This window comes from Croceicoccus sp., assembly GCF_983967925.1.
On record NZ_CFETID010000002.1, the window covers coordinates 173015 to 230685 of the forward strand.

Annotated in this window: 49 protein-coding genes (2 of these 49 running past the window's edge); 14 read left to right on the plus strand and 35 right to left on the minus strand. The window is 64.9% G+C overall.

What is annotated here, in order from left to right; translation table 11 throughout:
• The 3 genes from AC4FIJ_RS02045 to AC4FIJ_RS02055 all read left to right on the plus strand — a co-directional run.
• Positions 1-106 carry the end of a ParB/RepB/Spo0J family partition protein gene (locus AC4FIJ_RS02045; protein WP_490335069.1) on the plus strand. 995 nt of this gene lie to the left of the window's left edge, so the window shows 106 of its 1101 coding nt (coding positions 996-1101); its start codon lies off the left edge, out of view; it ends in the stop codon at positions 104-106.
• Positions 107-230: 124 nt separating this feature from the next.
• The gene (locus tag AC4FIJ_RS02050) at positions 231-1478 is read left to right on the plus strand and encodes a replication initiator protein A (RefSeq protein WP_490335070.1); all 1248 of its coding nucleotides are present in this window, start codon (positions 231-233) and stop codon (positions 1476-1478) included.
• 598 nt (positions 1479-2076) lie between these two features.
• On the plus strand, positions 2077-2688 hold the full coding sequence (locus tag AC4FIJ_RS02055; protein ID WP_490335071.1) for an isochorismatase family protein: 612 nt from the start codon (positions 2077-2079) through the stop codon (positions 2686-2688).
• Positions 2689-3109: 421 nt separating this feature from the next.
• Here AC4FIJ_RS02055 and AC4FIJ_RS02060 read toward each other — a convergent pair whose 3' ends face one another.
• The 8 genes from AC4FIJ_RS02060 to AC4FIJ_RS02095 are packed head-to-tail and all read right to left on the minus strand — an operon-like array spanning position 3110 to position 9101.
• On the minus strand, positions 3110-3349 hold the full coding sequence (locus AC4FIJ_RS02060) for a lipoyl domain-containing protein (RefSeq protein WP_490335072.1): 240 nt from the start codon (positions 3347-3349) through the stop codon (positions 3110-3112).
• 12 nt (positions 3350-3361) lie between these two features.
• Positions 3362-4354: an alpha-ketoacid dehydrogenase subunit beta gene (locus AC4FIJ_RS02065; protein WP_490335073.1), complete on the minus strand. Its 993-nt coding sequence runs from the start codon at positions 4352-4354 to the stop codon at positions 3362-3364.
• Between the two features lie 30 nt (positions 4355-4384).
• Positions 4385-5383, minus strand: coding sequence for a thiamine pyrophosphate-dependent dehydrogenase E1 component subunit alpha (locus AC4FIJ_RS02070; RefSeq protein ID WP_490335074.1), 999 nt, complete (start codon positions 5381-5383; stop codon positions 4385-4387).
• An 18-nt stretch (positions 5384-5401) separates the two neighbouring features.
• Positions 5402-6697: a M24 family metallopeptidase gene (locus AC4FIJ_RS02075; RefSeq protein ID WP_490335075.1), complete on the minus strand. Its 1296-nt coding sequence runs from the start codon at positions 6695-6697 to the stop codon at positions 5402-5404.
• A complete protein-coding gene (locus AC4FIJ_RS02080; protein ID WP_490335076.1) occupies positions 6694-7191 on the minus strand; it encodes a cupin domain-containing protein in 498 nt (165 codons plus the stop codon). The genes AC4FIJ_RS02075 and AC4FIJ_RS02080 overlap by 4 nt, the downstream gene beginning before the upstream one ends.
• 46 nt (positions 7192-7237) lie before the next feature.
• Positions 7238-8008 carry an SDR family NAD(P)-dependent oxidoreductase gene (locus AC4FIJ_RS02085; protein ID WP_490335077.1) on the minus strand — a complete coding sequence of 257 codons (771 nt, stop codon included), beginning with the start codon at positions 8006-8008 and terminating at the stop codon, positions 7238-7240.
• Entirely contained in the window at positions 8005-8787 is a 783-nt protein-coding gene (locus AC4FIJ_RS02090) for an SDR family NAD(P)-dependent oxidoreductase (RefSeq protein ID WP_490335078.1), read from the minus strand. The genes AC4FIJ_RS02085 and AC4FIJ_RS02090 overlap by 4 nt, the downstream gene beginning before the upstream one ends.
• Positions 8784-9101: a putative quinol monooxygenase gene (locus AC4FIJ_RS02095; protein WP_490335079.1), complete on the minus strand. Its 318-nt coding sequence runs from the start codon at positions 9099-9101 to the stop codon at positions 8784-8786. Before AC4FIJ_RS02095 ends, AC4FIJ_RS02090 begins: the two co-directional genes overlap by 4 nt.
• A gap of 29 nt (positions 9102-9130) precedes the next feature.
• Here AC4FIJ_RS02095 and AC4FIJ_RS02100 point away from each other — a divergent pair, with 29 nt between their 5' ends.
• Positions 9131-10660 (plus strand): putative 2OG-Fe(II) oxygenase, encoded by a 1530-nt coding sequence (locus tag AC4FIJ_RS02100; protein ID WP_490335080.1) that lies wholly within the window; start codon positions 9131-9133, stop codon positions 10658-10660.
• A 48-nt stretch (positions 10661-10708) separates the two neighbouring features.
• Here the strand turns inward: AC4FIJ_RS02100 and AC4FIJ_RS02105 are convergent, their stop codons facing one another.
• Positions 10709-13093, minus strand: coding sequence for a TonB-dependent receptor (locus tag AC4FIJ_RS02105; protein ID WP_490335081.1), 2385 nt, complete (start codon positions 13091-13093; stop codon positions 10709-10711).
• A gap of 183 nt (positions 13094-13276) precedes the next feature.
• Here AC4FIJ_RS02105 and AC4FIJ_RS02110 point away from each other — a divergent pair, with 183 nt between their 5' ends.
• Positions 13277-14080 carry a TetR/AcrR family transcriptional regulator gene (locus AC4FIJ_RS02110; RefSeq protein WP_446155729.1) on the plus strand — a complete coding sequence of 268 codons (804 nt, stop codon included), beginning with the start codon at positions 13277-13279 and terminating at the stop codon, positions 14078-14080.
• 2 nt (positions 14081-14082) lie between these two features.
• Here the strand turns inward: AC4FIJ_RS02110 and AC4FIJ_RS02115 are convergent, their stop codons facing one another.
• The 13 genes from AC4FIJ_RS02115 to AC4FIJ_RS02175 all read right to left on the minus strand — a co-directional run bounded on the left by AC4FIJ_RS02115 (position 14083) and on the right by AC4FIJ_RS02175 (position 31190).
• Complete coding sequence (locus AC4FIJ_RS02115) at positions 14083-16518, minus strand: membrane-bound PQQ-dependent dehydrogenase, glucose/quinate/shikimate family (protein ID WP_490335082.1); 2436 nt, start codon at positions 16516-16518, stop codon at positions 14083-14085.
• 141 nt (positions 16519-16659) lie between these two features.
• Positions 16660-17331: a hypothetical protein gene (locus AC4FIJ_RS02120; protein WP_490335083.1), complete on the minus strand. Its 672-nt coding sequence runs from the start codon at positions 17329-17331 to the stop codon at positions 16660-16662.
• A 67-nt stretch (positions 17332-17398) separates the two neighbouring features.
• On the minus strand, positions 17399-18397 hold the full coding sequence (locus AC4FIJ_RS02125; protein ID WP_490335084.1) for a sterol desaturase family protein: 999 nt from the start codon (positions 18395-18397) through the stop codon (positions 17399-17401).
• A gap of 200 nt (positions 18398-18597) precedes the next feature.
• Positions 18598-19518, minus strand: coding sequence for a response regulator (locus AC4FIJ_RS02130; RefSeq protein WP_490335085.1), 921 nt, complete (start codon positions 19516-19518; stop codon positions 18598-18600).
• A complete protein-coding gene (locus AC4FIJ_RS02135; protein WP_490335086.1) occupies positions 19508-21037 on the minus strand; it encodes an ATP-binding response regulator in 1530 nt (509 codons plus the stop codon). Before AC4FIJ_RS02135 ends, AC4FIJ_RS02130 begins: the two co-directional genes overlap by 11 nt.
• Before the next feature lie 50 nt (positions 21038-21087).
• Positions 21088-22854, minus strand: coding sequence for an allophanate hydrolase (gene atzF, locus AC4FIJ_RS02140; protein WP_490335087.1), 1767 nt, complete (start codon positions 22852-22854; stop codon positions 21088-21090).
• Complete coding sequence (uca, locus tag AC4FIJ_RS02145) at positions 22851-26438, minus strand: urea carboxylase (RefSeq protein WP_490335088.1); 3588 nt, start codon at positions 26436-26438, stop codon at positions 22851-22853. Before uca ends, atzF begins: the two co-directional genes overlap by 4 nt.
• A complete protein-coding gene (locus AC4FIJ_RS02150; protein ID WP_490335089.1) occupies positions 26435-27070 on the minus strand; it encodes an urea amidolyase associated protein UAAP2 in 636 nt (211 codons plus the stop codon). The genes uca and AC4FIJ_RS02150 overlap by 4 nt, the downstream gene beginning before the upstream one ends.
• A 14-nt stretch (positions 27071-27084) precedes the next feature.
• Positions 27085-27909, minus strand: coding sequence for an urea amidolyase associated protein UAAP1 (locus AC4FIJ_RS02155; RefSeq protein WP_490335090.1), 825 nt, complete (start codon positions 27907-27909; stop codon positions 27085-27087).
• Positions 27906-28412: a CopG family ribbon-helix-helix protein gene (locus AC4FIJ_RS02160; RefSeq protein ID WP_490335091.1), complete on the minus strand. Its 507-nt coding sequence runs from the start codon at positions 28410-28412 to the stop codon at positions 27906-27908. Before AC4FIJ_RS02160 ends, AC4FIJ_RS02155 begins: the two co-directional genes overlap by 4 nt.
• A gap of 12 nt (positions 28413-28424) precedes the next feature.
• Positions 28425-29225: an ABC transporter ATP-binding protein gene (locus tag AC4FIJ_RS02165; protein ID WP_490335092.1), complete on the minus strand. Its 801-nt coding sequence runs from the start codon at positions 29223-29225 to the stop codon at positions 28425-28427.
• Positions 29222-30037, minus strand: a complete 816-nt coding sequence (locus AC4FIJ_RS02170) for an ABC transporter permease (protein ID WP_490335093.1) — start codon at positions 30035-30037, stop codon at positions 29222-29224. Before AC4FIJ_RS02170 ends, AC4FIJ_RS02165 begins: the two co-directional genes overlap by 4 nt.
• A gap of 67 nt (positions 30038-30104) precedes the next feature.
• Positions 30105-31190, minus strand: coding sequence for a putative urea ABC transporter substrate-binding protein (locus AC4FIJ_RS02175; RefSeq protein WP_490335094.1), 1086 nt, complete (start codon positions 31188-31190; stop codon positions 30105-30107).
• Between the two features lie 210 nt (positions 31191-31400).
• On the opposite strand from AC4FIJ_RS02175, the gene AC4FIJ_RS02180 reads away from it, so the two are divergent.
• The 5 genes from AC4FIJ_RS02180 (at position 31401) to AC4FIJ_RS02200 (ending at position 38510) form a co-directional block, all read left to right on the plus strand.
• Complete coding sequence (locus AC4FIJ_RS02180) at positions 31401-32489, plus strand: MBL fold metallo-hydrolase (RefSeq protein WP_490335095.1); 1089 nt, start codon at positions 31401-31403, stop codon at positions 32487-32489.
• A 16-nt stretch (positions 32490-32505) separates the two neighbouring features.
• Positions 32506-33507, plus strand: coding sequence for an MBL fold metallo-hydrolase (locus AC4FIJ_RS02185; RefSeq protein WP_490335096.1), 1002 nt, complete (start codon positions 32506-32508; stop codon positions 33505-33507).
• Between the two features lie 30 nt (positions 33508-33537).
• Complete coding sequence (locus AC4FIJ_RS02190) at positions 33538-34470, plus strand: Vgb family protein (RefSeq protein WP_490335097.1); 933 nt, start codon at positions 33538-33540, stop codon at positions 34468-34470.
• Positions 34471-34853: 383 nt separating this feature from the next.
• A complete protein-coding gene (locus tag AC4FIJ_RS02195; protein ID WP_446154793.1) occupies positions 34854-35849 on the plus strand; it encodes a sterol desaturase family protein in 996 nt (331 codons plus the stop codon).
• A 192-nt stretch (positions 35850-36041) separates the two neighbouring features.
• Positions 36042-38510 (plus strand): TonB-dependent receptor, encoded by a 2469-nt coding sequence (locus AC4FIJ_RS02200; protein ID WP_490335098.1) that lies wholly within the window; start codon positions 36042-36044, stop codon positions 38508-38510.
• Positions 38511-38564: 54 nt separating this feature from the next.
• Here the strand turns inward: AC4FIJ_RS02200 and AC4FIJ_RS02205 are convergent, their stop codons facing one another.
• The 8 genes from AC4FIJ_RS02205 to AC4FIJ_RS02240 all read right to left on the minus strand — a co-directional run bounded on the left by AC4FIJ_RS02205 (position 38565) and on the right by AC4FIJ_RS02240 (position 46269).
• Positions 38565-40127 carry a tetratricopeptide repeat-containing sulfotransferase family protein gene (locus AC4FIJ_RS02205; RefSeq protein ID WP_490335141.1) on the minus strand — a complete coding sequence of 521 codons (1563 nt, stop codon included), beginning with the start codon at positions 40125-40127 and terminating at the stop codon, positions 38565-38567.
• Positions 40128-40330: 203 nt separating this feature from the next.
• Positions 40331-40654: a UrcA family protein gene (locus AC4FIJ_RS02210; protein WP_446154796.1), complete on the minus strand. Its 324-nt coding sequence runs from the start codon at positions 40652-40654 to the stop codon at positions 40331-40333.
• 185 nt (positions 40655-40839) lie between these two features.
• Entirely contained in the window at positions 40840-41256 is a 417-nt protein-coding gene (locus AC4FIJ_RS02215; RefSeq protein WP_446154797.1) for a hypothetical protein, read from the minus strand.
• Between the two features lie 88 nt (positions 41257-41344).
• Complete coding sequence (locus AC4FIJ_RS02220) at positions 41345-42037, minus strand: DUF2490 domain-containing protein (RefSeq protein WP_490335099.1); 693 nt, start codon at positions 42035-42037, stop codon at positions 41345-41347.
• A gap of 87 nt (positions 42038-42124) precedes the next feature.
• Positions 42125-42898, minus strand: coding sequence for a sulfite exporter TauE/SafE family protein (locus AC4FIJ_RS02225; protein ID WP_490335100.1), 774 nt, complete (start codon positions 42896-42898; stop codon positions 42125-42127).
• A gap of 26 nt (positions 42899-42924) precedes the next feature.
• Complete coding sequence (locus AC4FIJ_RS02230; protein WP_490335101.1) at positions 42925-45402, minus strand: TonB-dependent receptor; 2478 nt, start codon at positions 45400-45402, stop codon at positions 42925-42927.
• A gap of 93 nt (positions 45403-45495) precedes the next feature.
• A complete protein-coding gene (locus AC4FIJ_RS02235) occupies positions 45496-45684 on the minus strand; it encodes a YezD family protein (protein ID WP_490335102.1) in 189 nt (62 codons plus the stop codon).
• Positions 45685-45810: 126 nt separating this feature from the next.
• Positions 45811-46269: an RrF2 family transcriptional regulator gene (locus tag AC4FIJ_RS02240; protein ID WP_490335103.1), complete on the minus strand. Its 459-nt coding sequence runs from the start codon at positions 46267-46269 to the stop codon at positions 45811-45813.
• A gap of 453 nt (positions 46270-46722) precedes the next feature.
• Between AC4FIJ_RS02240 and AC4FIJ_RS02245 the strand changes: the two genes are divergently transcribed.
• The 4 genes from AC4FIJ_RS02245 (at position 46723) to AC4FIJ_RS02260 (ending at position 53187) form a co-directional block, all read left to right on the plus strand.
• On the plus strand, positions 46723-49548 hold the full coding sequence (locus AC4FIJ_RS02245; protein ID WP_490335104.1) for a TonB-dependent receptor plug domain-containing protein: 2826 nt from the start codon (positions 46723-46725) through the stop codon (positions 49546-49548).
• Positions 49549-49618: 70 nt separating this feature from the next.
• Positions 49619-51070: a putative basic amino acid antiporter YfcC gene (yfcC, locus tag AC4FIJ_RS02250; protein WP_490335105.1), complete on the plus strand. Its 1452-nt coding sequence runs from the start codon at positions 49619-49621 to the stop codon at positions 51068-51070.
• Complete coding sequence (locus AC4FIJ_RS02255; protein ID WP_490335106.1) at positions 51070-52296, plus strand: cyanophycinase; 1227 nt, start codon at positions 51070-51072, stop codon at positions 52294-52296. The genes yfcC and AC4FIJ_RS02255 overlap by 1 nt, the downstream gene beginning before the upstream one ends.
• Positions 52297-53187: an isoaspartyl peptidase/L-asparaginase family protein gene (locus AC4FIJ_RS02260; RefSeq protein ID WP_490335107.1), complete on the plus strand. Its 891-nt coding sequence runs from the start codon at positions 52297-52299 to the stop codon at positions 53185-53187. It abuts the gene before it with no gap.
• 3 nt (positions 53188-53190) lie between these two features.
• Here the strand turns inward: AC4FIJ_RS02260 and AC4FIJ_RS02265 are convergent, their stop codons facing one another.
• From AC4FIJ_RS02265 to nirB, 5 genes are all read right to left on the minus strand, one after another.
• Complete coding sequence (locus AC4FIJ_RS02265) at positions 53191-54393, minus strand: glycosyl transferase (RefSeq protein ID WP_490335108.1); 1203 nt, start codon at positions 54391-54393, stop codon at positions 53191-53193.
• A gap of 126 nt (positions 54394-54519) precedes the next feature.
• The gene (gene cobA / locus AC4FIJ_RS02270; RefSeq protein WP_490335109.1) at positions 54520-55362 is read right to left on the minus strand and encodes a uroporphyrinogen-III C-methyltransferase; all 843 of its coding nucleotides are present in this window, start codon (positions 55360-55362) and stop codon (positions 54520-54522) included.
• 62 nt (positions 55363-55424) lie between these two features.
• Positions 55425-56282: a formate/nitrite transporter family protein gene (locus tag AC4FIJ_RS02275; RefSeq protein ID WP_490335110.1), complete on the minus strand. Its 858-nt coding sequence runs from the start codon at positions 56280-56282 to the stop codon at positions 55425-55427.
• A gap of 30 nt (positions 56283-56312) precedes the next feature.
• Positions 56313-56666 (minus strand): nitrite reductase small subunit NirD, encoded by a 354-nt coding sequence (nirD, locus tag AC4FIJ_RS02280; protein ID WP_490335111.1) that lies wholly within the window; start codon positions 56664-56666, stop codon positions 56313-56315.
• A protein-coding gene (gene nirB / locus AC4FIJ_RS02285; RefSeq protein ID WP_490335112.1) for a nitrite reductase large subunit NirB crosses the window boundary here: on the minus strand, positions 56663-57671 show its final stretch. 1457 nt of this gene lie beyond the right edge of the window; the window shows 1009 of its 2466 coding nt (coding positions 1458-2466); its start codon lies off the right edge, out of view; the stop codon is at positions 56663-56665. The genes nirD and nirB overlap by 4 nt, the downstream gene beginning before the upstream one ends.

Genomic DNA, 57671 nt, shown 5'->3' on the forward strand with positions numbered 1-57671 from the left:
GATCCAGTTGCATTCGGGCACCGGCGCCAGCGACGAAGACATCATGGATGCCGTGCGCAGCGCGCTGGACAGGCTTGAGGACGAAGGTCGGGGGCTGCAGCCGTGATCGCACCGGCCAGCAAGGCCTCCCCTGCCCTAACCCGAATGCGCAGCGTGATTTCCGGATGTTTCCCTAGGGAAACATCAGACCCTGCCCGACGCGTTTCCTCGGGGAAACGAAAGGCAGCGGGATGACCCGGGCCAAGCGCAAGACCGCACCCGATCAATTCGATCTCTTCCTGCCCTACCTCAGCGACCTGCCGCTGCGCGATCAGCGCGAGATGATGGAGCGCCCCTTCTTCTCGCTGTCGAAGACCAAGCGCATCAAGCCGATCGATTATACCAGCCCCGACGGCAAGCTGTGGGTCAATGTCAGCCCCAATGCCAAATACGGCATGGCGACGATCTGGGATGCGGACATACTGATCTATTGCGCCAGCCAGATGGCCGACATGAAGCGCCGGGGCGTCAACGACATACCGCGGACTTTGCATGTCATGCCCTATGACATCCTGCGCTCGATCGGCCGGCCCACCACCGGGCGCGCCTATGAATTGCTCGCGCAGGCGCTGGACCGGCTCGTCGCCACGACGATCAAAACGAATATCCGTGCCGAAAGCAGGCGCGAGGCGACGTTCACATGGCTCGACGGCTGGACCCAGATCGTCGACGAAAAGACTGAACGCTCCATGGGCATGACACTGGAACTGTCGAACTGGTTCTACGAAGGCGTTATGATGGAAGGCGGCGTGCTGTCCATCGATCCGGCCTATTTCGACATCACCGGCGGGCGAGAGCGGTGGCTTTACCGCGTAGCGCGCAAGCACGCCGGCGGGGCAGGGGAGGGGGGTTTCGCCATCGCCATGCCCACGCTGTTCGAGAAATCCGGCGCCGAGGGGCAGTATCGGCGTTTCAAGTTCGAAATGCTCAAGCTGGTGGAGAAGAACGCCCTGCCCGGGTACGGCTTGTCTCTGGAGCAGGGCAGGGGAGGGGACCCCCTTGTCCGCATGCGCAGGATCGACGGGAAGGATGGCGCCAAGACATCACGCCTCCCCGACGCCCCAGAAGGCGTTTCCCCGGGGAAACAATCGCCTGCGGCAGAAAAGCCCGTGTCACAGCCAGCCGATCCGCGTGAGCCAACCGCTACCTCGATTGTACCCAAAAAAGATTCCGCCACCGACGACACCGTCGATGTCGCCTCGCTCGTCCGCTCGACGCTGGCAGGCATGACCGATGCCGCCACACGGGGCTTCATGACCTCGGAGACAATTGAGCATTTGCGTGAGACCTGCCCGGGGTGGGACCTCTATGCGCTTCATGCCGAATTCGAAAATTGGGTCGGCAGCAAGCCGGAACGCCTGCCTGCCAATTGGCAGAAGGCCTTTATCGGCTGGGTAAAGCGGCACCACGCAAAGAACCGTCACCAGCTTCGCGCCTGAACGGTCTGGACCCGGCCTCGTGCCCTCCAGCGCGCCACTTCCACCCCGTTGCGATGAAATGCCCAGCCTCATCCGCGCCAGCCTCGCCTGTTCCCGAAGTGTCGTGTCTCTCCGTATCGCCCCCGCGATTGCGTAGTGGCTACGAAATAATTGAACGACTTCAGCCGCTGCTCCCCATAGTTTGATTCAAACGATCGACCCAAAATGTTCGAATGGCCAGATCTTCGACACATTGGGAACACACCTCGACCTTTCGGGAACACTTAACCGACCTTTCAGGAACAGCGCGTCGACCTATCAGGAACGCATCAACGAACTTATGGGAACGCGCGCCCGCAGCGACTCGCGTAGAATCCACGAGTCGCAGCGAGAGGGGACCCACTTAACCTTTCAAACTAGACCTAAACCCATCTAACAAAGTGAATTTACAAATATCTTTTGGAATTAGGAAACTAGCCGTAGGCCCCAGAATTCCAAATAGGCGAGAGTTGATACAATCGCTCGAACCCGCTTCAAGACGCTCACTTGTCATGAGCACCCTAGCCAGTATCGAGGGGTGCTGATGCATGTGTGACGACACCCCCACCGGGAGCTAATGATGGATCTGGAACGCAAGCCGATGAATATGGGGCAAACTCCCGCCTTACTGATTGTTGATATGATCAACGCCTTCACGGATCCAGCGTGCCCGCTCGGCACAGACGCCGCTAGCGTCGTCGAGGCCAACCGGATGTTGCTGACAGCTTTCAGGGCCCGCTCGCTGCCCATAGTATATACAACCGTGATCTTCCGCTGCGAAAGTGAGGGCAGGGCGTTTCGCAACAGAGTTCCTGCGCTTGAGGTTTTGCAGCCAGACAGCGAATGGGTGAAAGTCGATCGCGCACTCGAACCTTTGGCCGGCGAGTACATAACTGAGAAAAAAGGTGCATCGGCGTTTTTCGGGACCGACTTGGCGACATGGCTAGATCGACGCGGCGCCGATTCCGTGGTCGTGACGGGGTTGACGACCTCAGGCTGCGTCAGGGCTAGCGTCGTCGATGGATTGCAGCACGATTATCCCGTCTTCGTACCTCGGCAGGCAGTGGGCGATCGCAATCCTAATGCACATGAAGCCAATCTGTTCGATATGCATGCCAAATACGCTGACGTTTTGGATCTCGCCGAGCTGCTAGCGATGTTACCGGGAAATGATACGCAAAGCAGGGCTTAGAGGCCAGGTGAGGCCTCAAAAGCGCCACAGATGGCAAGAGAGTAGGGATCTCACGCTTTTGGCCCGTGCAAGCGTCTAGGGAAGCTTAGGACGCACGACAGCTAAGCCCAAGGTAACAGGCCTAAAGTCAAATGATAGCTGATCAAACCCGACGTTGCCGAGGCCACGATGGCTTTATAGTTCCGACCCGTAACACCACGCAGAATATTCTTACCAATAAAGGCAAGATTAATCCTACAATATCAATAGGTTGCCGAATATAAAGGCTTTAGACAAATTCCGTTGCTGCCATCCCCGAACGCCCACTTGATGAACAGGCGACAGAGAAAACGTCTTGGGTAGCTGCAAGCCGATCGGACACAGGGTGACGGTGGCTCTCTACACCCGCCAACCCGCCTCCGATCTGACCTTGCTATACGCCTTAAGCGCTGATGACCGCGATCTTCGCGCGCACTTCAACCGTGTCCTCCGGCTGAGCCAGGATCTCCTTTAGCGTGCCGCTTGCGGGGGAGGGGACCTCGACCGTCGTCTTTGCCGCCTCGATCTCCACGAGCGGTTCGCCCTCGGTGACGGTATCGCCGGGCTGCTTCAGCCAGCGCACGATCTCGGCGTCCTGCATGCCCATGCCGAACTGTGGCAGGATGACATCGATATCTGCCATGACATGTCTCCCTCAGGCCTCGACCGGCTGTTGCGCATTCATCAGACGGCGTGCAGCCCCGACGACGCGCTCCACGCTGGGATAGAGCGGCTTTTCGATCGGCGGGCTGAACGGCAGATGCGTATCTGGCGTGGTGACACGCAGCACGGGGCCTTTCAGCGCGTCGAACGCATTCTCGGCGATATGGGCGGAAATCTCGCTCGCCGCGCTGCACGTCATGTGTGCGGGATCGACGCAGATCGCTCGGCCCGTCTTGCGCACCGATTGCAGGATCAGCTCGCGGTCCAGCGGCACCAGCGTGCGCGGATCGACCACTTCCAGCGAAATGCCTTCCTTCTCCAGCTGAGCCGCCGCCTTCAGCGCGATCGGCACCGCGCCTGCAACCGCCACGACGGTTATGTCGCTGCCTTCGCGCTTGATGTCGCCCTTGCCCAGCGGGATGATGAAGTCCGGATCGTCGGGCAGTTCGGATTTCGACATCCAGCAGGTGCTGTCTTCGAAACACAGCACCGGATCGTCGCTGCGGATCGCGGCTTTCAGCAGACCTTTCATGTCATAGGCGGTGGCCGGCGCGATAATCTTGAGCCCCGGCATGTTCATGAACATTGCATAGGGCCGATCCGAATGCTGCGCAGCATTCGAGTTGCCGTAGAACATGCACGACCGGATCACGAGCGGCAGCCGGGCCTGACCGCCATAGATGTAACGCGACTTGGCGATGATCGAGCAGATCTGGTCCATCGCGGGATAGAGGAAGGACGAGATCGTCGCGTCGATGATCGGCCGCATGCCGACCATTGCCGCGCCCGCGCCCGCGCCGATAAAGCCGTTTTCGGATATCGGCGTGTCGAGAATGCGCTCCTTGCCGAATTGCTCGACGAAATCGGTGGTGGTGCCAAAGACATTGCAGCGAATGTCCTCGCCCATCATGAACACGCTTTCGTCGCGTTCCAGTTCTTCATGCTGCGCCTGTCTGATGGCTTCCAGGAATGTGGCTTTTGCCATGGGTTTTCGCTCCACTGATTAGGGGCCGCGTCAGGCGGTCAGATGGTCGGGGACGGGCAGGCGGTCGGTGAACACGTCATCGAACGCTTCCTCCGCCTGGGGATAGTCGGCATCGCGCGCATATTTGATCGCGTCGGCGACCTCGTCGGCGGTCTCGCTCTCGATTGTGTCTAGGACGGCGGGATCGACGCCTTCTTCCTCAAGCCTCTGGCGATAGATCACCAGCGGGTCGCGGGCCTTCCATTGTTCCTCCTCACCCTGCCGGGGCGTGAGGTTGCGGCCCATGTTCACCGCGTGATCGCCATAGCGATAGGTCTTGGTCTCGACGAACACCGGGCCCTTGCCCGATCGCGCATGGTCGACCGCCTCGGTCACGGCTTTCTCGACCGCGTCCACGTCCTGTCCGTCCACGATGATCGACTTCATCGCATACGCCTTGGCGCGGTCGGCCAGATCCTTGACCGGCACCGCGTCCGCGACCGGCGTGGACATGCCATAGAGGTTGTTTTCGCACACGAAGACGGCGGGAAGGCACCATGCGGCGGCCAGATTCATCCCTTCATGCGCGGCGCCCTCGCTGGTCGCGCCGTCGCCAAAGAAACACAGCGCCACCTGCCCGGTCTTCTTCAGCTTCGCGCCCAGCGCCGCGCCTGCCGCGACCGGCACGCCCGATCCGACGATGCTCGTCTCGCCCAGACTGCCGATGGAGAAATCGGACAGGTGCATCGATCCGCCCTTGCCCTTGCAGACGCCCGATGCCTTGCCCAGCAGTTCGGCCATGAGCGGACGCAAGCTTGCGCCCTTGGCGATGGGATGGCCGTGGCTGCGATGGTTGCCGACCATATAGTCGTCATCGCGCAGCGCCATGCAGGAACCCACGCCCGAGGCCTCCATCCCCGCATAGGTGTGGAGCGCACCGGGAATCTCGCCCTGCGCATGAATTGACTCCGCCAGATCCTCGAATTGCCGGATGCGTTGCATGCGCCGGTATTTTTCAAGCTTACGGCTGTTCGATTGCGTCTCGTCCATGAATAATCCTCTCGTGGGTCAGCCGAGTGCCGCTTCGGGCTCTCTTGCAGTCTCGATCAATTGCAGGGGGGTGGCGTACATCGGCTCGGGCGCGCCGGCGGTGACCGCATAGACATTCTCCATGTGGCAGGGCCCCAGCTTCGCGCCGAAGAACAGGCTGTCTAGGCTGACCAGCATGTCCTCCTCCATCACGAAGCCCTGCTTGACGCCCGACAGGCCCGCGGCAGGGAAGGGGAGGGGGATCTCCAGCGGCATCAACCCGATGCCATGCGCCACCACCAGCAGCTTTTCAGGCGCGGCGACGCCCTTGGACTTCAGATGTTCATAGCCGATCATCGACAGCGTGCTGGTCGATACGCCGGGGCGCAGCCGGTCGACCATCATCAGGAAGGCATCGCGCAATATGTCGTGCAGGCGGCGGTAATCCTCGCTCGCGCGGCCGACGACGGCGGTGCGGTTGATGTCGATCCAGAACCCGTCGAGCACGCCCTGCGTCTCGAGGATCACGATATCGCCATCGCGCAGCGCGCGATTGCCGGTGGTGCGAAACAGGTCGGGGATGAACTCGTCATCCTCGTAACTGCCGCCGAACAGCATCGCGCCTTCGTCCACCGGCACCACGCCACCCCGAACCATGAAGTCGCAGATGCCTGCCTGCACGTCGTTCCAGTCGACACCGGGGCCCAGCAGCGACCCGGCATGGGCGATCACCCGGTCGGCCATCACACCCACCTTGCGATAGGTTTCCAGCTCCTGCGCGGTCTTCACCACGCGCACCCGCATCATCAGGTCGAGGCAATCGGCGAATTCATGCGGCAGTTTCCCCGCGATCCCGGCCGAAATGCGGTGGCTGTCGAAACCGATGTGCGTGCCCGCCATGCCGTGATCGGCCAGCGCCGCGCCGATGGCGGCGACGATGTCGCTCTGGCACTCGCCGCGGATCGCGCCTGCCAGCGCCATCGCGTCCTCGGCCAGTTGCCCGCCCTTGCGGTCGGGATCGACATAGCGGCTGACCTCGCAGAAGTTCAGCATGTCGAAGGTGCGGATCTCGTCAAAGGTGCAGGCGGGAGTATCGCGGTTCAGCACCGCGACGATGCCCAGATTGGCCTCCGGAATCACCAATATCGCGGGCTTCGCCTCGTCGGCGAAGACGATTGCCCCCGCAAACGGCTCCTGCTGGGTCCAGCGTTCGAGGATCGAGTGATAGCCCGTGGCATAGCGGACATCGTGCGGATGGGTCAGGACGACCGCGTCAAAGCCCTCCTCGGCCATCTTGGCGCGCAGTCGCGCCACGCGGGGGTTGGCATCGGTCATGCGGGCGCCCTTTCGCGGCCTGCTTCCCCTTGGGCCGCCTTCTCCTTGGCCGCCCCTTCGTTCGAAATGTCGTTGGTCATCTTTCCTTCGGACAGGTCGCGCAGGAATTCATGGTTGAAGACGAAGCGGATCTCGCCCTCCTCGCCGGTGAAGGCGACTGCGCCGTGCCCCATGAAGAGATATTCGGTGCGTTCCTTGCAATGCGCCTCGCTGTGACGCGAACCGATGGGTTCGTAGCCGTATGTGCCCTGCGGCGCGGAGCCGACGTCATAGATCAGCTCGCCCTTGGTGACGAAATATTCGCCCGGACCAAGGTGCCAGTGCGGGGCGAATGTCGCGCCCGGCTCCATTTCGACGAACAGCACCCAGTCGCCCGTTTCCGCGCTGTATCGCAGCAGGCGGATGCTGGTCCCGGTGCCCAGCATCAGCGGTTCGGTATCGTTGATATTGACGATCAGGTCGCCGGGCTTACCGGCATCGTGCTTCTGGCTCATGGTCTTCGCTCCTGTTTCGAAAATGGCGGTCACATGGTGGCGGGCATCACATTGTGGCGGTCAGGCCCTCATCGGCGGCGATCACCGCGCCGTGCAGCGCGCTGGAATGTGGGCCGAGGAGGAAGAGGATCAGGTCGGCGATCTGTTCGGGTTCCATGAAGAACTGGCGGCGCGGACTGGGGTGGCCGTCCATCAGCGCGGCGATCGCACTTTCGCCCTCGGGCGTGCGCAGGCCCGCCGTCAGCGGCGTGGCGACCGCACCCGGGCACACGCAATTGATGCGGATGCCCTTGGCGCCCAGTTCCGCGGCCAAAGTGCGCGCCAGCATGGCGACGCCCGCTTTCGACGCGCTATAGGCGCTGTCGCCCGCGCGCCCCGCGGTGCCGCTGACCGATCCGACGAAGACGATGGCACCTTCGCCCGCCTCAATCATCGCGGGCAGCACCGCATTGGCGACATAGAAATTGCCTTTGAGGTTCACGTCGACATGCCGGTCGAACAGCGACACCGGGCTTTCGGGCACCGGATTGGGCTGCCACACCGCCGCATTGTTGACGAGCAGCGTGGCTGGGCCGAGTTCGCCCGCCAGCCTTTCCACCGCGCGTTCGACCGCCGCATTGTCCGCGATGTCGAGACAGGCGAAACCGTCGATCTCGCCTGCCTCCTGCGCGCTTCGCAGGCTGTCCTCGCTCTCGTTGGACAGAACCGCCACCTTGGCGCCGCCTTCGCGCAGCATGCGTGTGACGGCGCCGCCGATACCCGATGTGCCCCCGGTGACGATGGCGGTCCGGCCTGCAAAGGGCGCATCGCCGCTCATTGCGCGGTGAACCCGCCGTCGACCACCATCGCCGACCCGTGCATGTATCCCGCATCGTCGCTGGCGAGGAAACGCACCGCCTTGGCAATATCCTCCGGCTCGGCCAGGCGGCCGATGGGGTGGGCAGGTGCCAGCCCCTCGCGCGCGGCCTCGACGCTTTCGGCAAAGCCCTCGTCGACGAAGCGCTGCATGATGTGGTCGACCATGCCGGTGTTGACCCCGCTGGGATGCACCGAATTGACGCGGATCTTGTAGCCGAGCGCCGAAAACTCCAGCGCCGCCGCCTTGGTCAGCATGGTCACCGCCGCCTTGGACGCGCAATAGCCGGTGTGCAGCGGCGACCCGATCAGCCCCGCGACCGAGGCGATGTTCACGATGGCAGCGCCGTGCGGCAGCTTCTCGCCGCTGCGCTTCATCAGCTGCGCGGCGATCTTGGTGCCAAGGAACGGCCCCTCGACATTGACCGCCATCTGCTTCTTCCAGTCGGCGAGCGAGGTATTCTCCAGCTTTTCGACCACCACGATGCCCGCGACGTGGACAAGGATGTCCAGCTGGCCGTGCTCCGCCTCGATCGCGCCGATCACGCGCGACCATGCGGCCTCGTCGGTAACGTCGAGCTGGTGGTATTCGGCAACGCCGGTGCCGTCGCTGGTGCTTTCCGGAATATCCGCGCCGATCACATGCGCGCCCGCGCCTGCCAGCGTGCGGGCGATTTCCGATCCGATCCCGCCGGTCGATCCGGTGACAAGGGCGATCCGCCCGTCGAGCGCGCCGGTCATTGCATCTCTCCCATCCGGGCGAAGCTGCCGAGCGGTTCGCATTCGCGGATCACCGGCTCACCGTCGAGGCAGGCCCAGCCTTCCTCCGACATGGCGAGGTGGTAGGGCATGTTGGCATGCCGTTCCTTCGCGGCTTCGTCGGCGAAGACTTCCACGAAGTGAAAGCGGTTCGCATCGTCGCGGTCGCGCAGCACCTGGAACACCAGCGTATCGGGTTCGCCGGCGTGCACATCCTTGCGCAGCTGCGTTATCAGCTCGGCAAAGCGTTCGGCCTTGTCGGGCTTGACGCGGACGGTCATGAGTATGGCAATCATGAAAAGCAGATCCCTTCGATGGTGAAAACATGCCGGTGAGAGGCGAAATACTGGCCGATGCCGTGGCGGCGCTGCGCGGCGGCGATACCGCAAGGGCGCTGGCGCTGGCCGACGGCCTGCTGGCGAGAGATGGCAGCGATCCCGACGCGCTGACGGTGCGCGGCATGGCGCTGCAGGCCCGAGGCGCGGTGCAGGACGCGATCGCCGCGATGCGCGCCGCCCATGCCGCCGATCCGGCCAATCCGGCGCGCGCGGTCAATCTGGGGCTGGCCTTGAAGGCGGGCGGTCTGCACGACGAAGCCGTTGTCATGCTGCAGCAGGCGGTCGCAGCACGGCCGCAGCATGCGCCCGGCCTTGCCAATCTCGGCTCCTGCCTGATTGCGGCGGATCAGGCCGAGGAAGCGGTGGGCGTTCTCGAACGCGCGGTGGCGCTGTCCGGGCAGGACGCCGGCGCACAAAACAATCTCGGCGTCGCGCTGGCGCGCTGCGGCCGCGATGGGGAAGCGCTGGGGCGCTATGATGCGGCGCTCGCTTTGAAGCCCGCTTTCCACGAGGCGCGGCTCAATCGCGCCGATGCGCTGCACCGGCTGGGAAGGGCGGGGGAGGCGCTGCGCGAGGCGCAGGCGGTGCTGGATGCCGTTCCCGGCCATCCGCGCGCCGCCAATGTCGCGGGCATGGCCTGCGAGGCCTTGGGAGAGCACGAGGGGGCCATCGCGATCTGGCGCGATGCGCTGGACCGGCAGCCCAGCCATCCGGTTGGCGTCAATCTGATGCGCCTGCTGCTGAAACTGGGGCGCGAGGACGAGGTGCCGCCCATCGCGGACCGCTTGCTCGCCGCCGCGCCGGGCAGCACCACGCCGCTCGCCTATCTCGCCGCCGCGCTCGACCGCGCGGGGGAGGGGGCTGCGCTGGACGCATTGTGCGAAATCGAGCGTTTCGTGCGCATCATCGACATCACGCCGCCTGCCGGTTTCGCGACGGTGGACGCGTTCGGCGCCGCGCTCGAGGGTGAGTTGCGAGCGCATCCCTCGCTGACCTTCGAACCCGAAGGCCTCGTCACGCGCAAGGGGCGGCAGAGCGGCGAACTGGCCGATGCGGACACCCCGGCCATTGCGGCTCTGGCTGACATCGCCCGCACCGCGCTGGCGGAACACGCAGAGGCGATCGGAGAGGGTCCGGCGCATCCCTTTGCCGATGCACGGCCCGAAGGCTGGAGCCTGACCCTGTGGGGCACGCTGCTGACCCCCGGCGGCGCGGTGGAGCCGCATATCCACGCCCCCAACTGGCTGTCGGGCGTCTATTACCCCGCCGCCATCACGGCGGACGACAGCGACGAAGGCGCCTTCGCCATCGGTCCGCTGCCCGAAGAGCTGGGCGGTGGCGGCACCGCGCGCGTGATCCGGCCAAGGGCCGGGCGCATGATCCTGTTTCCCTCGTTCCTGTGGCACGGCACGCTGCCATTCAGCGGGGGGGGCGAACGCATCAGCCTTGCGTTCGACATGGTGCCCGATGGGGTGGGCCGCCCGCACCGCCTGCCGCCCAGGGCGACAAGGCCCTGAACGAGCAGGAAGAGCGGACAGCCCGGGGGAGAGACGCAAGGCCATCGGTCAGTAGTTGATCCAAAGCTCCACGCCGTAAGAGCGGGGCGGGGCGTAATTGGTGAAGTTGAACAGGCCCGCGACCGAATTGGCGGAGACGCGATAGGTCTCGTCCAGCAGGTTGCGGCCATAGAGCGACACGCGCAGTCCGGACGGATCGGTCCAGTTGATTGACGCCCCGACCAGCGTGCGGGCCTGGCCCTGCGTGAAGGGGGCGTTCAGCGTGACCGATTCAAATTCCGACTGGTAGTTGATGTCGGCGCCGATATCGATCTCGCCGAAATCGAACGGCGGGAACTGATATCTCGCGGTGCCGCCCACGGTCCATTCGGGCACATTGCGCAGGCCAAGCCCCGATGCATCGTCATTGGTCCCGTCGCCGTCGATATCGGTCAGGAATTCGAGATATTTGGCCTTTTGCCAGCCCAGCGAGGCACCGAGCGTCAGCCCCTCGACCGGCACGGCGCTGCCTTCGACCTCAAGGCCGTAAACCTCGGCCTTGCCCGCGTTGGTGGTGCGGGTTTCCTGCCCCGGCAGGCCGGTGATCGGATCGGTGAAGGGCACCACCGCGTCGCGCTGAAGGTCGTTGTACTTCACATAGAAGCCCGCGACGTTCAGCCGCGCGCGCCGGTCTGCCGTCTCGGTCTTGAAGCCCAGTTCGAAGCTGTCGGCGGTCTCTTCCTCGAACGGCAGGGCGGAGGTCGCCGACATCGCCTGTTCGTTGTATCCGCCCGACTTGTAGCCCTGGCTATAGGTGAAGTAGTTGTTGATATTGGGCGATATTTCCCAGCGATAGCCGGCGCGGATGGTCGGCTTTTCAAACTTGTCCGAATCCGAATATTCGGGCCAGAACCCCGTCTCGATGATCGAACGGCGCACCTGCGGGCGGACGGAAAAGCTCTTTTCCTCGACCGTGTAGCGTGCCCCGAAGAACACGGCGAAGGGATCGCTGATGTTGTATTCCGCTTCGCCGAACGCGGCATAGCTGTCGACCTTGTAGTCGGCGGTGGACTGGTTGGGATCGCTCAGCGCGGTCGGATCGCCCAGGAAACGCAGGAAGCCGAGGAAGCTGGTCGCCCGCGCATCGAGCGTCTGGCCCCAGTACATGCCGCCGACGGTGAACTTGAACCGGTCCGAGAAGTCCGAGCTGAAGCGCGTTTCAAAGCTGTATTGCTCGCGCACGTCGTTGCGGGTGGACACGAACAGATAGGCGTTTTCGCCCGTGTAGTCCGACGGCAGGATCGACTTCACCCGGCGGTAACCGCCCACCGCGGTGATCGAACCCAGCCCCGGCATGTTATGCTCGCCGCGCAGATAGGCGCCGTCGACGTCGATGCGGTGGCCCAGCAGCGTGCCGGGGCAGGTCGCGGCGTCGATGTCGCCTTCGCACAGCGTGGTGCCGGTGTCGAACGGGTCGGTCCCGTCGGTCTGGATCCCTTCGAAGCCCACGACGTCGAACAGGAAACCCGGCGGCGTTTCATTGACCGACGGCGGCGAATCCCCGCGGTCGCGCAGAAATTCATAGGTCAGCATGAATTCGGTATCGGGCGTCGCTTCCCAGAGCAGCTTTGCCCGCGCGTTGAAATAGCGGGTGCCGCCGAAATTTTCGCCCGTCGCACGCCGGCCCTGCGGCTCGTCGACATCGTTGTTCTTGGTGAGCTTGTAATAGCCGTCGCTTTCCTGGAACGAACCGGCGAAGCGGAAATACAGCCCGTCGGTGATCGGCAGGTTGAGCGAGGCCTTCACGTCCTTGGTGTCGAAGCTGGAATAGCCCAGCCGGATCTGCCCGCCGAGCGTGGTCTCAGGCCGCTTGGTGATGACATTGACCACGCCGCCCACGGTGTTCTTGCCGAACAATGTGCCTTGCGGTCCGCGCAGCACCTCGATCCGTTCGACGTCGAACAGGTCAAACAGCTGGGTCTGGACGTGGGCCAGCACGAAATCGTCGACCACCACGCCCACGGCGGGTTCGAAGGTCAGGATGATGTCGCCAGTCGACTGGCCTCGAATGCCGATGGAGGCCGCGTTGAAGCCGGGCACATTGGTGATGACCACGTTGGGCACATCGCCCGCCAGTGCGCGGATGTCGGCGGCGAACTTGTTGTCGATCGCCTGCGAGGTGAAAGCTGTGACCGCGACGGGCGTTTCCTGCAGCGATTCCGACACGCGCCTTGCGGTGACGACGATTTCCTCCAGCCCCGTGGCCTGTCCCTGTTGTGCGGTCGGGGAAGGGGTGGGGGCAGCGGGGTCGAGCGCGCCGGGATCCGCAGGCATGTCCTGCGATGGCGGGGGCGCATCGTCCGTCTGGGCCAGCGCGGTCGTGCTGGCTGAACAAAACAGGCCTGCAATGGCCAAGCGCAAGGCGCAACTCGTCTGTTGGCGGAATCCACCCATCGGCTTTCCCTCTCCATGTTTCCGTTCGCTGTTTTGACTGCGAATCGGTTTCGTGATCGCCATCGTTGGGCGATGAGGACAAAAGAACATGGATAATCATTTTTACCAAGCGAAAAACAAACATTTATGTTTTTTTCTTGGGCGGCTTCCTTCGAAAACCGCAGAACGCTAAGGTTTTCGCTTATGGCCAAAATCACGCCTGAACCGGTCGAGACTGCCGAGACACAGCTTCACGTGACGCGAAGCGGTGCATCGCGCCGCGTGCCGCGCCGCTACACCAGCCCCGCGATGGCCGAACGGCGGCAACGCATCATCGATTGCGCGCACCGCCTGCTGGGCGAGGCGGGGGCCGAGGGCATGACCATCGCCCGCCTGTGCCGCGAGGCGGAGGTGGCGCCGCGCACGATCTATCGCCTGTTCACCGACAAGGACGGGGTGATCTTCGCCACCGTCGCCGACCGCATGCGCGAGGTGCGTAGCGTGATCGCGCGCAAGAACCGCACCTATACGCTGGACGTGGTGTTCGACGAGCTGGACTGGATGGTCAGCGAGATGGAGCGCGACACCGAATATGCGCGGGTCGCGATCGGCTTCAACTTCGCGCTGAACCCCCGGACGGCCGAGGTTCGCGAATTGCGTTCGGTCGCCTATAACCGGTTCCGCAACTGGCTGGATCTGCAGATAGAGGCTGGGCATACGCGCGCCGATCTCGACCTGGAAAGGCTGGCGCAGCGGCACGTGGTCAGCGAGTTCCTCGTCTATCGCCGCTGGGCGATCGAGATCACCGACAGCGCCGCCTGCCGCATCGAATTGCGCTGCGCCTTCCTGCAAAGCGCCGCCGTGGTGCTGACGGGCGAGGCGCAGGAGATGGCGCTGCGCCAGCTGGCCGAATATCACGCCAAGCTGGGCATGTCCGAGATCGGCGCCGCCGCCTCCACCAACCGCGCCGAGCGCGACGCGGGCGAGGACTTCGTCGGCCGCGCCTGATCCTATCGCGAGGTTGGCGCGTCCTGCGCTGCTCCATCGGGCAGGGCAAAGGCCATCAGGTAATCTCCCGGCGTCGAGCCGAGGAATCCGTGCCCTCCCGCCGCGATCACGACGAATTGCCGCCCGCTGCGCGGTGACACGAAGGTCATCGGCGTCGCCTGTCCCCCTGCGGGCAGGCGTCCGCGCCACAGCTCTTGCCCCGTTCTGGTGTCGAACGCGCGCAGATAATCGTCCAGCGTCGCCGCGATCAGCGTGACGCCGCCGCCGGTCGTGACCGGCCCACCCAGGTTGAAGATACCGGGCACCGCGATGCCCATGGGCGCGATATCCTCCGATGTGCCAAGCGGCCTCTGCCACGCGACCGTGCGGTCGGCCAGGTCGATGGCCGTCAGCTGTCCCCATGGCGGCGTAGTGCAGGGGATGCCCAGCGGCGAAACCATCGGCTCCATCGTCAGCGCATAGGGCGTACCCTCCTGCGGCAGCATGCCGGCGGTATGGGCATTACCCGCCTCTTGCCCCGCCATCGCGGCGCGGTCATGCAGCGTCACGACCTGCGGAATGGCCGATGAGTTCACCACCATCAGCCCGCGCGCCGCATCCACGCTGACGCTGCCCCAGTTCAGCATGCCGAAGATGCCCGGATATTGCAGCGCCCCGCGCGTCGAGGGCGGCGTGAAATCGCCCCGATAATCCAGCGAGCGATAACGGATCCGGCACCACAGCTGGTCGATCGGCGTCGCGCCCCACATGTCGGCCTCGCGCAGGGCGGCGGGGATCAGCGAGGGAAAGCCGGTCTGATAGGGCTGCGTCGCCGCATATCGTTCGCCCGGAACATTGCCTTGCGGCGCGGGCCGTTCCTCGATCCCCGTCAGCGGGGTGCCGTCGCGCCGGTCGAGGATGAAGATCTCGCCCCGCTTCGTCGGCACGGCGACCGCGGGCACCATGCCCGAGGCGGTGGGCATGTCGAACAGCACTGGCTGCGCGGGCACGTCATAATCCCACAGATCGTGCCGTGTGGTCTGGAAATGCCAGCGCACCCGCCCGGTCGCCGCATCCAGCGCCACGACCGAACTGGCATAGCGTTCCAACTCCGCGCTGCGATGCATGCCGACATGATCGGGTGTCGCATTGCCGGTGGGCACATAGACAAGGCCCAGTTCGGGATCCGCGCTCAGCACGCTCCACGCATTGGGCGAGGCGGGGGTATAGGTTTCGCCCTCCGCCAGCGGGGGCGCATCGTCGGGGCGGCCAGAATCCCACGCCCACAGCATCCGCCCCGTGGTGACATCGAACGCGCGGACCACGCCCGAGGGATCGTTCGTCTTGAAATTGTCGCGGACATAGCCGCCGAGCACTGCGGTATCGCCGATGATGACCGGCGGCGAGGTGGTATAGGTCGCCCCCTCGTCGAATTCGCCCAGCCCATCGAGCAGCGAAACGGTGCCATTGTCGCCGAAACCCGGGCAGGGGCGTCCGGTCCGAAGGTCGAGCGCCAGCAGCCGCCCGTCGACCGCCGTGCTGAGCACCCGGCTCGCGCAAAGCCCGCCCGTTTCGCGCGCGCCAGTGCCATCGACGCTGGCGCGGTGCACCGAAACGCCGCGGCAGTTCAGCATCTGCGCCGCGCCGAATTCGGACTTCGGATCGTGCCGCCAGACCTGCCGCCCGCTATCGGGATTGAGCGCCACCACTGCTCCGATGGGCGTGCAGAACACCAGCAGATCGTCCACCATCAGCGGCGTGACCATGAAGGACATCGGCTGCGCGATATCGGGCCGCGCGGCATTGCTGTCGCCGGTGCGGTAACGCCACGCCTCGGTCATGGAGGCGACATTCGCGGGGGTGATCAGCGCGGCGGGAGAATGGCGCGTTCCGGCAGCGTCGCGGCCATAGGCGGTCCATTCCGTGTCGCTGTCCGTCGCCGCCATCAATCGCGGCGTGTCGCTGTACGCAGGATCGCCCAATGCCGGACCCGACGCCAGATAGCTGCCGCCAAGAGCCAGCAGCGCGGCAAGCCCGGCCCCGAACACGGCCCAGCTGCCAAGGCGGGCGCGCGGACCGCCGATCGCGCGTCCCACGAAGGGCAGCGCAAGCAGCAGCGCCAGCACGGCAGGACCCGCCAGTCGCGGCAGCAGGGCCCAGAATTGAAAACCCACCTCGACCAGCGCCCAGACCAGCGTAGCGATCAGGAAAATGGCATATAGCAGCCGCGCATATCCGCTGCGCCGTAGCGCAAGCAGACCCGCAGCAAACAGGACGACGCCCGCGATCAGGTAATAGGGCGATCCGTCCAGCGTGACGAGCCGCGCCCCGCCAGCGCCCAGCAATAATCCCAGCAGGATGAACAGACCCGCGACGGCGTAACGCAAGACCGCGCTGAACATAGGCATCTCCCCCTCGTCCGCCGATGTTCCGGCGTGACGGCAGAGAAAATGGATCATGCATTATCGTTTTTGCAAGCGAAATCTTCGCGCGAGGACCGGCGCAAACGAAGACGGCCGGGCGATCAGGTCCGCCGCGGCCGCTCGTTCAAATGCGAATTGTGAAGCAGGCGCCCGGCAAGGGCGCGATGGCGGGTCAGGTCAGAAGGACAACATGCGCGAGCCGGTCTCGCCCTCGGCATCCTTTTTGTTCTGTCCCTTGTCGTCGCCGATCCCGTGCAGCCGCTTGCGGAACAGCGACTTGATCAGCCGGTCCTCAAGGATGCGGCCACCAAGATAGAGCGCGACGAACAGTCCCGCGAAGACATAGGCCGGCGTGGGGGAGGGGCCTTCTTCCTCGTCCTCTGCGCCAGGGCCGTCGATCTCGGGGGCCGGTGCGCCAAGCGCCTTGTCGATCACATTCTGCGGCAGTTCGATCGTTTCCTTCTCGTCCTCTTCCTCGGCACCGGCTTCCGCGGCGGCGGATGCCTTTTCCCATTCGCCGATCTGTATGTTCAGCTGGGCGAACGCCAGGAACAGCAGCGGGGCAAGGAAGCAATAGAGCAGTGCGCGACTGGCCATGCGATAGCGCAGGAAGGAGCCGCCCGGTGCGTCCACGATCTGCAACACGCCGCGGTCGAAGATCGACATCTTGTCCTGCGCTTCCTGATCCTTCTTTTCGAAGGTCAGCGTGTCGCCCGATCTCTCGTGCGTCGTGCCGCTCTTCAGGAACAGCGGCATCAGCCTGTCATAGGCCTCGTCATGCGTCTGGTTCGGCGCAAGCGGGACGCTGCCCCGGATGTGCCAGATGTGATCGAAGAACGGAAATTTCACGTGTTATCCTGACCCAAGAGGAAACCGGTGGGGTGCCCGCAGGAGAGGGCCTGCGGGCACCGGACCGTCATTCGGCGGGCACTGCGGCCGGTTCGGGCGGCGGTTCACCCCGGCCAAGGCGCGCCTTTATCGACTTCCATCCCTCGGTGAAGGGGAAGGTCATCGTCTCGCGGATCGACATGGGACGGCCGCCCTCCATGCCAAGCAGTTCCGCTTCGCCATCGATGCAGGTTCCGAACATGCGGTCGATGATGATCCAGGTTCCGGAATAATTGCTGCGGCTCGCCTCATAGTCTTGCGAATGGTGGACGCTGTGGTGCTCGGTCGTGTTGAAGGTGAACCTCCACCAGCGCGGCGTGTTGAACCGCACGTTGATGTGCTGATAGATCGACACGGTCAGCCCCAGCGTGCCCGCCAGCAGGAAGGCGCGCGGCATGAAGTCGAAGAACCCGCCGATGCCGAGACCGATCAGGAACAGCTCGATCGGGTTGCCGACGGCGCCCTTGTTGATGTTGAGCTGCGTGATGTAGTGGTGAGGCGCATGGGTCAGCCACAGCGGGTACCAGTTGTGCATCCCGCGATGCATCCAGTACTGGCCGAAATCGAAGATGAAGGAGATCAGCACCGCCTGCAGCAGCAGCGGCATCGCCATGAACCAGGCGAACTTCTCCCAAGCGAAGGAATCCTGCACCCAGCCGATGATCGCGCCCGCGCCGATATAGCTTTCGATCATGTTGACCAGCGTATAGCCGATGCCGACATAGAACAGGTCGGTCGCCAGTTCCTTCCACGTCAGCCGCCAGCTGTCGTGGCGCGGGTTCACCCATTCCAGGCCCAGCAGCAGGACCTTGAACGCGATGCCAAGGGCGATCGCGGTCGATGCGGTCGCGATGGAATTGGGCGCATAATACCAGAACAGCACCAGCGCCACCAACATGGTGGGCTGAAACCAGGTGAAGACGAAACGCTTCACCGGTCCGCCCTCGACCTTGGGAATGTTTTCCCAGCCGACGGTGACCGGCGCATCGGCACCGATAATCCTGTTTCCTACGCGCGTTCCGTTCATGTCGCCCTTTCGTGTCCTACTGGCTCATCGATTGAATGCGGCCGGTCGTGCGGACTTCGTTCCATTCACGTCCGACCAGTGCGGCATTGCTTCGTAATACGGGGTTGGACCCGTGCGCAGTAAGTGTCCAAATGACGTAGGTTTAAGGGCTTGTATCACCCGATTGCGGCCATTCTCGGGCTGGTTTGCGCGGGCCCCAATCATCCCGAAATGATCCTGACGGCGGTGGCGGTGGCGGCCGCCCGCGTTTCGACCCCCAGCTTGATGAATATCTGCTGCAGATGCTTGTTCACCGTGCGCGGGCTGATGCCCAGAATTTCGCTGATCGACCGGTTCGATTTGCCATAGCTGACCCACAGCAGCACTTCGGCCTCGCGCTGGGTCAGGCCGCCGTGTTTCTGCAGGCTGGCAATCTCGGCCCCTTCGCGGATCTCGGTCATGCGGATCAGCGTCTCGCCGTTCCGATCGGTTTCGACTGCGGCGATCTCGATGTCGAAATCGTCGAACTTGGCGCGGATCGACTGGGCGGGATTAAGCGGTTCGTGCAGCAGGCGCTGAACCGGCACGGCGATGGCAGAGGGGAGGCGGGGCGCGTCCTCGTTCCATTGCGGATCGACGCGCGACAGCAGCTTGCCCGCCTGCGGCGTGCACCACAGCACCTTGCCGTCCGCGTCCAGCCCGACGAGGTGCCGGCCCGCCCCGTCCAGCGCAAGGCGCGAGCGATGCGCGATGCGCGCATTGTTCAGATGCACGCGGATCCGGGCCAGCAGCTCCTCGATCACGATGGGCTTGCGAATGTAATCGACGCCGCCGGTTTCCAGCGCGGTTATCGCATGTTCGGATTCGGTCAGCCCGGTCATGAAGATCACGGGCACGAAGGCCATAGCGGGGTCGCGCTTGATCCGGCGCGTGGTCTCGAACCCGCTGAGGCCGGGCATCACCGCGTCCATCAGGATCAGGTCGGGCGTGACCTCTGCCAGAAGTTCGATGGCCGCCTCGCCGCTGGTGGCGACCAGCGCGGTCATGCCTTCGTGTTCCAGCGTGTCGACCAGCAGGCTCAGCGAATCCGGCGTGTCGTCGACGACGAGGATGCGGTCCTTGCGGTCTTCTTCAGGCGGCATCGTTCTGCGCCGATTGTGCCAGGGCCCTCAGGCCCTTGAGGTCGAAAGAATCGAGACACGCCCGCATCTCGTCGATCACCGGCAGGCCATCCGGATGCAGCGCCGCGATGGAATCGATGCACCCTTCGACGCCGCGCACATTGCCCGTGCGCAGCAGCCGGTCGATTTCTGCCAGATGGGGCCGCGCCCCCGGCACCAGCATCCGGCGCGCGGCGGCAGGCGCTTCGTCGCCGCCAGCCTTCGAACCCGTCCATTCGATCCACAATTGCGCGGATACGACATCAAGCAAGGCGCTGAATTCGAAGGGTTTCAGCAGGAACATGTCATTCGCCATGCTGCCGTCGCCGCCCTGATGCTGTTCATGCGCATTGGCCGACAGCATCACGATCCGCATCACCGTACCATGCGCCGCGCGCAGCGCCTCGGCCACGTCCCAGCCCGATTGTCCCGGCATCTCGATGTCCAGCAGGACGAGGTCGGGCAGGTTTTCAGCGGCGATTTCCAGCGCCTCGTCGCCATTGGCGGCGGTCAGCATGGTAAAGCCTAGCGGCTCCAGCAGGCCGACCAGCAGATCGCGCTGCGTCTCGTCATCGTCGGCGACGAGGATCGTGCGGCGGCGGCCCGAATAGCCGGTGATGACCCGCGCGGGCGTGGTGTCCGCCGGATGCGACTGCGGCTGCGACAGCATCAGCCGCACGGTAAAGCAACTGCCCTTGCCGGGCTCGCTCTCCACCCGGATTTCGCCGCCCATCACATGCACCAGCGCCTGCGTGATCGACAGGCCCAGCCCGACTCCGCTGCGGTCCAGCCCGGCCTGATGGCTGCGGCTGTGGAACGGGTCGTAGATGTGGTCGATATCCTCCGAAGCGATGCCGATGCCGGTATCGGCGACTTCGAAAGTGGCCAGATCGTTGCGATAGCGCACCGTCATCATGACCTCGCCCGCATCGGTGAACTTGATCGCGTTCGACAGCAGGTTGATCAGCACCTGCCGCAAACGCTTCTGGTCGCCGCGCACGAATTCGGGCAGCGCGCCGGGCCGTTCGACGCGAAACGCGACCCCCTTCGCCTGCGCCTGCGGAGCGAACATGTCCTCAAGCTGTTCGACCAGCGCCGGAAAGCGGATCGTCTCGCGCTGCAGCCGGAACGCGCCGCTTTCGACATGCGACAGGTCGAGCAGACCTTCGACGAGGCTGGCGAGATGTTCGGAACTGCGGCGAATGATCCGCGCGGCATGCAGCGCGCCCTGCCCCTCGTTCCGCTCCAGCAATTGCGCATAGCCGTAGATCGAATTGAGCGGCGAGCGGATTTCATGGCTGGCGCTGGCAAGGAAGCGGCTCTTCGCCTCGTTCGCGGCGGTGGCGGCGCCCAGCGCGCGTTCCATGGTGGCGCGCTCGGCCTCGATCCGCTCGATATCCTCGATCAGCGCGCGATATTCCTCGCTTGCGCCCGCGTCCGGCCCGGCAGCGTCAAGCCGCCGCGCCGCCCATGCCCGCAACCGGCCAAGCGCGTCCGCCATCACGAATGTCCGCCCGTGCGGCGAAGGTCATGAAGGCGGCGCGCCATCGTTCAGCTGCCCGCGATGAAGGCGCGCCATCCGCCCAGATGGGTGATGTCCTCGGCCCCCTCGGTCGCGCGCGGTTCGGACACGAAGCCCTTGACGCTGGACCCGTCGGACAGGGTCACCGTCCCGATGGCGAGCGGCGCGGGCACCTCGGCGGTGAAGCTGCCAAAGGATTCCATGTCGAGTTCATAGACCTCCACCTTGATCGCCGCGCCGTCCGCGGTGTGTACCAGCGCGGGCTTGGGCGGCGTGCTGTTGGCGATGGCGTAGAGGCGATAGTTCGGCGCCGTCTCGAACGCGCCGACGAATGTCGCATCGCGCGAGGTAAGCTGCCAGTGCAGCGGCATGTCCTTCAGATGCGCGCCCACGACGGCCAGTTTCACGCGTTCCATATTATCCTCCATATCGAGCGGGGGAAGCGCGGGCAGATCGGCCGCGTCCAGATAGGTTTCGGCCGCGTCCATCAGCGCGCGGTCGGTGTCGGCAGGGCCGATCAGCGTGATGCCAAAGCCCGTGCCATTGCCGCGCTGACCGGCAGGCACCGCGATCGCCGCCATGTCGAGCAGGTTCACGAAATTGGTATAGCGGCCCAGATTGCTGTTGAGGGCAACCGGAGAAGCCTGCAGTTCGCGCACGCGATAGGTCGTGCCCGTCGTCGGAAAGGCCAGCATGTCGATGCCGTCCCATAACCCGTCGGCTTGACGCTTCAGTTCGGCCAGGCGGTAGATGCCGTTCCACAGATCGACCGCCTTCATGTCCAGCCCCGCCTCGACGATGCCGCGGACCGTGGGGTCGATCGCATCGGGATCGCTCTTCAGCAGCGCCTCGACCGCGGCGGTGCGTTCGGCGACCCAAGGCCCGCCGTACAGCAATTGCGCGGCTTCGAGCAGCGGGTGGATGTCGATCTCGACGATCTCGGCATTCTGCGACAGGGCGGCGAGGGCGCGGTCGTAGAAATATTCCGCCTGCGTATCGCCAAAGAACACGCGCTGGTCGGGGCGCGGCACACCGATGCCCCTGGGAGTCAGCGCGGCATCGGCCAGCGGCTTCGACCACGGATCACCGGCATCGAAGGCGGCGATGCTCTCGTCCACGCGCCGCGCGTCGGCGATGCTGTCGGTAAACACGGTGATGCAATCGATGCTGCGGCAGGCGGGGACCAGACCGCGCGTGCTCCAGCGGCCTTTCGTCGGCTTGAAGCCGATCAGGTGCTGGAACGCCGCCGGCACCCGGCCCGATCCCGCCGTATCGGTGCCCAGCGCGAACGGGACAAGGCCCGCTGCGACGGCGACCGACGATCCCGAACTGGATCCCCCGCTGACGTAATCGCGGTTATAGACATTGCGCGGAATGCCATAAGGGCTGCGCACGCCGACAAGGCCGGTGGCAAACTGGTCGAGATTGGTCTTGCCGACGCAGATCGCGCCTGCGGCCTCCAGCCGTTCGATCACGCCTGCCGACTGGTCGGGGGAATAGGCAAAGGCAGGGCAGGCGGCTGTCGTCTCCAGCCCAGCAACGTCGATATTGTCCTTCACCGCATATGCCACGCCCGCCAGCGGCAGGGTTTCGCCAGCGGCAATGCGTGCATCGACCTTGCGCGCGGCCTCCAGCACGCCGTCGCGCGGCGCTCGGCTGATCCAGATCTGCGGCTGGATCGCATCATAGGCCTCGATCCGCGCCAGCGTATCCTCGGCGACGGCAAGCGCGCTGGTCCGGCCCGACGAAACCGCGTCGGCGATGGCGGTGACGCTCTGGCGATTGAGGTCGGTCATGCGCTGCGCCTCAGGGCCAGCATGGGCGTTCCGGGTTGCAGCGACTGCCGTTCCTGCATGTAGAGCGCCGACACCGTGCCGCTGGCGGGGCTTTCGAACGGGCATTCCATCTTCATGGACTCGATCACCGCAATGATGTCGCCTTCCTCTACCGCATCGCCCGGCTCGACCATCAGCTTCCACACGCTACCGCCGAAGGGTGCTTCGATCAGCTCGCTGCCTTCGGGCACTTCGACCGCCGCGACTTCCGCCGCGCCCGCGTCGGCATCGGCCAGATCGCCGATCCGGTCGAACTCGCCCGAGCGTTCCCATTCGGCGCGCTCTTCATCGAAAGCAGCCTGTCTTGTGGCTTCGAACGCGGCGATGCTTTCGGCGTTTTCCTTCAGGAAGGCGCGATAATCGGCGAGGCGGAATTCCGAATGCTCGACCTCGATCGAGCGGCGTCCATTCGGGAAATCGCGCCGCCAGTCGGCCAGCTCATCCGCGTCGACCTTGAAGAAGCGGATCTGGTCGAAGAAACGCAGCAGCCATGGCTTGCCGTCGACAAAGGCGTCGGTCTGGCGGTGCGTGTTCCACACCTGGATGGTGCGTCCGAACAGCTGGTAGCCGCCGGGACCTTCCATGCCATAGATGCACATATAGGCCCCGCCGATGCCGACCACGTTTGGCGGCGTCCACGTGCGGGCGGGGTTGTACTTTGTGGTGACCAGCCGGTGCCGCGGATCGACCGGGGTCGCCACCGGCGCGCCCAGATAGACGTCGCCCAGCCCCAGCACGAGATAGCTGGCATCGAAGATCAGGCTTTCGACTGCGTCGGCATCGCGCATGCCGTTGATGCGGCGGATGAATTCGATATTGTCGGGGCACCACGGCGCATCGTCGCGCACCGCGCCCATGTATTTCTCGATCGTCTCGATGGTCGCCGGATCGCGCCAACTGAGCGGCAGGTGCACGATGCGCGAGGGGATGCGGAAATCCTCGAGGTCGCCGAGCTTTTCCTCCGCCTCGATCAGCGCGGCCAATGCAGCCTTCTGGTCCAGCGCCTTGCCGTCGAAATGCAATTGCAGCGAGCGGATGCCCGGCACGATGTCGATCACGCCTGGCAGCTTCAGCCGCTCAAGCTCGGTCATCAAGGCGTGGACGCGAATGCGCAATTCGATGTCGAGGACGATCTCGCCATATTCGACGAGGATGTTGCGGTCGCCCTGCTGGCGATAGACCGCGCGCGGGCGGATGCCCTGCTGCGGGATCTCGGCCAGGATCGGCGACAGATCGGCGATATCGCGTGTGGCGTGATCACTGCCGAAACGGTCCAGCGGCGCCGCTGCCGCCTCCGCAGCATCCTCGGCGCTGACGGGCACAAAGCGCAGCCGGTCGTCGGGGGCCAATTGTCCGATCTTCCACCGATCCGCCGCGATCACCGTGAACGGGCAAACGAACCCGCCCAGCGAAGGGCCGTCGGGGCCGAGGATGATCGGCATGTCGCCGGTAAAGTCCACCGCGCCGATGGCATAGGGATTGTCGTGGATGTTCGACGGATGCAGCCCTGCTTCGCCGCCGTCCTTGCGCGCCCATTGCGGCTTTGGCCCGACAAGTCGCACGCCGGTGCGGTTGCTGTTGTAATGGACCTGCCATTCGGCTGCGACGAATTCGGCGATGTCGTCCGGCGTAAAGAAATCGGGCGCGCCGTGGGGGCCGTAGAGCACCCGCAGTTCCCAGCTTCGCCCGATCTCGGGGAGGGCCAGCGCCGCCGGTTCGGTCGCCGGTTCCTCCGCGCCAAGATGCAGCGTGTCGCCCGCCAGCAGCCGCCGCGCGGCATGGCCGCCGAACTGGCCCAGCGCAAAGGTGCTGCGGCTGTCCAGATAGGCCGCGATGTCCAGCCCGCCCGCGAACAAAATATAGCCGCGAACGCCGCCGCCTGCCGTCCGGCCCATCGCCAGCGTCTGCCCGGCCTCGACCGACAGCACCGTGCCGCGTTCCACCGGCTCGCCGTCCAGCTTCGCGCCGAAATCCGCGCCCGTCAGGCAGATGCGGGCCGGCGCGCTGAATTGCAGGGTCGGTCCGCTGACGGTGACCTCCAGCCCGGCCATGCCTTCCGGATTGCCCAGCATCAGATTGCCCAGACGGAACGAACGGTCGTCCATCGGCCCCGATGGCGGCACGCCCACGTCCCACAGGCCAAGCCGTCCCGGCCAGTCCTGCACCGTGGTCGCGGTGCCGCCGCTGGTCACGCGAATGCAGTTCGGCTGATAGTTCACGCTCTCCAGCAGCCGGGTCGATACCTCGCCGCTGCCGAATTTCTCATTGCGGACCACGTCGCGCAGCCAGCGCAGATTCGTCTCGATCCCGTCGATGCGGCTGACGTCCAGCGCGTCCTGCATCGCCGCGATCGCCTCGTCGCGCGTCGGGCGGTGGACGATCAGCTTGGCGATCATCGGATCGTACCAGCTGGTCACCTCATTACCCGCCATGCACCATGTCTCGACGCGGATGTCGGACGGGAAGTCGACCGCGGTCAGCGCGCCGACCGTGGGGCGATAGTCCAGCGCCGGATCCTCGGCATAGAGCCGCACCTGGATCGCATGGCCCTGCGCCGCCGGAGGCTCGCGGTCGAGGAAGGTGAAATCGCCCGCCGCGCCGCGGATCATCCATTGGACGAGGTCGACGCCCATGACTTCCTCGGTCACGCCGTGTTCGACCTGAAGGCGGGTGTTCATCTCGAGGAAGAAGAATTCCTCGCGCTCGGCATCGAACAGGAATTCGACCGTGCCCGCGGACAGGTAACGCGCCGCTTCGCCCAGACGCACAGCCGCGGCGATCAGCTCGGCGCGCTTGGCATCGGACAGGCGAGGGGCGGGGGCTTCCTCGACAACTTTCTGGTTGCGGCGCTGCAAGGAACAATCGCGTTCGCCCAGCGGCATGATGCGGCCTTGGCCGTCGCCGAAGATCTGCACCTCGATATGGCGCGCGCGGCCGATATAGCGTTCGAGGAAGACCCCCGCATCGCCGAAATTGCCCGCGCCAAGCCGCGCGACGACCGCGAAACCGTCGCGCACGGCGGCCTCGTCCTCGCAGATGCGCATGCCGATGCCGCCGCCGCCGGCCGTGGCCTTGAGCATGACCGGAAAGCCGATCTTGCGCGCCGCCTCGACCGCTTCCGCCTCGTCCGTCAGCAGGCCGGTGCCGGGGGCGAGGGGGACGCCGTGTTCCTCCGCCAGAGCGCGGGCGCTGTGCTTCAGGCCGAAGATGTTGATGTTTTCGGGCGTGGGGCCGACGAACACGATGCCGGCGGCCGCGCAGGCCTCGGCAAACTCGGTATTCTCGGCCAGAAAGCCGTAACCGGGATGGATCGCGCCCGCGCCGCTTTCCTTCGCGGCTGCAAGGATCGCGGGAATGTTGAGATAGCTTTCCGCCGCCGGGGCGGGGCCGATGCAGATCGCGCTGTCGGCCTCGGACACATGCAGCGATCCCGCATCCGCCTCGGAATAGACCGCGACCGAGCGAAGCCCCATGCGGCGCAGCGTGCGGATGATCCGGGTGGCGATGGCCCCCCGGTTCGCCACGAGAACGGTGTCAAAGCTCATGCGGTCACGATCATCCGGACAGGAGTGGGGTTGAAGGCGTTGCAGGGATTGTTGATCTGCGGGCAGTTGGACACCACCACGATCACGTCCATCTCGGCGCGCAGGTCGACGGTCAGGCCGGGGGCGGAAATGCCGTCGACGATGCCCAGCGACCCGTCTTCCTCGACCGGGACGTTCATGAAGAAATTGATGTTGGGCACCATGTCGCGCTTGCCCCGGCCTTCGGTGAGGTTAGCCTCCAGGAAATTCTCGACACAGGCGTGCTGCGCCTTGGTGTGGTGGCCGTAACGCAGCGTGTTGGATTCGCACGAACACGCGCCGCCGATGGTGTCGTGATATTCGACCGAGGTGTCGGTGATGGTCATCATCGGCCGCCCCTCGTTCGAGAGCAGCACCGATCCGGTCTTGAGGAACAGGTTCCCCTGCGCCGCGACCGTGTCCTGCGCACTGTAACGCTCGACATCGTCGGCGGCTGAATAGATCAGGAAATCGACGGCCTGATTGCCCTCCACATCCACGACGCGCAGGGTCTGGCCCTTGGCGACATGGTGCAGCCATGGTGCGCGGGCGGGCACGATCTCGTCATGCACGATGCTGCCGGAAAGGCCGGTAGTGGCCGGATCTGTGGTCATGTGTCGGCCCTTTCTCAGCGGCGGTAGTAGTCTTCGACATTCTCGAACGCGCGCAGCCCCTCGGGCGAGGCGTTGCGCGCGGCGTCGTCCTCCGGCGTGACCGGCCCGCGCCATGCGGTGGCGCGCAGGCGGGTGACGCTATAGTCATCGCGCGGATCCATCACGTGCGGGCAATTGGCGATCACGACGATCACGTCCATCTCGGCGCGCAGGATCACGCTGCGGCCAGAATCGAACGGGCCGACCTGCGGAATGATGGTGCCGTCCTTCTCGATCCGCGTGCCCTTGAACAGGTTGACGCAGGGGTGGACGTCGCGGCGCCGCAGCCCGTGCTTGGCCGAACCCAACAGCAAACGGTCGCGCCCGTTGGGAAAGGCCCCGCTGTTGCGGCCCTCGCCATATTTGGCGGTGTTGGTGGCCGCGTTGGAGGTGCCGCAGAACGTGTCATGCGTGCCCGCGTCGTCGTGCACGATGCTCATCAGCACGCGGCCCATGTCGGACAGCAGCAGCTTGTTTTCGCCCAGATAGGCGTTCCACTGGACCTTCACCGTGTCGGCGACGTTCAGCCGCTCGGTCGGCATGTCGGCGTTATAGATCAGCAGCGAGGCGCAGGCATCGCCCTCCAGATCGATCAGCCGCAGCCGCGATCCGCGCGACAGGCGCCGCGTGGCATAGCCGCCCGCCGCGATGGTCTCTTCCCACACCAGATCGTCCGCCGACACGCCCTTGGGCAGATCGTCCGCCACGGGGGGAAGCACCGGCATGGCCTCGGCCTTGGTGCCGGCCATGGCGCGGGCATGGTCGCGCGCCGCCATCGGATCGGCCAGATTGGTCGTCATGCGGTTTCCCTCTTCTTCGCAGCGCCCTTGGCCGCACCCTTGGCGGGCGGCTCTTCGCCTTCCAGCTCGTGCAGAGGCGGCAGCAGGGCGGTGGTGGTGACAAGTTGCAGCTGGTTCACGCCGCGAATGCCGCGCAGCGCGTCGCACAGTTCCTCGAGCCTGTTGGCAGGGCCCTGCACCAGCAGAACTTCCATCGACTGGTCGTCCTCAAGGAAGACATGCTGCGAGGAGATGACTTCCTTCAGGTAATCGGCCTGCGTCTCGGACAATTGCTGCCGCGCCTTGCCGCGATTGCCGCGATAGACCAGCGTCACCGTGCCCGCGAGCATGTCGTCGGGGCGCACGCGCGCCTCATGCTCGGCCAGCGCGTGGCGGATCAGTTCGGCGATCAATTGCGAGCGCGAAGGCAGGCCGCGTTCCTCGACCATCATGTCCAGCTGGCGGAACAGTTCGGCCGGCAGGCTCATGCTCAGGCGGGCAAGATTGGTGGGCTCTGAACTCATGCGAACGGTCTCTCAATTATTATGATTATTGTCAATCGTAATACTGCCCGCTGAAACCTCGGGCTCGGCATCGGCGGCTTTGGGCGTTTCCTTGCGGGTCAGTTCAAGATCGTAGACCGCCGTCGCGCCATAGCGGTGAGGCGCGTGCGGATCGTGCCGCCTTTTGTCGAGCGTCAGCACCCGCGTCCCCAGCGAGAACGCCTCCTTGATGTCGTGGGTGACCATGATCACGGTCAGCCGGTATTCGTTCCAGAGCTGCGTGATCAGCGCATGCATGTCGGTCCGGATGCCGGGATCGAGCGCGCCGAACGGCTCGTCCAGCAGCAATATGCGGGGCCGCTTGATCAGCGCCTGCGCGATGGCAAGCCGCTGCTGCATTCCCCCCGACATCTCGGCCGGATAAAGATGCATGCTGTGGTCCAGCCCGACATGGGCGAGCATCTCTTCCGCCTTCTCCCGCGCGGCGCGTTTCTGCGAACCGAACAGGCGCGAGGAGAAGGGCGCCTGCTTGCATTCCAGCCCGAACATCACATTGCCCAGCGCCGAGAGATGCGGAAACACCGAATAGCGCTGGAATACCACGCCGCGATCCGGCCCGCATTCGCCCGGCAGCGGCACGTCGTCGAGCAGGATCGAGCCGCGCGTGGGCGTTTCCTGCCCCAGTATCACGCGCAGCAGGCTGCTCTTGCCCGCGCCCGACGGGCCGATGATCGACACGAACGAGCCTTCCTCGATATCGAGGGAGACGTTCTCGAGCACGATCTTCTCGCCGTACTCGACCCAGATGTTGCGAAGGCTAAGCAGCGCGCTCAATGGTCGGCTCCATGGGCCCAGGGGAACAGGCGGTTGCTGGCCCAGGTGAGGGCAAGGTCCATAACCACCGCAAGCAGCGCGATCCACGCGACATAGGGCAGGATGATATCCATCGATAGGTAACGCCGGACGAGGAAAATGCGGTAGCCGAGCCCGATGTCGGCGGCGATGGCCTCGGCGGAAATCAGGAACACCCATGCGGGGCCAAGCGACAGGCGCACCGCCTGGATCAGCCGCGGCATGGCCTGCGGCAGGGCGACGCGGATCATCACCTGCCAGCTGCTGGCACCCAGCGTCTGCGCCTTGATGATCTGTTCGCGCGGCAGCGCCCCGATATGGGCGGCGATGTCGCGCATCATGAAGGGCGCGATGCCCACCACGATCAGCGCTACCTTGGCCGTTTCACCCAGCCCGAAGGCGATGAAGAGGATCGGCAGCAGCGCAATCGGCGGGATGACCGCAATGCCCGTCACCAGCGGGCCGAACGTGGCGCGCACCGGCGGCAATATCCCCAGCACCAGCCCGACCAGCAGTGCGGACAGCGTGGAGATCGCAAGCCCGATGCCCAGCCGCGTCAGGCTGGCCAGCGTATCGGCCCAGAACAGATATTCGCCCGAAAGCTGGTCCGGCTCGGTCACCAGCGAGGCCATCGCCTCGATCATGGCGCCGGGCAGGGGGAGGATCTTGTCGGCGGGATTGACCGCGTGCCGCGCCCCCGCGACCGCGAGATAAAGCACGATCAGCAGGATGATCGGGATCGCGCCCAACAGCATCCGGTTGCCGCGCCGCGGCCGGCGATTTACCCAGCGCATCGATCAGAACCCCCGCTTTGGGCGGCTGCGCGCATCGTGCCCGCAGCCGCCCCGATCATTGTGCCCGTCACAGGGCGCCTTCGGCGGCCATCTGCATGTAGGTGTCGTCGAACCTCAGCGTCACATTGTCCGGATCGCCCAGCACGGTGCCGCCGGGGAAGGACATGCCCACCGCATCGGCCGACCGCGCGCCCTGTCCGAACAGGCCCTGCGCAAAGCTGAAGTCGCGCACGCGCGTCATCGTCTCGACCAGGGCGGGCGAACGGGTCGCCTCGACCGCGGCGGCGGGGTCGGCATAGAGATAGGTGGTCGACAGCTGGTCATCGAACACGTCGGGCGTGGTGCCCGCCAGCTTGGCCATCGCCGCACGCGCCTCGCGCCCGGCTTCGCTGTCCTGCTGCATCAGGGCCATCGTTTCGTACCAGATCCCCGCCAGCGCCTTGCCGAGGTTCGGATTGGCCTTCAGCGTCGCGGTATCGACGACCAGCAGATCGATGATCTCGCCCGGAATATCGGCGGAGCTGAACACCAGATTGGTATTCGCCGTGTCCCTCATCGTCGCAAGCTGCGGGTTCCATGCCACCGCCGCGGTGATGTCGGGCGAGGAAAAGGCCCCCGCGATATCGGCATCCGACGTGTTGACGGTATTGACGGCTGTCAACGGCATGCCCTTGGTCTCAAGTCCCCGCGCGAGCAGGTAATGTGAGACCGAAAGCTCGACCAGATAGACGTCGCGGCCCTGGATCGCGGCCAGATCGTTCGAACCCTTCAGCAGGATCCCGTCATTGCCGTTCGAATAATCGCCGACGATGATCGCGGTGGTATCCTTGCCGCCAGCGGCGGGGATGGTCAGCGTATCCATGTTGGTGACGGTTACGCCGTCCAGCTTGCCTGCTGTGTACTGGTTCACCGACTCGACATAGTCGTTCACCTGCACGAAGTTGATTTCGATCCCGTACTTGTCGGCCCATTTCTTCACGATGCCGGCCTGCTGCGCATAGGGCCATGGCATCCATCCGGCATAGATCGACCAGCCGATGTTGAATTCGGTGCGCGGCTCCTGCTGCTCGCTTCCCGAAGGTGAGCAGGCAGCGATCAGCATCGCGCACAGCATCAGTGCAATTTTTCCCGCGTGGCGGACCCCCATGAGCATGATTCGAACTCCTTTCGCGGATGCAGCATTGCGCGAATTGGGCCGCTTGTCCATGAAGAATTATTACTGTTGATATGTTTTGTAATATCCGTAGGATGATCGTCGCGCGCACCGGAATCGCAAGGTTCCGGCGAGGCGCGACGTCTGGGAGGGCGTGCATCTAGGGCTATCGTTCACGGCTGCCTTCGGGCGGCGCATGGGGGGAGTGCGATGCCGCAAAACCAGACCTACCGACCGGAACTGTCCGGCAATCCGCAATCGTCCACCTCGCGCAGCTATCCCAACGGCAATCCGGAATTGCAGTATAACCGCCCCGGCGTGCGCAATACCGACAGTGCGGTGCCGCTGCATCCCGCCGCCCCCGTGATACACGACTATGCCAGCGACGGCCCTGCGCCCGGCAATATCGCCTTTCGCTGGGCATATGGATCGAACGTAGCGGCGAAGAACACCGACCCGCGCGTGCAGGTGATGCAGTATAACGAGGACAGCTTTATCCTGCGCCAGAACATGTGCGTGCATTGGGAAGCGCCGTTCACCTATCTGCTGTTCGGCAACAAGGGCGCGCTGCTGATAGACAATGGCGCAAGCGCCAACCCCGCGCATTACCCGCTGCGCGAGACGGTCGACGCGATCGTCGCACGCTGGGCCAAGGCGAGGGGGCGCACCCGCGTGCCGCTGACTCTGGTGATGACATCGGGCGAAGACCACGCGCAGACCAAGGGCCTTGCCCAGTTCGCGGGCCGCCCCGACACGACCATTGCGCCCACGCCGCTGGCCGCGATGCAGGAATTCCACGGCCTGCTGGGCAAGTGGCCCACCGGCACGTCCAGCATCGATCTGGGCGACCGCGTGATCCAGGTGATCCCGACGCCCGGCACGCACAAGGACGGGCTCAGCTTCTACGATCCCTATTGCGATTTCCTGTTCACCGGAGACCTGCTGTTTCCCGGAAAGATCAATATCGGGAACGACCGCGATTTCGTGGCCTCGCTCGAAAGGCTGAAGGCCTTTGCCGACGCCAATCCCGTCAAATATGTGATGGGCGGCCATATCGACATGATGTTCGTGCCGGGTCAGGCCTATCCGCGCTTCCGCAATTACCGGCCCTATGAACGCGTGCTGGAAATGGAACCGTCCCTGATCGCAGAGGCGCTGCAATATGCACGCGAGGTTCAGGGGAGGGACCTGATGCTGATCCGGCCCGACTTCATCCTGCTGAACGGCGTCAGCCCCGATCAGCGAACCAATGTGTGGCCCGCCGACGTGCCGCAGATCCGCCCGCCGCATCCGTTCTGAACTGGGGGACACATTCATGGACCGCCGCATGTTTCTTGCCTGCAATGCCGTCGCCGCAATCCCGCTGTCGGGCGCGGGCGTGGCCTATGCCCAGTCGCGCGCCGGCAATGGCCCGCCGATCGATTTCACCAGCAACCTGCCCGCCGCCGGCAGCTTTCCCGACAGATGGATCTTCGGGTCGGAATCCTGCATGGATAACACCGACCCGCCGTGGCAGGTGCATTGGTACAACGACCACACCGCGATCCTGCGCCAGAACAAGGCTTACAGCTACGAAGCGCCCTTCGCCCCGCTCTATTTCGGGAACGACCGGATCCTGCTGCTGGACGAGGGTTTCGTGCAGCTGCGCAACGACTGCGACCTGCGCGGCATCGTCGATGCGACTATCGACGAATGGTGCGAGCGCAATGACAAGAACCCCGAACGTATGGAACTGCTGGTCGCGTTCAGCCATCTGCATGCCGACCATTATGCGGCGGTCAACCAGTTCGCCGAACGGCCCAACACCCGCTACATGGGCCTGACGCATGAGGAGATGGTCGGCTTCTGGGGTATGACCAATTTTCCCGAGGAACGCGTGTCGCTCGACCTTGGCGGGCGCGAGATCCTGATCTGGGGGTCGCCCGGCCATGTTGTGTCGGAATTCGCCTATTACGACAGCTACACCCAGATCCTCTATACCGGCGACATGTTCTATCGCGGTCGCTGCTACATCAGTTTCTGGGAGCCGTGGTTCGACAGCATGCAGCGGCTGATCGATTTCGTGGACACCCATCCCGTCACCCATGTGATGGGCTGCCATGTCGAGATCAGCAAGGACGACGAGGACTATCCCTACGGCCTCACCTACCAGCCGAACGAGGCGCCCGTGCAGATGACGGTGCAGCAATTGCGCGACACGTTCGAATTCGCGAAGACGGTCACCGAACCGGGCATCTATTTCACCGGCACGGTCTTCCTATGCAACCAGACGCGCAGCATGACCACCATCGACAAATACCCCTATCGCTACAGCTGAGCCCGCCGGGCCCAACCAAGGAGCATGCGCATGAAGAAGACTGTCGCAGCGGCACTCGCATCGGCCGCCATCCTGTCATCGGTATCGGCAAGTGCATCCGAACTGGTCGAGCAGGAGTTCAGCGTTCCCGGTTTCGCCGACTTCCTCGCGATCGATGGCGACACGGTCTGGACCACCAACGACGGCCGGGTCGAGCAATGGTCGACCGAAGGCAAGCTGGCCGCAACCCCGATGCCGCGCCCCTGCGGGACCATGGCGGTCGGCTATGGATCGCTGTGGGTGGCCAATTGCCCCGACGCCAATCTCTACCGCATCGACCTCGACACCGCCGAGGTGCAGACGATCATCGAAACCGGCATCGCCAATCCAAAGGGCGAAACCAATGTGGTCGAGGGGGCGGGATCGATCTGGGTCCCCAGCGCCGCCACCGGCCAGATCGCGCGCATCGATCCGGCCAGCAACACGGTCATCGCCAGCGTCACGGTCGATCCGGGCACGTTCTACCTCGCCTATGGGTTCGACGCGCTCTGGGCCGTCAGCAGCGATGGGCAGACCCTGCAGAAGATCGATCCCGCCACCAATGAAGTTGTCGGCAAGGTATCGCTGGGCAAGCAGCCGGGCTTCCTCGCCGCAGGCGAAGGCGGGGTGTGGGTGCAGGAACAGGGCGACGGCACCGTCGCAAGGGTCGATCCCGAAACGATGGAGCTGGTCGGCCGGATAAAGGTCGGCGAGAACCTGATCTATGGCGATATCGACGTCGGCGGCGGCGCGGTCTGGCTGCGTACCACCGACGACCAGACTTTCGCCAAGATCGATCCCGCGACCATGCAGGTCGTCACGCGCGCAGGCGCGGCGGCTGGCAGCGGCGCGCTGCGCTATACCGATGCGGGCATCTGGACGTCGGCGCATGACAACCAAACCCTGTCATGGTGGTCCGAACCTGCCGCTGCCGCGGAGGAGTGACCGCACCCCTCAGACCGAAGACAGGAAACACCCGGGCCAATGTCCGGGTGTTTTCGTTTGAGGGTCCGGCGGCTGGGGAGGGGGAAGGATATAATCTTCCCGCGATTCGCCCCGCTAGGCGGGTAATGTTGCAGCATTGCTACTATCGATGCGCCCGAAATGCCCTGTTGCCCCGGTCCCGTATCACACGCAAAACAGCGAAAATCCTTGCGGTGCAGACATTTGTTGCCGGACAACGCAGTTGCAGCATTGCTGATTTAATACGCTTGACGCTTTTGGTAATATCTATACCTTGTCTCTCGTCGCATTAAAGAACGACGCAAAGCCACTGGGCAGAGGAATTTCGACATTGGGCCGTTCGCGGCCCGATAAGGAGGTTTTCTATGCACCAGCCGCAAGATGGCAGCACGCATCGTTCCTCTGCTTCGCAGGCGGATCCCGCCGCGCAGGCAGCATCGGATGCAGCGCCCGGCGCGAAGGTGCGGACGACGATCGTCAACCTGATCCCGCCCTTCACCCTTGCCGCCGTCGTCGCCTTCTGGGGTTTCGCCCCCGACGCCTGGGTAGAGGCACCCTATACGCTCGTCATCGTCGCCGTCGCGATCATGGCGTGGATCCAGGGCCTCGAATTCCTGTTCGAACGGCACGAAGGCTGGCGCATCAACCGCCGCGAATTCGCGACCGACGTCTTCTACACCGTGCTGATGTACACCGTGGTCGGCTGGACCGCGACCAAGATCGCGGACGAGCCGCTGATGGCGCTGAAGGAACGGCTTGGCATCGCCACGCCGTGGCTGATGGAACTGCCCTTCGTGGTGCAGGCGCTGATGGTGATCATGCTGGTCGAATTCGGCCAGTATTGGATGCATCGCCTGATGCACAACGTGTATCCGCTGTGGCTGACCCACGCGCCGCACCACCACGTAACACAGCTCAACGCGCTGAAAGGCGCGGTCGGCAACCCGATCGAGCTGGTGCTGATCAGCCTCAGCGTCGTCGCGCTGTTCGATTTCAGCCTGGCCGCGATCTTCTGCGCGATCAACATGGGCGGCGTCATCTCGGGCTTTGCCCATGCCAATGTCCGGTCGAACCCGCCGCTGTTCTACTCATTCCTGTTCACCACGATCCGGCATCACAGCCTGCATCACACGGCGCTCAGCTATGAGGATACGCGCTGCAACTATGGCAATTCGATCATCGTTTTCGACCGCATCTTCGGCACCTATCGCGACGGCGAATCTGCCATCGTCGGGCAGGACGACCGCAGGCGTCTGTCGATCTACGAACAATTCATGTTTCCCTTCCAGCCCGTGATCGACCGTTTCAAGGCCGGCCGCGACGAAGGCGGGAAGGACAAGTCAACACCCTCGGCGGGTTGAACCCCGCCGGGCCGCAGGAAGAGTACCGGATCGCACAGCCCGGCCAATGGACAGGCGGGCAGCACGGCGGGCACGGGCACAAGCCGCAAAAGCGGCAGCACGGGCGAACGCAAGGTCCTGAAATCGAAGGAATACCAGCTTTGACCCCGCGTCAGGGCGCGGGGAAGTTTTAACCCAATGAGGGGGTAACAGATGAATTATTGCGCGAAACTACGCTTGGGTCTTCTTTCTGCGACAATGCTGACGGGCGGTGCCTTCGCAACCCAGGCGGCCGCGCAGGACGCCATGGATGCGCCGACCGAAACCGCGATGATCGAGGACGAGAACGCGATCATCGTCACCGGCACCCGCCGCAGCACGACCATCCAGGACACGCCCATCAACATCTCGGCCATCGGCGCGGAGGAAATCGCGGCGCAGCGCATGCAGGACGTGCGCGACATCGCCGACTTCACGCCGGGCATGACCGTGCTCGACACCGGTCCGGGATCGACCGGCGACATCGTGCTGCGCGGTCTCAGCGCCAGCGACACCGACGATTTCGGGTCGAACTACAACAGCTCGCTCGGCGTCTACATGGGCGAGGTCCCGCTCTACTTCGACTTCAAGCTGCTCGATCTCGAGCGTGTGGAGACGCTGCTCGGACCGCAGGGCACGCTCTATGGCCTCGGCACGCTGTCGGGTGCGATCCGCTATATCCCCAACCGCCCCAACACCGACGTGATCGAGGGCGAGGTCCACGGCCGCGGCTATGCCATGTCGCACAGCGACGATTTCGGTTATCAGGGCGACTTCACCCTCAACATTCCGATCGTGCGCGACCACATCGCCTTCCGCACGGCGACCGGCTATTATTCCGAAGCCGGCTTCATCGATTATCCGCTCATCGTGCAGGAACCGGGCATCTCGCTGCCGCAGCCCAGCGGCCCCGATGTCGTCAACCGCGAGGATTATGGCGCCAATCTGCGTCGGGCAAAGGATCTCAACTATGAGAAGACCTTCACCAGCCGCAACCAGCTTCTGCTTCAGACCAGCGAGGATCTGAAACTCTTCCTGACCTATGCCTATCAGGAGACGAAGACGGGCGGCGCGCAGGCCAACAGCAATGGCGTGCTGGGCACCGGCCTCTACGAAAACGCCAGCCGCTTCGAAGAGCCGACCACCCGCGAAGCCCATCTGGCGGCCGCGGAAGTCAACGCCAATATCGCCGATATCTTCGACGTTGTCGCGACCGGCGCCTATACCGAGGTCAACACCGAAGCCATCGGCGACGTGACCGACCTGCTGCTCGACCTCGACTATGGCTACGAACTCTATCCCGCTTTCTCGGCCTGGAACGAGTCCGATACCAAGCGCGAGCAGGTCAATGCCGAGATCCGTTTCGTGTCCACCCACGGCGGACCGCTGAGCTGGGTGCTGGGCGGCTTCTACAACGAGAACAAGTACCAGAGCGACTATGCCGAGCGCACGCCCAACCATCCGTGGGGCGATCCGGAAACCAATCCGGAATATCTGGAATATGTCAGCTACATCACCTCGAAGGTGACCGAAAAGGCGATCTTCGGCGAAGCCACCATTCGGCCCATCGATATCTTCCAGATCACCGGCGGAGCGCGCTATTTCGACTATACGTCGGAAATCGCGGGTGCGGCGGCACTGCCGCTGCTGGGCGATCCGCTCAGCCCGTATGACCTGCCGGCCAATGGCGGTGAGGGCGGTCAGGACGGTTGGGTTTGGAAGTTCAACAGCTCGATCGACATCACGCCCGACCTTATGCTCTATGGCACCTACTCCAAGGGCTATCGCATCGGCGGCCCGAACCGGGTGGCGCCTTGCGATCCCAGCATTCCGCAGGACCCGTCCCAGTATGACGGTCCGCAGGTTATCTGCGCACTGCCGAACGAGATCCAGTACGGTCCCGACACGACCAAGAATATCGAGATCGGCATCCGCAGCCAGCTGTTCGACCGGATGCTGACGCTGAACTTCAACGTGTTCAAGATCGACTGGGAAGGTCTGCAGGTCGCATCGGCCACCACCTATGGCGTGACCGGCATCACCGTGAACGCGGGCGCGGCGGAATCGAAGGGCTTTGAAGGATCGTTCCAGTTCCGCCCGATCCCCGAGCTGTCGATTCAGGGCACCTATTCCTACACCGATGCCGAGCTGACCGAGGACGTGGACTCGAACGGCGACGGCGTGGTCGACTCGCTGGACGGCCTTATCCCGGTCAACGATCCTCCGGGCGTCTATCCCAGCTCGCCGATCAAGCTGATCGCGCGTGACGGGGACCGGCTGCCGGGTTCGCCCCGGAACTCGGGCACGCTTGGGGCGACCTATATCATGCCGATGGGCGAGGGCGATATCCGGGCGAACTGGACCGCGGTCTATCGCGGCAATGTCGTCACCCGCCTCGGTTGGGACCGCGCCTATGGCGACAAGCTGCCCAGCTTCGTCACCCACCGCGCCACGATCGGCTATGAAACCGACGTGTTCAGCGTGAACCTGTTCGCGGACAATATCTTCGACAATTACGCCGTGGTGTCGGTCGCCAACGACCGTTCGCGCATCGGCCTGAACGACGGCGTGCAATTACGCTATTACCGCAATGTCGTGCTCAACCCGCGCACCGTGGGTGTCGAGGGCCGTTTCCGCTTCTGATCTGAATGTCGTGGAGGAAGAGGCCGCCTGCCCCAAGGGGTGGGCGGCTTCTTCTTATGCGGAAACGTCGAAGCCCTGCTGCGCCAGCCATGCCCGTACCGGTTCCAGCCCCTCGGCATGGGTGCGCCATTTGCCCACCCCGTCGGCATTGATCGGACGGCGCACTTGCGCCGCACTGGGCGTGGCGACGGCGGCGGTGTTTTCGTGGAACGACAGGCAGGCGGCGTCCCACGTCAGCCCGCAATGATCCAGCAGGCGGCGCGTCTGCCCTTCCTGATCGGCCACCAGCCCTTCGTATGACAGGGACAGCACGCGGCCCGGAAACAGCCGGTCCCACAAGGCCATCAGCCGGTCGAACCGCGCATAGTAACGGGCAGTGTCCATCAGATCGTAGGAATAGGCGTAATAGGCCGACTCGCTGGCGAACAGATTCTTGAAGTTGCTCCACACCGTATCCATCGGATTGCGGCGCAGGCACACGATCCGCGCATGGGGCAGGGCGCGCGCGATGTGGCCGACATAAAGGAAATTGGCCGGCAGCTTGTCGGTAAAGCGCGGCGTTTCGCCCGCGTGATGATGACCCGCCTGCGCCAGATAGGCGCTGCCGATGGCGGCGGGATCGGCCTGCATGCTCTGCCGCACGGTTTCGGGATCGACGATGGTGCGCGACCGCGTGCCCGACAGGCGCTTGACCGCCAGAGGCATCGCCTGAAGCTCGCCCGCCGATGTCACATCGGGATGCGACGACAAGATGCGGTCGACCAGGGTGGTGCCAGTACGCGGCATGCCGACGACGAAGATGGGTGAGGGGTCGGGGTTGCCATCGCCAGCGGGCACCGCGCCCGAAAACGCGGCCTCGATCGCATCGAAAATGGCCGCGTCCTGCGCGAAATCATAGCGCAGCTCGCGCTTCTGCCCGGCATTGGCGGCGGCAAGATGCGCGAACGCCTCGGCGTCGCCGACATCCTCCATCTCCTTGGCCAGCGCATAGCGGATGCGCAATGCGTCGCCGGGCGTCGCGGCCTTGGCCAGCGCAGCCTTCAGCCGGGGGATATGGTTGGAATCCGCACTCTGGCGCGACAATATGGCCAGCGCGTAATGCGCGCGGGCATTGCCCGGATCGGCGGCGATGATCGCCTCGTAATGACGGCGCGCATCCTCGTTCCGCCCGGTAAACCCGCTCGCGGCCGCCAAATTGTAGCGATAGTCGATATTGTCCGGCTCCGCCTCGACCGCGGCGGTGAAGGGCGCGACCGATGCCTCGTGCTCACCCAGGCGGGCCAGCACGCAGCCGATGGTGTCGAGGCTGCGGGCATCCTGCGATTCCAGCGCCAATGCGCGCCGCGCCGCCTCTGCCGCTTCGCCGTCGCGGCGCAGCAGGATCAGCAGTCGGGCAAGCTGAGCAAGATGTTCCGCCTGCGGCCCGCGCTGGACCGCCGCCTGAATCAGCGGCACGGCCTTGGCGACCTGACCCGCTTCGGCGGCGATCATGCCCAGCAGGAAATAGCCCTCGGGCCGATCCGGTTCCGCATCGACCAGCGCTTTCGCGGCCGTGGCGGCAGCCTGCAAGTCGCCGCGCTTCAGCGCCGCGCGTGCCTGCGTTTCGGATGGGTGGATCTGGGGTGTCGCGGCCCGGTTAGCGTCTAGGCCAGCATTCGGGCCAGAATTCGGGGCGGAATTGGGCCGGGAATTCGGGCGTTTGTCGGGCGCGGGATCCATGCCCGTCACCCTATGCAGCAATGTGCCGTCAGGCAAATGCCGCGTCGGGAAATCCGGCGTCCCGGCCCCTGTCGAAAGGGGCCGGGATCAGCCGTATTGCATCAGCGAGCCGACGCCACCCGAACGGGCGTGTCGCTGCGCGCCATGCGCTGTTCGATCTGAAGGCGGATATCCTCCTTCACGGCAGCCTGGCACTGGCGCGCTTCGGCGGCCACGGCGAGGTGCACCTTCGCCAGACCGTTACCGCAGACGGCGCGGGCGGCATCGTCCATGCGAATGGCAAGACGCTGCTGTCCTTCCACGGTCGACAGGTCGAGCCCGTCGAGGCGCAGGGTCGCGGTTTCATCTACGAAAGGATCGCCGGTTGCGGCGGCAGCGGACGTCGCCATGCCGAGCGCGGCTAGTGCCAAAAGGGCCTTCTTCATCATCGTCTCCTGCGAACTGGTTTCAATACCGCTCTCGGGCGGTTCTCATCCGCAATAGACGATCGCGCGGAATCTGGCAAGAATCCACGGAAAAACGTCGGTTTCAGCAGCGACCACCCCTCTTCAGGGACGGAAGCCTATGTTCAATTCAGGCGCAAACCACGCTAATCAAAGCGCATTTCGCGTCACCACTGCGCGCGCACCTCCAGCGAGCCGAGATTGCTTGAATCGCCCAGAACACCGATGGGAAGCGCGACTCGCTCAACCGATTCGGCCTGTTCCTGCGTTTCGTGCAGCGATACTTCGATGCTCCGCGCGCTGGGTGCGGTCCATTCGCGCAGGGTTTCCAGCGGCAAGCTCGCCTTCCAACCCTTGTCACCCTGCACCGGCACCAGCCGTCCGTTGATGCGCACCTGCGCCGACGGATTGGCGCGATATCCGGATACCTGCAGACAGCTGTCCCCGCCGCAGCGTACCAGACGCGTGCTCGTCTCGTCCGAAGCCTGCGCTGGCGCTGCGAGACCCGCCATCGCAAGCGCAGCCAGCGCCACGGCGCGAAACGGAATGCGGACAAGCGGGGCGGCAGGACGGAAAACTATCATGGGCAGATCATATTGCGGGTGCGAAAGGCAACAAGTGTCCATTCTGACACCCCCCCGCCCGGCGCGGACTCCGGTCCGGACCCGTCCGCTAGAACGCCATGAACAGGTTCACGTTGGCGACATGGTCCGAACGGTCCTCGCCATCGCGGAAGACATGCTGGTTGAGATAGCCCGGCACCACGTCGATCCCCTGCGCCACCGGAAAAGACAGCCCGGCGAAATTGCGCCACACCGACAGGCCGCCGCGCTGCACGCTGGTCTCGTTAAGGTCGACGAAGGGCTCGGTATAGGCAACGATCCGGTTGCGCGGCGTCACCGGTACGCGAAGCTGCAGCATGTTCCGCACCCGCCAGCCGGTCCCGCCGCGCTCCTCGAAGAACCGCTGCTCAAGCCGGGTGCGCGAATCCAGCGTGATGCCGTCGCTCTCGATCAGCCGGACGTTCAGCTCCTGGTAGAGCCGGTGCTCGTTCAGCTCGACCGGCCCGACCGGATCGGTCAGCACATAGGCATAACCCACGCCCGCATTGACCTTGTCGTCGAAACGGTAGGCAACCAGCGAACGCAGCAGCAACTGGCCCAGTCGGTCGGCATCATTGGTGAAACGCTCCTGCGCTTCCACCCGGACATAGATGTCCTCCGCCGCATCGATGGTCGCGAACTGGCCCAGCCAGATGTTGAAGTCGTCCTCCGTCGCACTGGCCGGGGCGGCGAAGCCCAAGGCGGCGGAAAATACGGCGGACAGGGCGGCAAGACCGCGGGCGAATTCGTGCTTGAACATCATTGGCAACCTGAAAGAGGCGGGGGAAGGGGCCCTATAGGCAGGGGTCCTGCACCCCGCAATCCCGCCGCCTCCGCATTGCCCATTGGGTCAGATCACCCCCCATCCGCGCAGAGCGCTATAGGCGCTGGTGGCGACCAGCACGATGCTGACGGCGAACAGCAGGACGCGCGGCGGCACGCGCTTGACCAGAACCGCTCCGAAAGGCGCGGCAATGACGCCGCCGATGATCATGCCGACCGCCGCCACCCCGAACGCCGTCAGCCCCAGCGTGGCGATAAAGGACACCGAGATCGCGACCGCCAGCAGGAACTCGGCCGTGTTGACCGTCCCGACCACCTTGACCGGATCGCCGCCCTGCACCAGCAGGTTCGACGTCACCACCGGCCCCCATCCGCCGCCGCCCGCGGCATCGAGGAAGCCGCCGACCATCGCCAGCGGACGCGTCATGCGCGGATCCTCGAACCGGGGTTTCGCCATGCGCACCGCTTTCACGAACAGATAGACGCCCACGCCCGCCAGATAGGCCATGACGAAGGGCTTTGCCGCCGAAGCGTCGATGCTGGTCAAAAGATAGGCGCCGCCGATCCCCCCCAGCACGCCGAACGGCACCAGCCTGCGGAACAGCCCCCAGTCGACATTGCGCTGCCAGATATGGCTCACGCCCGACGCGCCGGTGGTGAACATCTCGACCAAATGGGTGGTGGCAGAGGCCGCGGCAGGCGGCATGCCCATCAGGCTGACCAGCATGGTCTGCGACAGCACGCCGAACGCCATGCCCAGCGCGCCATCGATGATCTGCGCGCCGAACCCGACAAGGATGAAGGGCCAGATATCGGCGAAAGTGAGGGAGATGTCGAACATGAGGAGGTCCTCTCCGTTACGGAAGATCAGAAGACGTGCTGGACGGTCAGGCCATAGGTGCGCGGATCGCCCGGCGTGCCGACGATCAGCCCGGTGTTGCCGCCGGGGACCTGCAATTGTTCGAAGTAGTCCTTGTCGAAGACATTGCGGACCCAGCCGAAGACTTGCAGCCCATTGTCGGCCCGGAACCCAGCGCGCAGATTGATCAGCGCATAGCCATCGACCCATGTGTATTCGGACGGCGTCGGATTGCTGGAAAAGCGCGAGCGGTAATTGCCGTCGACCCCCAGATAGACCGCCCCGTCCAGACCCAGCAGCACCGCCGGCACATTGCCCTCCGCCCCGTATGACAGCGCCCATTTCGACACGCCGGGCAGGCGCTGGCCCGATATGTCGCAATTGGCGGGGCTGATCCCGCCCGGGGTTCCCGGCGCGCTGGGGGCCTGTCCCTCCGCTGCGGTCGTGCCGCCCGACAGCTCGGGCGGGCAGGGCGCATCGGTGAAGCTGCGATAGGTGGCATCGGTGTAGGCCGCGTTCACATAGGCATTGAACCGCGCGCTGGGCCGGACGGAGAAATCGGCCTCCACCCCCTGCGTGCGCACCTTGTCTGCATTGGCCAGATAGCCGCGCAGCACGCCAAGGCTGCCATTGGTCACCAGCGCCTGATAATCCGCAATATCGGTGCGGAAGGCGGCAAGGTTGAGCGTCGCGCGCCGGTCCCAGAAACGCGCCTTCACGCCGATTTCGTAATGGTTCACCGATGCCGGCTCGACCGTGGCGGCGGCAAGGATCGGCTCGCCATTGGCGTCGCTGGGCACGCCGTTGAGGTTCACCCCGCCCGACTTGAAGCTCTTCGCGTAGGTCGCATAGGCGAGGATCTCGTCCGACAGCTCATAGCTGGCGGTCAAATCATAGCTGAAGTTCCAGTCGCTGTAATCGACACCGAACCGCTGCGGCGCCAGCACCGCGCGCTGGGCCACGATGCGCGGGTCGGTGCTGGCGAAAGTGACCGGCTGCCCGTCGCCATTGGTCACGACGGAATCGTAGAAACCGTCCTTGCTGTCGTAATTGACCCGCACGCCGGGCCGCAGCGTTAGCCCCGGCAGAGGCCGCCAGTTTACCTGTCCGTAAATCGCCGCGCTGGTGTTATCGAGCGCGATGCTATTGTCCGCCGTCAGCCCGTCGAGCACCGTCGGATCGGCGCTCAGCGGATTGGACGGATTGATCAGCCATGCGCTGGCGGCGGGACCCTGCCGCTGCGTGCCCTGCGTATCGACGCTCTGGTCGAAATAGAACGCGCCCAAGGTGTAATCCAGCGTGTCGCCCCCGCCGCTCAGGCGAAGCTCCTGCGTGAACTGGTCCTGCTGCGAGGGGTTCTGCGACAAGGTTGTAATCGGCAGGCCGGTAAAGTCGCGGTCGTTCTCGGGCTTCCAGTCCCAGAACCGCCATGCGGTGATCGAGGTCACGGTCCCGATCCCCGTCTCCCACACCGCGCGCAGCGACGCGCCGCCCACCTTGTTCCCGGCATTCAGCGAGGCATCGAGGTCGGTCACCCGGTCGAACGCATCGCCGCTGGGCGCGGCATAATCCTGCGCGGCGGCCAATGCGTCATATTGCCGGTCCAGCGCGCGCTGCGTCTGGCCGGTGCGGACGAACACCGTGCCGCAGCACTCGGGATCCTGCTGCGAATAATCGCCCGCCAGCGTGATCGCCAGATCGTCCGACGGCTCCCACAGCAACTGCGCGCGCAGCCCCAGATTATACTGCTCGTTGATCCAGCGGTCGCTCGTCACATTGCGGATCGTACCGCGCCTCCTGGTCGAGGACAGCGCAAGGCGGGCGGCGACAGTGTCGGACAAGGGCCCCGAAACGGCGGCCTTCGCCTGCCGGAAATCCAGATTGCCGATGCTGATCTCGGCCCGCCCCTCGAAGTCGAAGGTCGGCTGGCGCGTGGTAATATTGATCGCGCCCGCCGTGGTGTTCTTGCCGTAGAGCGTGCCTTGCGGGCCGCGCAGCACCTCGATCCGCTCGACATCGAGGAAGTCGAAGGTGGCCGAGGCAACGCGCGAGAAATAGACGTCGTCGACATAGATGCCCACGCCCTGCTCGATCCCGTCATTGGTCAGGCCGAAGGGCACGCCGATGCCGCGGATGTTGACCGCGGTGTTGCGCGGGTTGCTGCTGTAATATTGCAAAGTCGGGGTCAGCTGCTGAAGCCGCCCCACGTTGAACGATCCCGTGTTGTCGAGATGCTCGCCCCCCACGACCGAGATCGCGATGGGCACGTCCTGCACGGTTTCCCGGCGGCGGCGGGCGGTGACGATGATATCGCCATCGTCCTGCGCGCCGGTCCCGACCGAGGATGGGGATTCGGGCGGATCTGCTGTCGGCGCATCCTGCGCGAAGGCAGGGGCGGCCAGTGCGAAGGCAAATACGCTGCTGGCAAGAAGCCATGGCGCGCGAAGGAATGGTCCGCGGGGGCGGACACGGAACGACGGATGCATGAAATTCCCTTCTCGGTGGGGGACTTCGCATCCGGCGGTCCGGTCTGCTGGGCCTGTTATGTTGGGGGTTGGCCGGACGCCGCGGCCTCGCGCTCAGGCGAAGCGGCGGCGTTCCGTGATGTCGAGCTGCATCAGCCTGCCGTCGTGGACGGTCAGCTGGATGACGCCATAGCGGATCTGTCCCAGCGCATCGGCAATCGCCTGCAGCTGCTCGGACAGGGGGCTGGTTCCGGCATTACGATTTGCGGCATTCTCGGGCACGCCATCGGTCGATTGACGCATGTCCATGGTCTCCAAAATCTCGGCACGGGGGAATCGCCCCGTGACAAAGCAGATATTCTCAACCAATCTTGTTGACAATATGGCGGGTGGCGCAAATTCGCTTTGTGCGGCGAAGGATTTTCTTCGCTAGGCCTTGGCTTGCGGTGCAGCGGCCCCGATATCCTCGTCCCCGACCGGCTGGATCGGATCGGACAGCCGGACCCCGTCCAAGAGTTCGGCGGTCGCGTCGCGAACCTGCAGCATCAGCGCGCGGGTGCGGCAGTCATGCTCTTCAAGGCAGTTCTTGCATTTCTCATGCGCGAACCGGCTGGCGCAGGGGACCAGCGCCAGCGAGCCGCGCATCACGCGGATCAGGTCGCCATAGGTGATGTCGATGGGCGGGATCGACAGGCGATAGCCGCCATCCTTGCCGCGCTGCGATTCGACGATTCCGAAACGGGTCAGTTCCGACAGGATCACCGTCAGGAACTTGGGCGGGATCTTCTGCGCCTCGGCGATTTCCGACAGAGGCACGATGCGCTGGCCGTAATGATCGGCCAGATGCTGCATCGCGCGGATCGCATAGCGGGTCTTCTGGGAAAGCACGCCCGACCCATGCCGCATGGCGCGCCGGCGAACAAGGCGCAGATTCGCGTGAGAGCGCTCCCGCATGCCGTCTCTCGGCGCGTCCCCACATGCGCTTCCCACAGGCTGGCGGGAATGAATTATCGTTGTTCGTGAAATGCTTGCCATCAGCCCACCGCGCCAGATCAGGCCTGTCGGCACGCCCATCGCCGCATCCATATTGCGCAGCGCAATTTCGAATGACATAATCCTGCAATGGACAGGCAATTCTTCTGCCCCCTTCGCGGCCAGGTGGCCGTTCGCCGATCGATCGAGACTCACCTCACCGATTGGTTCAACGAGTGATTCCCGGCCGCGCGGGATAGGCGCGGATCCGGCAGACACTCGTCCATGATTTCTGCCATCTGAAAATCCGGGCCCATCCCCGACCATTCGCCACGTTTCGTTGCGTTCAAAGGTTCGAGGGATCAGACCATGCATAACCATATCCGACGCGGTGCGAGGGGCACCGCGGCTCTGCTGCTGGCAGGCATCGCCACGCCTGTGCTGGCGCAGGCCAATGCCGATATTTCCATCAACGACCCCGCCGCACAGGCGGAGGACGAGAGCGCCATCGTCGTCACCGGCAGCCGCATCCAGGGCCTGCCCACCGACGGCCCCGTCCAGACCCAGACCGTCACGCGCGAGGATATTCTCGACACCGGCGCGGCCACCATTATCGAAGTGCTGCAAGATCTGCCCGTCACCTCGGGCGGCGGCGGCACCTTCTCGACCGCCACTGCGGGCCCGCTGTCCTCCGACACCCCGGTCGGCGCCTCCGCCGTGTCGCTGCGCGGCCTTGGCGCGTCCTCCACGCTGACGCTCATCAACGGCCGCCGCGCGCAGATCAGCGCCTTCGCACGCGGGCAGGAAAGCTTCATCGACGCCAGCTCCATCCCCCTCGCAGCGATCGAGCGGGTCGAGGTGCTCCCCTCGGGCGCCTCGGCGATCTATGGCGCCGACGCGGTCGCGGGCGTGGTCAATTACGTGCTGCGCGAGGATTTCGAAGGGCTCGAACTCTCCGCCAGCTATGGCAATTCGACCAAGGGCACCGACGAGGGGCGCTATAACATCACCGGCGTCGCGGGCACGCGGATCGGCGATCGCAACTCGGTCATGCTGGTGGTCGATTATTTCAAGCGGAACCCGTTCTTCCTGCGCGACCGCGCGATCAGCCGCGAAAGCTTCCGCCCCAGCCAGCAGGGCTTCTACCCCAGCTTCAACGATCTGTTCTTCCAGTTCTTCGACCAGACCGAGGAACCGCAGGACGGCGGCTGCGCGGCGGAGGATTTCGGTTCGGGCAATCTCGGCGAGTTCTGCGAGGTCAACACCAACGCCTATGTCTCCGCGCAGGACAGGATGGAGACCATCGGCGGCCTGTTCACCCACCAGTTCGAGATTTCGGATTCGCTGACCTGGTACAATGACGCGCTCTACAGCCATCTGGAATCGCGCGGCATCAGCTCGCCCGCCAATTTCTCGCGCGCGCCGATCGACCCTGAGAATCCCTTCTGGCCCGACGCGCTGAAGGACGACATCGTTCAGGAAGGCTCGTTCGAAGGCGCCACCGACTTCACCGATTTCTACGGCTTCCCGATCTACGCATGGGGCAAGATCCCGCAGCCGCGCGCGGTCGAGGTCGAATCCGACAGCTATCGCATCACTTCGGGCCTGCGCGGCGATATCGGCAAGGGCTGGAACTTCGACGCGGCCTTCCTGTTCGGCGGGAACGAGCGGACGCAGCGCGGTGTCTCGGGCCTCGCGGTCGCGCAGAACTTCTATGACCTCAATCTCGGCAATATCTGCACCGACGGGTCGCGGGTGGAGCGCTGGGACGTCGATCTCGGACGCCCCGATGCCGAATTCATCGGCGATACATGCGAGGACGCGAGCAGGGAAACCTTGTGGTACAATCCCTTCGGCGGGCAGACCACGCAGGAAGACGGCGTCGCCGAACTGCTCGCGACAGAGGCGGAGCGCAAGGGCAAGTCGCGGCTCTATGCCCTTGACGGCAGCGTCAACGGCACGCTGCTGGACATGCCCGCAGGCCCGCTGAAGGCGGCGTTCGGCGGCGAGTTCCGGCGCGAGACGCTGCGCGACACGCCCGCGGGCATCGCGGTCGCCACCGCCGACAATCCCGAACCGATCCTCGGCTTCTCCTCCACCAGCGCCTTTGCCAAGCGCAACAGCTGGGCGGTCTATGGCGAGTTCTACATTCCGCTGCTCGACACGCTGGACGTGCAGCTGGCAGGCCGCTTCGACGATTTCCAGGGCTTCGGCAGCGACTTCAACCCCAAGATCGCGGCCCGCTGGGAAGCGGCCGACTGGCTGGCGCTGCGCGGCAATTACTCCACCTCGTTCCGCGCGCCCTCGCTGGCGCAAAGCGGGGCGGGCGTGCTGCTCAGCTCCTACCGCGTGGATTGCGAGGCCACGCCCGATGCCTGCGGCGGCGATCCCGACGCCGATGGCGAGGCGCTGCTGTCGGAAGATGTCGGCAATCCCGAACTGGGGGCCGAAAATGCGCGCAGCTTCGGCGGCGGCGTTGTCTTTACGCCGGGCCGCAACATCGAACTGACGCTCGACTACTGGAACATCCGCCACACCGATCTTGTCGGCATCGACGAGGACGATTTCATCCGCCGCGCGCTGTCGGGCGAATTCGCGGTGGCGGGTCCGGGCGAACTGCCCACCGGCACGCCGGGGGTCGAGGTGCAGAACGGCTTCGTCAGCGACGCGCATTTCCAGATCACCAATCTGGGCTTCCAGAAGACCGACGGCCTCGACATCGCCTATACGCAGCAGTTCGACGCGGGATCGGCGGGCAATGTCACGCTCAGCCTCGACGCGACGAAGATCTTCAACTTCGACCGCAAGGCATCCGACGCCAGCCCGCTTGAGGAACTGGCGGGCGATTATTTGTACCCCGACTTCATCGCCAGCGGCCGGGTGCGCTGGCGCAAGGATGCGTGGCGCGCGGCGCTGTCGGGCCAGTACACCAGCGGCTATCGCGACGACCCGTCCGACCGCACGCTGGAAGCGCTGGGCCTGCCGACCGATGCCGAATATGACGTCGACGACTACCTGACGTTCGATTTCAGCATCAGCTATGATTTCGAGGAGAACAGCTTCGTCCAGCTGGCCGTGCGCAATATCTTCGATCAGGATCCCCCGCGCGTGCTGGGATCGTCCGCGAATGTCGATCTGTTCAACCATGATCTGATCGGCCGCTATGCGACATTGCGCGTAACGAAGCGCTTCTAGCACGCGAAAGTCCGCGCCCCGTCCCCGGCGTCCTGCCGCCGGGGGCGGGGCGGGACAAAACGGAGAATTCATGACCGAAGACGCGCAACAGACCGGGCCGGCCACGCGCATATGGCGCATGCCCGATACGCTGGCGATCCTGTTCACGCTGGCCCTGATCGCATGGGCCGCGACCTTACTGTTCACGCCGGGGCAGTTTTCGGTGGCGGGCGATCCGGCGCGCATCGTGCCGGGCAGCTACCAGCCCGCCGCAGGCCCGATGCCTGCCCCTCTGCTGGGCAGCGAGGATCGGACCGGTTTCCTCGATTTCCTGTTCGCGGGGCTTGTGACGGGCGACCGCTATTCGGCGACAGTGGGCCTGATGGCCTTCATCCTCGTGCTGGGCGGGGTGTTCGGCATGATCATGCGCACCGGCGCGGTCGATGCGGCGCTGCAATCCGCGCTTCCCGGCGGTAAGGCGCGCAGCGAGCGGCTGATCGTCTGCCTGTTCCTTGCCTTTTCGCTGGCGGGCGCGGTGTTCGGCCTGTCGGAGGAAGCGATCGCGCTGACTTTGGTGCTGGCCCCGGCGCTTAACCGGGCGGGTTACGATTCCGCGACCGCCGTGCTGGTCTGCTATGGCGCCAGCCAGATCGGTTTCGCCACCAGCTGGATGAACCCGTTCAGCGTCATCATCGCGCAAAGCATCGCGGGCCTGCCGCCCATGTCGGGGCTGGGCCTGCGGATCGCGTTGTGGGCGGTGTTCACGCTGGCGGCCGCGGTCTTCACATGGCGATACGCCCGCGCGGTCAGGCTGGGCCAGCGTCCCCCTATTGGCCTGCAGGCGCGGGGCGATGATGCCGGGGCGGTGGCGGGGTTCTCGGCTGCGCATCTGCTGGTGCTGCTTGTTCTGCTGGCGGGCGTCGCATGGGTGGCGTGGGGCGTCACCATGCGCGGCTATTACCTGCCCGAGATCGCCGCGCAGTTCTTCGCGGTCGGCATCGCGACCGTCGCCATCGCGCGGATCGGGCGCATCGCGGGGATTTCCGAACTGATGGAGGCGTTCCGCGACGGCGCGGCGCAATTGCTGCCCGCCGCGCTGATCGTCGGCGCGGCCAAGGGTATCATGCTGATCCTTGGCGGCGACGATCCGGCCAGCCCCTCGCTGCTCAATGCCCTCCTGAACGGGCTGGGCACGGTGACGGCGGCAGTGCCCGACTGGCTGACCGCATGGGCGATGTATCTGGTGCAGAGCGTGTTCAATTTCTTCGTGGCGTCGGGATCGGGACAGGCGAGCATCACCATGCCGATCATGGCCCCGCTGGCGGACCTGTCGGGGGTCACGCGGCAGACCGCGGTGCTGGCGTTCCAGCTGGGCGACGGCTTCACCAATCTGATCATCCCGACCTCGGCGGCGCTGATGGCCTGCCTTGCCGCGGCGCGGGTCGGCTACGGCGAATGGCTGGCCTTCATCTGGAAACCGGTGCTGGGCCTTGTCGCCATGGCGAGCATCGTGATGCTGCTCGCCCATGCAGGAGGATATTGATGCCGCGCGCGATTTTCACCGCCCTGCTGGCGCTGCTTGCACTGGCCGGTCCCGCGCGAGCGGAAGAGGGCACGCTGGTCATCGTCGGCGGCGGGCTGGAACCCGGCAATGCGGCGGTCCACAAGGCGTTCCTGAACGCTCGACCCGCCGACGCGCCCGCCATCGTCATCATCCCCGCCGCCTCGGGCGAACCGCAAACATCCGCCGACAGCTTCGCCGAGGCGCTGGTCAGCCACGGCGCGAAGGCCAATGACATCGCCGCGATCCGGCTGGCGATGATCGACGATCCCGCGACCGAGGACGTGGACGAAAGCCGATGGGCCGCCAATGCCGCCAGCGCCGAAGAAATCGCCAAGATCTCCAAGGCTGGCGCGATCTGGTTCACCGGCGGCGACCAGTCGCGCATCACCGCTCTGCTGATCGGCGCGGACGGGCGCGAGACACCGATGCTCGCCGCGATCCGCCAGCGCCTGCGTGAAGGCGCGGTCGTCGGCGGCTCCTCAGCAGGCGCCGCGATCATGAGCGATCCGATGATCACGCAGGGCGACACGCTGGCCGCGCTGCTACCGGGCTCGCCGGGCGAGCCAATGGCGCTGGGCCGCGGCCTCGGCTTCGTGACCGGCGCGCTGGTCGACCAGCATTTCGGCCAGCGCGCGCGTCTGGGTCGTCTGACCGCCGCGCTGCTGACGCCGGGACAGCCCCGCCGCATGGGCCTCGGCATCGACGAGGACACCGCGCTCATCCTCCACCCCGGCGCAGCGACGGCTGAGGTCGCGGGCAGCGGCTATGTCACCCTGATCGACGCACGCGCTGCGACGCGGGCAGAGGGCGACCGGTTCGCGGCGGCCAACCTGCTGCTCGGCCTCGCCGCATCCGGCGACGCGATCGACATTGCGACCGGTTCGGTCACCCCGGCGCCGTACAGGAAGCCGACCATCGGCCAGGAATATGCCAATTCCGCGCCAATTAATGGCGGCGGCATGGCTCTGGGCGGTCAGACACTGGCGCAAGTGGCGGGCGAATCCCTGCTCGACAACGCCGCGGCCAATGTCGTCGAACGCCATTCCTTCGCGGGCCGCCACGGCGTGACCTATCGCTTCACCCAGACCGAAACATCGCGCGGCCATTGGGGCAGAGGCCCCGACGGCACGGCGCATTACGCGCTGAGCGGCGTGCGTTTCGACATCGAACCTATCGACATCACAATCACGAAAGCAGGTCGCTGAATGCCCGCATTGCGAAACCACGTCATCGCCCTCCACGGCGGCGCGGGCGTCAATCCCGACCGCGATTATGCGGAGGTGGAGGTCCATCTTGCCGCGCTGATCCGCCGCTGCGAAGCGATGCTGGCAGGCGGCGCAAGCGCGCTCGACACGGTGGAGCACGCGGTGCGCGATCTGGAGGAAAGCGGGCTCTATGTCGCAGGTCGCGGGTCCGCACCCAATGATCAGGGCCAGGTCGAATGCGATGCCGCGATCATGGACGGCGCGCGCATGCAGGCCGGCGGCGTCTGCGCGCTGAGCGGGGTCGCATCCCCCGTCACTGCCGCCCGCGCGGTGCTGGACCGCACGCCTTACGTGCTGCTGGCGGGCGAGGGCGCGCGCGCCTTCGCGGGCGAATGCGGGCTGGCGATGGTCCGCGATCCGGCCGCCCACTACCGCCTGCCTGTCGGCGTGGAGATGGAGGAAACGCAGGCGCTCGATTCCGGGCTGTCGCATGGCACGGTGGGCGCAGTGGCGCTGGATTCCATGGGGCGGCTCGCGGCGGCGACCTCCACCGGCGGCCTGTTCGGCAAGCGCGCGGGGCGCGTGGGCGATACGCCGATCACCGGCATCGGCAACTGGGCCGACGGCGAGGTCGCGGTCAGCTGCACCGGCATCGGCGAAGCCTTCGTCTATGCAGGCGGCGCGCGCGATGTGGCCGCCCGCATGGCTTATGGCGGCGCGTCGCTTGGAGATGCGGGACAGGCCGTGCTCGACGCGGTGGCGCACCATGGCGGTGACGGCGGCATGATCGCGGTGGACAAGGCGGGCAGCGTCATCATGCCGTTCAACTCGCCCGGCATGAAACGCGCCGTCGCGGGATCGGCCATCCCCGATCGGGTCGCCATCCTTTAGCGTTCAGCGAAAGGCGCTGCTGAAGGCGGCGGGATCGCTGACCGGCATGCCGTCGCCGCGGCGCAGGTCCTGTGCGATAATCTCGGCAATGCGCGCCGCCGGGTCTGGCCCGTCCATCCGGATTTCGCCCGAAGCGTCCCAGTCGATCCCGTCGAATGCGGCCATGGTGCGCTGGCGCTGCGCCTCGCGGAAGAACGGCCAGCTTTCGAATGCACGCTCGATCGCGCGGGGCAGGTCGTCACCCGGTTCGATCACCGTGCCAAAGCGCCACATGGCGTAATCGGGATTGTCCCGCCAGTCCGCACCATGCCCGTTGACGAACAGGCAGGGGCGGGGCCGGACCAGATATTCATAGACCTGGCTGCTGACATCCCCGACATAAAGGTCGGCCGCCAGCGTGTAACTCATGTCGCTCGACCGGTCGGAGCCGAGATCGACGATCACGCGGTCCTGCACTTCCAGCGCCAGCCACCGGGCCTTGCGCCTGTCGTTCCACCCGCGCGCCATGCGGACATGCGGCGCGATGACGAGATTGTATTTCCCGCCTGCGCAGACCGTTTCGACCAGCCTGCGCGCCATGGTCTCGCCCGTGCCCATGCGGCGGTCGAAATGCGGGTTATAGAGGATGACCGGCCTGTCGTTCGCGAACAAGGGCGGCCTGCCAAGGCCAAGCTGCATCATCGTGCCCAGCTTCACCGAACCGCCGACGACGCAATCCTCGGGCGCGACACAGCCCTGCACCAGCAGCCGGTCCCGATCCTTGGCCCCCGACACGAACACCTTGTCGAAGAATTCGAAGCGGTTCTCGAACCCCACCGCCCGGTCGCCCGCGCCATGCGGAATATGGAACAGCGGCGGGAAGCGTCCGGGCAGGCGCTTCAGGATCGTGCTTGTCCGTTCGGCGCACAGGATCGCGTCGCAGTCGCGGATCCGGCTGGCATAGGTAAGCAGCATGGCCAGCTTGCGCGCGGCATCGGGCACCATGGCTTTCGTGCGGCGCGGCAGCTTCATGATGACCATGTCGGGCACCGGCCTGCCCAGCGATTCGGCCAGTACGGCAATATTGTGCGCGTCGCCGTGCGAAGGAGTGAACACCAGCACCCGGCAGCCATGCGATTCCGCCAGCTCGAACGCGACCGGCAGGAAATGGGCGAACTGGTGCTGGCCGCCGATGGCCGGCACGTGAATGGTCGGAATATGCGTCATGCGTCCCGAAGATCTGTCCCGCGAACGGGGTAGGATTGCCCGTCGTTACGTCCGAAGCGATGCCGATCCCAGGGGCATGCTGCAGGGCCGGTTATCGGCAAACAAGGCCAGATCGCGAACGCCTTGTCAATTGCCGATGGCGGCTGCGTCGGCCAATGGAATTGCGGGGACGGCGGGCGCCCCGAAATCGGCCTCGCCATGCAAGGCACCGCGCTGTCCGGCCGCTTCGCCGACCAGCAGCAGCGCCGGCCCGTCGCCGATCGCCGTGCGCGCCATCAGCCCCAGCAGGTCCAGCCTGCCGCGAAACACGCGCATGGCCGGAAGGCTGGCATTCTCGACGATGGCGACCGGCGTGCTGCCCGACAAGCCATGCGCGATCAGCTGGCGGGAAATCTCGCCCGCTGCGGCCTTGCCCATGTAGACGGCCAGCGTGGCCCTTGGATCGGCCAGCGCTGCCCAGTCGAGATCAAGCGTTTCGCCCTTCCGCGCATGGGCGGTGACGAACACCAGCTTGCGTGCCAGCCCGCGCAAGGTGAGCGAAAGGCCCAGATCGGCGGCAGCGGCGCTGGCGGCGGTGATGCCGGGGCAGATCCGGACCCCGATTCCCGCGGCGCGGCAGGCGTCGATTTCCTCGGTCGCGCGGGCGAAGATCGCGGGGTCGCCGCCTTTCAGCCGCACCACTCGCCGACCCGCCAGCGCGGCCTCGACGATCAGCGCGTCGATGGTCTTCTGGTCTTTCGAATGGCGTCCGGACCTTTTGCCGACATGCACCCGCTGTACTTCCGCGGGGATCAGGGCCAGCACGCCTTCGCCCACCAGCGCATCGTGGAACACAACGTCGCAGGCGCCCAGCAGCCGCTCCGCCTTGCGGGTCAGCAGGTCGGGATCGCCGGGGCCCGCGCCCACCAGCCAGACTTCGCCGGGCTGGATCGGGGCGCGGGGATCGGGTGTCGTCTTGCGTTCGGTCATCGTCGGCCTCCATCGGGAAACGCGCGCCGCAGCCTTGCGCGGCGCCCCCCAGGGCTTTCACGTCATTCGGCGGCGATCGAGAGATATTCCTCGTCATTCACGATCGCAGGCCGCGCGTTGCGGGCGGGCGATGCCTTGTAATGGGTGGCATAGAGCATGCCGCCCACGAAGGTCAGGCCGCCGACCAGATTGCCGATAACGGTCGGAATCTCGTTCCAGATGAAATAGTCCATCCATGTGAACTCGCCGCCCAGCATGATGCCCGAGGGGAACAGGAACATGTTCACGATCGAATGTTCGAAGCCCAGGTAGAAGAAGACGAGGATCGGCATCCACATCCCCATGATCTTGCCCGGCACCGAACTCGACATCATCGCGGCGACGACCCCGGTCGACACCATCCAGTTGCACATCACGGCCCGGATGAAGAGCGTCAGCATCCCCGCGCTGCCCGCGGCGGCATAACCCAGCGTCCGGCTCTCGCCGATGACGCCGATCTTCTGCCCGATCTCGTTCGGGGCCTGGCTGAAACCGGTGGTGAAGATGATCGCCATGAACACGGCCACCGTCATCGCGCCCGCGAAATTGCCGCAGAACACAAGGCCCCAGTTGCGCAATACGCCGCCGATGGTGACGCCGGGCCGCTTGTCGATCAGTGCCAGCGGGACAAGGGTGAACACGCCCGTCAACAGGTCGAAACCCATCAGATAGAGCATGCAGAAACCCACCGGGAACAGCAGCGCGCCGAGCAGCGGATTGCCGGTGTTGACGGTGATGCTGATCGCGAAAGCCGCGGCAAGGGCAAGGATGGCACCGGCCATATAGGCTCGGACCAGCGTGTCCTTGATGGACATGAAAACCTTGGATTCGCCGGCATCGACCATCTTGGCCGCGAATTCGGCGGGAGCGATATAGGACATATCGAATTCCTTTCTTGAACGAGCGGCCGTTCAGGCCGGATTTTGCAGTTGCAAGTGGATGGCGCCGTCCTCCAGCCGCACCGGATAGGTCGGTACGCTGCCTTCGTCGGCACCTTGGGCCAGCCCGGTTTCAAGGCTCAGCACCCAGTTGTGGAGCGGGCATGTCACGCAGTTTCCGTGCACGATGCCCTGGCTGAGCGGACCCTCGCGATGCGGGCAGCGGTCTTCCATCGCGAAGATGCGGTCATCCTCGGTGCGGAAAACCGCGATAGTTGCCCCGTCGGTCCTGACGCAGCGCGCGCCCTGCCGTGGGATGTCGTCAATCGTGCCCACATGCACCCACCCGGTGTCGGCGATGCGGGCAACCGGCGTCGCGGCGTTCATTCTGCTGGCTCCATGCTGGGTGAGGAGAGATCGGCCATCGGCTTGAACTCGTGCTTGTCCTTGCCCGACACGCGTTCGGACCACGGATCGGTCTGCGAAAAGCGCTGAGAGAACACGAAACGGTCGTAATAGGCGCGGCGGGTGTCCGGATTGTCGAGGATCTGCGCACGGATCGTGTCGTGCCCGACGCGGTCGGCCCATTTGTAGATGCGTTCGAGGTAGAAACCCTGTTCGCGGTACATCTGCATCATGGCGGCGGTGATCTCCATCACCTCCTCCTCGGTCTCGACCGTGGTCAGCTTGGTCGTACCCTGGATGTGGATGCCGGCAGCGCCCGCGTAATGCACTTCGTATCCGCTATCGACGCAGACGATGCCGATGTCCTTGCAGGTCGCCTCGGCGCAATTGCGCGGGCAGCCCGATACGGCCAGCTTCACCTTGTGCGGCGTCCACGATCCCCACAGGAACTTCTCGAGCGCGACGCCGAGGCCGGTCGAATCCTGCGTGCCCATGCGGCACCAGTTCGTGCCGACGCAGGTCTTCACCGTGCGCAGCGACTTGCCATAGGCATGGCCCGATACCATGCCCGCCTTGTTCAGATCGGCCCAGACGCCGGGCAGGTCTTCCTTCTTCACGCCGAGGAGGTCGATGCGCTGGCCGCCGGTGACATGGACGGTGGGGATCGCGAACTTGTCGACCACGTCGGCGATGGCGCGCAGTTCCTGCGAATTGGTCATCCCGCCCCACATGCGCGGGATCACCGAATAGGTGCCGTCCTTCTGGATGTTGGCATGCACCCGCTCGTTGATGAAGCGGCTCTGGTTGTCGTCGACATATTCGCCGGGCCAGTCGGCCAGCAGGTAATAGTTGAGCGCGGGGCGGCACTTGGCGCAGCCGCCGCTGGTGGTCCACTCCAGCTCCTGCATCACCGCGGGGATGGATTTCAGCGCATTCGCCTTGATCAGGCGGCGCACGTCGCCGTGGGGCAGATGGGTGCAGCCGCAC

Coding starts and splice junctions, on each gene's coding strand:
- AC4FIJ_RS02180 (WP_490335095.1), top strand. CDS start 31,401: ATGCCGCAAAACCAGACCTACCGACCGGAACTGTCCGGCAATCCGCAA.
- AC4FIJ_RS02115 (WP_490335082.1), bottom strand. CDS start 16,518: ATGATCCATTTTCTCTGCCGTCACGCCGGAACATCGGCGGACGAGGGG.
- AC4FIJ_RS02075 (WP_490335075.1), bottom strand. CDS start 6,697: ATGACCGATGCCAACCCCCGCGTGGCGCGACTGCGCGCCAAGATGGCC.
- AC4FIJ_RS02215 (WP_446154797.1), bottom strand. CDS start 41,256: ATGATAGTTTTCCGTCCTGCCGCCCCGCTTGTCCGCATTCCGTTTCGC.
- AC4FIJ_RS02100 (WP_490335080.1), top strand. CDS start 9,131: ATGCCGGTGAGAGGCGAAATACTGGCCGATGCCGTGGCGGCGCTGCGC.
- AC4FIJ_RS02200 (WP_490335098.1), top strand. CDS start 36,042: ATGAATTATTGCGCGAAACTACGCTTGGGTCTTCTTTCTGCGACAATG.
- AC4FIJ_RS02235 (WP_490335102.1), bottom strand. CDS start 45,684: ATGCGTCAATCGACCGATGGCGTGCCCGAGAATGCCGCAAATCGTAAT.
- AC4FIJ_RS02155 (WP_490335090.1), bottom strand. CDS start 27,909: ATGACGACCAATCTGGCCGATCCGATGGCGGCGCGCGACCATGCCCGC.
- AC4FIJ_RS02220 (WP_490335099.1), bottom strand. CDS start 42,037: ATGATGTTCAAGCACGAATTCGCCCGCGGTCTTGCCGCCCTGTCCGCC.
- AC4FIJ_RS02225 (WP_490335100.1), bottom strand. CDS start 42,898: ATGTTCGACATCTCCCTCACTTTCGCCGATATCTGGCCCTTCATCCTT.
- AC4FIJ_RS02125 (WP_490335084.1), bottom strand. CDS start 18,397: ATGAACGGAACGCGCGTAGGAAACAGGATTATCGGTGCCGATGCGCCG.
- AC4FIJ_RS02070 (WP_490335074.1), bottom strand. CDS start 5,383: ATGGACGAGACGCAATCGAACAGCCGTAAGCTTGAAAAATACCGGCGC.
- yfcC (WP_490335105.1), top strand. CDS start 49,619: ATGACCGAAGACGCGCAACAGACCGGGCCGGCCACGCGCATATGGCGC.
- AC4FIJ_RS02190 (WP_490335097.1), top strand. CDS start 33,538: ATGAAGAAGACTGTCGCAGCGGCACTCGCATCGGCCGCCATCCTGTCA.
- AC4FIJ_RS02260 (WP_490335107.1), top strand. CDS start 52,297: ATGCCCGCATTGCGAAACCACGTCATCGCCCTCCACGGCGGCGCGGGC.
- AC4FIJ_RS02195 (WP_446154793.1), top strand. CDS start 34,854: ATGCACCAGCCGCAAGATGGCAGCACGCATCGTTCCTCTGCTTCGCAG.
- AC4FIJ_RS02135 (WP_490335086.1), bottom strand. CDS start 21,037: ATGGCGGACGCGCTTGGCCGGTTGCGGGCATGGGCGGCGCGGCGGCTT.
- AC4FIJ_RS02230 (WP_490335101.1), bottom strand. CDS start 45,402: ATGCATCCGTCGTTCCGTGTCCGCCCCCGCGGACCATTCCTTCGCGCG.
- AC4FIJ_RS02175 (WP_490335094.1), bottom strand. CDS start 31,190: ATGCTCATGGGGGTCCGCCACGCGGGAAAAATTGCACTGATGCTGTGC.
- AC4FIJ_RS02130 (WP_490335085.1), bottom strand. CDS start 19,518: ATGCCGCCTGAAGAAGACCGCAAGGACCGCATCCTCGTCGTCGACGAC.
- AC4FIJ_RS02065 (WP_490335073.1), bottom strand. CDS start 4,354: ATGGCAAAAGCCACATTCCTGGAAGCCATCAGACAGGCGCAGCATGAA.
- cobA (WP_490335109.1), bottom strand. CDS start 55,362: ATGACCGAACGCAAGACGACACCCGATCCCCGCGCCCCGATCCAGCCC.
- AC4FIJ_RS02160 (WP_490335091.1), bottom strand. CDS start 28,412: ATGAGTTCAGAGCCCACCAATCTTGCCCGCCTGAGCATGAGCCTGCCG.
- nirD (WP_490335111.1), bottom strand. CDS start 56,666: ATGAACGCCGCGACGCCGGTTGCCCGCATCGCCGACACCGGGTGGGTG.
- AC4FIJ_RS02275 (WP_490335110.1), bottom strand. CDS start 56,282: ATGTCCTATATCGCTCCCGCCGAATTCGCGGCCAAGATGGTCGATGCC.
- AC4FIJ_RS02245 (WP_490335104.1), top strand. CDS start 46,723: ATGCATAACCATATCCGACGCGGTGCGAGGGGCACCGCGGCTCTGCTG.
- AC4FIJ_RS02105 (WP_490335081.1), bottom strand. CDS start 13,093: ATGGGTGGATTCCGCCAACAGACGAGTTGCGCCTTGCGCTTGGCCATT.
- AC4FIJ_RS02060 (WP_490335072.1), bottom strand. CDS start 3,349: ATGGCAGATATCGATGTCATCCTGCCACAGTTCGGCATGGGCATGCAG.
- AC4FIJ_RS02150 (WP_490335089.1), bottom strand. CDS start 27,070: ATGACCACAGATCCGGCCACTACCGGCCTTTCCGGCAGCATCGTGCAT.
- AC4FIJ_RS02210 (WP_446154796.1), bottom strand. CDS start 40,654: ATGAAGAAGGCCCTTTTGGCACTAGCCGCGCTCGGCATGGCGACGTCC.
- AC4FIJ_RS02080 (WP_490335076.1), bottom strand. CDS start 7,191: ATGAGCCAGAAGCACGATGCCGGTAAGCCCGGCGACCTGATCGTCAAT.
- AC4FIJ_RS02255 (WP_490335106.1), top strand. CDS start 51,070: ATGCCGCGCGCGATTTTCACCGCCCTGCTGGCGCTGCTTGCACTGGCC.
- AC4FIJ_RS02185 (WP_490335096.1), top strand. CDS start 32,506: ATGGACCGCCGCATGTTTCTTGCCTGCAATGCCGTCGCCGCAATCCCG.
- AC4FIJ_RS02110 (WP_446155729.1), top strand. CDS start 13,277: ATGGCCAAAATCACGCCTGAACCGGTCGAGACTGCCGAGACACAGCTT.
- AC4FIJ_RS02055 (WP_490335071.1), top strand. CDS start 2,077: ATGGATCTGGAACGCAAGCCGATGAATATGGGGCAAACTCCCGCCTTA.
- atzF (WP_490335087.1), bottom strand. CDS start 22,854: ATGACCGACCTCAATCGCCAGAGCGTCACCGCCATCGCCGACGCGGTT.
- AC4FIJ_RS02170 (WP_490335093.1), bottom strand. CDS start 30,037: ATGCGCTGGGTAAATCGCCGGCCGCGGCGCGGCAACCGGATGCTGTTG.
- AC4FIJ_RS02050 (WP_490335070.1), top strand. CDS start 231: ATGACCCGGGCCAAGCGCAAGACCGCACCCGATCAATTCGATCTCTTC.
- uca (WP_490335088.1), bottom strand. CDS start 26,438: ATGAGCTTTGACACCGTTCTCGTGGCGAACCGGGGGGCCATCGCCACC.
- AC4FIJ_RS02090 (WP_490335078.1), bottom strand. CDS start 8,787: ATGACCGGCGCGCTCGACGGGCGGATCGCCCTTGTCACCGGATCGACC.
- AC4FIJ_RS02265 (WP_490335108.1), bottom strand. CDS start 54,393: ATGACGCATATTCCGACCATTCACGTGCCGGCCATCGGCGGCCAGCAC.
- AC4FIJ_RS02085 (WP_490335077.1), bottom strand. CDS start 8,008: ATGAGCGGCGATGCGCCCTTTGCAGGCCGGACCGCCATCGTCACCGGG.
- AC4FIJ_RS02095 (WP_490335079.1), bottom strand. CDS start 9,101: ATGATTGCCATACTCATGACCGTCCGCGTCAAGCCCGACAAGGCCGAA.